Below are 57671 nucleotides of genomic sequence, written 5' to 3' on the forward strand. Positions count from 1 at the left end.
CCAATCGATGTTCCGATATTAAATGACTTCACTTCTAAAAAATTAAACAAAATTGTACCAGAGTTAAAGAAAGTAAAACCTAAAGTAAAATCAATGATTTCAGAAATTAATTATAAACCAGGTGAAAATAATCAAAATAGAATCCAAATGTTTATGACAGATAATGTAGAAGTTGTTGGAGATATTCAAACTTTTGCAAATAAAATTAACTATTATCCTAGCATATCTGATAAATTAGAGAGAGATAATACTGGAGAATTAAAAACACCAGGTTTTGTTGATTTACAAGTCGGTGCTACATTCTTACCATATGAATCTAAAGAACAACAAAAAGAGCGTGCAAATAAAGAAAGTGAACAAGAAGAAAATACAAAATCTGAGCAACAAAAGTTAGATCAAGCATTACAAGATTTATCAAAAGAACTAGAAAAATCTGATGAAGAACCAAAATTAACAGAAAAATCATCAGATTAACTAAAAATTCAACAAATAAACCTATTATTAGTTCACATTAAAACATCAATCATGTAAACTAAGAATAGTGTAAATTAGATTATCATGTCTTAGAGGAGGTGCCTATCGATGGAGGAACATTATTATATTAGTTTAGATATAGGTTCATCGAGTGTAAAAGTAATTGTAGGAGAAAAATTTCATAATGGCATTAACGTGATAGGTACAGGGCAAACGTTTACAAATGGAATAAGAAATGGTTGTATAGATGATTTTGATATTGCTAAGCAAGCAATTAAAGATACAATCAAAAAAGCGGCGATTGCTTCTGGAGTAGACATTAAAGAAGTTTTCTTAAAAATGCCTATCGTAAATACGGAAATATATGATGAAAAATATGAAATACCATTTGAAGGAACAGAAACAGAGATTGATGGTGCTCACATAGAATCTGTCTTAGAAGGCATAAGAGGATTGAATGACGTACCTGAAACCGAAGTTGTTGGGGTATTCCCAATGAAATTCATAGTAGATGATTTGCATGAAGTTTCAGACCCTAAAGAAATGGTTGCTACACAATCATTGAAGGTTGAAGCTGGTGTGATTGCAACATCTAAATCACTTTTAATCAATATAATTAAATGTGTAGAATCATGTGGTGTAGATGTATTAGAAGTATTCTCAGATGCTTATAATTATCAGTCAATCTTATCGCCAACAGAAGTTGAGTTAGGCGCTTGTGTCATTGATATAGGTGAAGATTTAACTCAAGTAGGTTTCTATGAACGAGGCAATCTTGTTGATGCGGATACAATTGAAATGGCAGGAAGAAGCATTACAACAGATATTGCTAAAGCATTAAATACTACATATGACAACGCTGAAAAAATCAAACAACAATATGGTCATTCATTCTATGACTCAGCATCTGATCAAGATGTTTTCAGTGTTGAGCAAATCAATGAAGAAGGTCACGCACAATTTACTCAAAAAGAATTAAGTGAAATTATTGAATCAAGAATGGAAGAAATTTTCTTCGATGTTTTTGATTTATTACAAGATATGGGTATTACAAACGTTAACGGTGGATTTATCGTAACTGGCGGTACTTCAAATCTATTAGGAATTAAAGAATTATTACAAGATATGGTGAACGAAAAAGTACGTATACACACACCATCTCAAATGGGAATTCGCAAACCAGAATTTACGTCAAGTATCTCTACCATATCTAGTGGAATTGTCTTTGATGAGCTACTAGATTATGTTACAATGAATAATTATGATGCGGATACAATTGAAGAAGAAACTTATGATGAAGTAAATCAAGAATCTAAAGCAAAACCTTATGAACAATGGTTTAAGAAAAAACAAAACAAAGACAAAAATAATGATACAAAAGCTTCAAGTTCTGGTAACGACAATCACTCCGAAGCTGATTATGATTCGGATAGTCAAGAAGAGAAGCCAAGTGTATTCAAGAAATTAATGAAATCGTTATTTGATTGATGGGTCATAAAGATTAGGAGGATAATAAATGTTAGAATTTGAGCAAGGATTTAATCATTTAGCTACTTTAAAAGTAATTGGTGTTGGTGGCGGCGGTAACAACGCTGTAAACCGTATGATAGACCATGGTATGAATAATGTAGAATTTATTTCTATTAACACAGATGGTCAAGCGTTAAACTTATCTAAAGCGTCATCAAAAATTCAAATTGGTGAAAAATTAACTCGTGGTTTAGGAGCAGGTGCTAACCCAGAAATTGGTAAAAAAGCTGCTGAAGAATCTCGTGAACAAATAGAAGATGCTATTCAAGGTGCAGATATGGTATTCGTAACTGCAGGTATGGGTGGCGGAACTGGTACAGGTGCTGCACCAGTTGTTGCTAAAATTGCTAAAGAAATGGGTGCATTAACAGTTGGTGTTGTTACTCGTCCATTTAGCTTTGAAGGTCGCAAACGTCAAACACAAGCTGCAGCTGGAGTAGAATCTATGAAAGCTTCAGTAGACACTTTAATCGTTATTCCTAACGATCGTTTATTAGATATTGTAGATAAATCTACACCTATGATGGAAGCTTTCAAAGAAGCAGACAATGTATTACGTCAAGGTGTACAAGGTATCTCTGATTTAATCGCTGTTTCTGGTGAAGTAAACTTAGACTTTGCAGACGTAAAAACGATTATGTCTAACCAAGGTTCAGCATTAATGGGTATCGGTGTTTCTTCTGGTGAAAATAGAGCAATTGAAGCGGCTAAGAAAGCAATTTCTTCTCCATTATTAGAAACATCTATCGTAGGCGCTCAAGGTGTCCTTATGAACATTACGGGTGGAGAATCACTATCTCTATTCGAAGCACAAGAAGCTGCTGATATCGTTCAAGATGCTGCTGACGAAGATGTTAACATGATATTTGGTACAGTTATTAATCCTGAATTACAAGACGAATTAGTCGTTACAGTAATTGCAACAGGTTTTAATGATAAACCTTCTAGTGCGCGCAAACCTCAAGGTGGCGGAGCATTTGGTGGAACTACAGAAGCACCTTCAAAAAGAGATGAAGGAGAGTCACTAGATAGAAAAGCTTCATTTGAAAGTAAACCTGCTGCAAATGAATCAACTGATGATAGTGATATTCCAAGTTTCATTCGAAATAGAGAAGATAGACGTTCTAGACGCTCTAGACGATAAATGAACTTTAAAAGTCATCAGGCATATGTCCTGATGACTTTTTTTATTAGGAGAGATAACATGGAAGAAATATTTAGTCAGCAAAATCACCACTTATCATATAATGTTCAAGAAAGACTTGATTTAACAATTGGAATCACAACAAGAACTGATGGTCACAGTCCTTACCCAAATAATGCTTTTAACATGGCGCGTTATATAGATGATAATCCAGAGAATATTACAAAACACCAAAGAATATTAGCTGATGAGATTGGCTTCTCGTGTGGTTCATGGGTGTTTCCAATCCAAACTCATGAAAATAAAATTCAAGAAGTTAAATCATCAGATAGAGGTAAAAATATATCAGAGCTTACTAATGAGTTATATGGATTAGATGGATTATACACTTATGAATCAAATATTTTACTGACAATGTGTTTTGCTGATTGCGTACCAATTTATTTGTATGATACGAATAGCGAGTATGTCGGACTTTGTCATGCAGGTTGGAGAGGAACTCAATCGCAAATCATTAAAGAGATGATTGAAAACTATAAAGGTGATATTGAGAACCTTAGAATTGTTATCGGTCCTTCAACTTCAAATAGTTATGAAATTAACGATGATATTTACAATAAATTTAAGTCTTTACCAATTGATTCATCTTTATATATTGAAAATAGAGGTCAGAATAAACATGGTATAGATTTAAAAAGAGCAAATGAATTGTTAGCTATATTTTATGGTGTAAAACCAGAACATATCGTTAAGACAAATCATTGTACAGCTAGTGAAACAGATAAGTTCTTTTCCTATAGAGTAGAACAAGGAAATACTGGAAGAATGCTTGCATTTATAGGTAGAAAGTAGGTATAATTTTGAAATCGGTAAAAGAAAATTTAGTAGATATAGAGTCACAAATTCGTAACAGTACTAAAGAATCAAGTTTTGAAACATCACCTCAAGTGATTGTTGTTACAAAATATGTTACAATAGACCGAGCTATAGAAGCTTATCAAGCTGGTTTAAGAAATTTCGGTGAAAATAGAATTGAAGGTTTCATTGAAAAGAAAAAGCAACTTCCTGATGATGCAATTATGCATTTTATTGGGTCTCTGCAAACAAGAAAAGTAAAAGAAGTCATTGATGACATCGATTACTTACACGCACTAGATAGGTTGAAATTAGCAAAAGAAATAGAAAAACGTGCCAATCATAAAGTTAAATGTTTTGTTCAAGTTAATGTTTCAGGTGAGGAATCTAAACACGGTATGTCACCAGAAGAAGTCATTCCTTTTATTAAAGAAATGGAAAATTTTGAACACATTGAAATTGTTGGTTTAATGACTATGGCACCACTAACCGAAGACAAAGAAAAATTAAGACAATATTTCAAACAACTAAGACTGTTAAAAGATAAAGTACAATCATTAAATCTAAGCTATGCACCATGTACAGAATTATCTATGGGCATGAGCAATGATTTTAATGAAGCAATAATAGAAGGTGCTTCATATGTTCGAATTGGTACAAAATTAGTTGGTGAATAAGGAGTGTAAATTATGGCTATTAAAGATGTGTTTAAAGGTTTCTTCATAGTAGATGATGAAGAGGAAGTATACGAAGAACCACGTCAAGAGCAAAGTAGAGCCCCTCAACAAGAACAAAGCTCTCAAGAGAAAAAGAAAACAGCACAGAATACTTTAAAAAGTGTACCGTCACAACAGAATAATACAACAAGATATCAATCACAACGTTCACGTGATTTTAATAAACCTGAAAGGAAAGAAGCCATGAGTGAAAAACGTACAAATTCATCTCAAACAAATGTGGTGAGCATGGGTGGTAATATGGATTTTGCGCAAAATTCAAAAATGTGCTTGTTTGAACCAAGAGTATTTTCTGATACACAAGATATCGCAGATGAACTTAAAAATAGAAGAACAACACTAGTAAACTTACAAAGAATAGATAAAGTATCTGCTAAAAGAATAATCGATTTCTTAAGTGGAACAGTTTATGCTATCGGCGGTGACATTAGAAGAGTTGGGACAGATATTTTCTTGTGCACGCCTGATAATGTTGAAGTTGCTGGATCAATCACAGAACAAATTGAACAAGTTGACCCTTATCAAGAATAGAGGAAATAGTATATGGATAGCGGATTATTAAGTACAATTTTAGGATTTGTATTGTTTGTTGTTAAAATTTATCAATATGGTATGATTGTTTACTTCTTAACATCTTGGTTACCTGGATTAAGAGAAGGAGCTATAGGACAATTTTTAGGTAAGATTTATGAACCGTTTTTAGAACCTTTCAGAAAAATAATTCCACCTCTAGGTATGTTAGACATATCTTCAATTGTGGCTTTTATTACTTTAAGTTTATTCTATGTAGGTTTAATAAGCGTATTCAATATGTTTGTACCTGTAGTACCAATCCTGTAAATTTAACATGAATGATATAGTGTAATGGGATGGGACAATGCGTCCATCCTTTTTTTATATATATTTAGAGGTGTAACAATGGATATCTATCAACATTTTAGAAAAGAAGAAAGAGAAGAAATTGATTTATTTATTAATAAATGTGAAATAGCAGAAAGAAATTATCAACATGTTCTTACGGACTTTTTAGACCCTCGAGAACAATACATTTTAGATACAATAGTTGGTAGTTTTGAAGGATTAAGAGTCCATTATTTTGGCGGAGCTAATGAGGCTGAAAGAAAGCGTGCAATAATTGCTCCTGATTACTTCACTCCAGAAGAAGAAGACTTTGAAATAGTATTAATCGAACTTAATTATCCAACTAAGTTTGTAACATTAACACATCGAAATATATTAGGAACGATAATGTCTCTAGGAATTGATCGTAATCAATTAGGTGATATTATTGTTAACGAAAAAATACAATTTGTTTTGACAAAAAGATTTGAATCATATATTATGTTAGAATTAACAAAAATTAAAGGTGCAGGAATCAAATTGAGTTCTATTCCTTTTCAAAATATGATACAATCAAATGAGAATTGGGTTACACGAGATACAACTGTGAGTGCTATGAGGCTTGATGTAATTGTAAAGCATATAACTAATACAAGTAGAGCGCTAAGTAAGAAACTCATAGAAGGTAAACGTGTAAAAGTCAATCATAGAGAGATTGAAAGAGTAGACTTTTTAGTCGAAGAGAATGATTTACTATCGATAAAAGGATACGGTCGTGCTAAGATTGTAGCCAATAACGGTGAATCAAAAAAAGGCAAATTACGTATAACATATCGTACTTTGTTTAAATAGTGCTAAGGAGGAAAACTGATGGCATTTACCCCAGAAAATATTAAACAAAAAGAATTTAGTAGAGTGCATAAAGGCTTAGATGAATCAGAAGTACGTCAATATCTAGAATCATTAAGCGATGAAATAGAAAAATTAAAATCAGAAAAAGCGCAATTACAAACATTAATAGATGATAAAGATGAAAATATTAATCGTTTTAGAGCGGTCGAAAACACAATTTCTGAAGCAATATTACAAGCTCAAAAAGCAGGCGAACAAACAAAGCATTCCGCTGAGCTAAAAGCTGATTCTATAGTTAAAGAAGCAGAAGGTAGAGCTAATATTATCATCAATGATGCTTTACAAAAAGCACGTAAAATAAGCTTCCAAACTGAAGATATGAAGAGACAATCTAAAGTATTTAGATCTCGTTTTCGTATGTTAGTAGAAGCGCAACTTGATTTGTTGAAGAATAATGATTGGGATTATTTATTAAATTATGATATTGATCAACAACAAGTTACTGAAGAAAATATTGACATTTTGCAAAAAGAAGAACAAAATAATCAAGAGAAGATTAATAATCAATCTATAGATAGTGATGAGGACGCGTCTAAAGAATAATTATAGTAGAAGCGAGCTAGGGATGGTGAAAGCCTAGTCGAATAATTTCTTTAGGTATCACCTTTTCATAAAATTATATATAGTTAATGAGTGAACTCTAAGTTGAGTTAATAAGGGTGGTACCGCGATTACTTCGTCCCTATTATTTCAACTTAGAGTTTTTTATTTTAATAATTGAAGGAGATTAAAACTTATGGACTACAAAGACACGTTACTTATGCCAAAAACAAGCTTCCCAATGAGAGGTGGACTTCCAAATAAGGAACCTCAAATTCAAGCTGAATGGGATGAAAAAGACTTATTTAATAAAATTTTAGAAAAAAATAAAGGTAAAACACCATTTATTTTGCATGACGGACCTCCTTACGCAAACGGTAATCTACACATGGGTCATGCATTGAATAAAATCTTAAAAGACTTTATTGTTCGTCATAAAGCAATGACTGGTTATTACGCACCTTATGTTCCAGGTTGGGATACACATGGCTTACCTATTGAACAAGCATTAACAAATAAAGGTGTTAAGCGTAAAGAAATGTCAGTCGCAGAATTTCGTGAAAAATGTGAAGAGTTTGCACTTGAACAAATCGAAGTACAAAAATCTGACTTTAAACGTTTAGGTGTAAATGGTGATTGGCAAAACCCATATATTACTTTAAAACCTGAATTCGAAGCAGCTCAAATTCGCGTATTTGGAGAAATGGCAGCTAAAGGTTTAATTTATAAAGGTAAAAAACCAGTTTATTGGTCACCTTCAAGTGAATCATCTTTAGCAGAAGCTGAAATTGAATATAAAGATAAAAAATCACCATCTATTTATGTAGCTTTTAAAGTAGTTGATAGTAAAGGTATTGTAGATGAAGATGCATCATTCGTTATCTGGACAACAACTCCATGGACAATTCCATCAAACTTAGGAATTGCTGTTAATCCTGAACTTACTTATGTACAAGTAAATGTTGAAGGTAAAAAATATGTAGTAGCAGAAGCGTTATTAGATGCTGTTTGTGAAGATTTAGACTGGAATAAAGAAACAATTGTTCGTGAAAAAGAATTTAAAGGTTCTGAACTTGAATATGTTACAGCGCAACATCCATTTATCGACAGAACATCATTAGTAATTTTAGGCGATCACGTAACTACAGACGCAGGTACTGGTTGTGTTCATACCGCACCTGGACACGGGGAAGATGACTATGTTATCGGACAAAAATATGATTTAGGTGTAATTAGCCCAATCGATGATAAAGGTGTTTTCACAGAAGAAGCAGGAGAGTTTGCAGGGCAATTTTATGATAAAGCAAACAAAACAATTACAGAAAAATTAGATGAAGTTGGAGCACTATTAAAACTATCATTCTTCTCACATTCATATCCACATGACTGGCGTACAAAAAAACCGGTTATCTTTAGAGCGACTGAGCAATGGTTCGCTTCAATCAGTAAAGTAAGACAAGATATTTTAGATGCAATTGATACAACTAAATTTAAAATTGATTGGGGTAAAACACGTTTATACAACATGATTAGAGATAGAGGAGAATGGGTAATTTCTCGTCAAAGAGTTTGGGGCGTACCATTACCTGTATTCTATTCTGAAAATGGCGATATCATCATGACAGAAGAAACAATTAATCATGTTGCTGATTTATTCGAAAAACATGGATCTAATGTTTGGTTTGAAAGAGAAGCTAAAGATTTATTACCTGAAGGATTTACACATGAAGGTAGTCCTAATGGTGTATTCACTAAAGAAACAGATATTATGGATGTTTGGTTCGATTCAGGTTCTACGCACAGAGGAGTACTTGAAACTAGACCTGAATTATCTTACCCAGCTGATATTTATATTGAAGGAAGTGACCAATATAGAGGTTGGTTTAACTCTTCAATTACAACTTCAGTAGCAACAAGAGGCATTTCACCATATAAAATGTTACTTTCACACGGTTTTGTAATGGATGGTGAAGGTAAAAAAATGAGTAAATCACTTGGTAATGTTATCGTACCAGATAAGATTGTTAAACAAATGGGTGCTGATATTGCTCGACTATGGGTGAGTAGTGTTGATTACTTGGCTGATGTTCGTATTTCTAATGAAATTTTAAAACAAACTTCAGATGTTTACCGTAAAATCAGAAATACATTCCGCTTCTTATTAGGAAACGTGAATGATTTTAACCCAGCAACTGATAGTGTTTCTTATGATGAAATGCTTGAAATCGATCAATACATGCATAACCGCTTAAATCAATTTATCGGTAAGACATTATCACATTATGAAGCTTACGACTATTTAGACATCTATCAAGATATTCAAAACTTTATCAACGTAGATTTAAGTAATTTCTACTTAGATTACGGTAAAGATATTTTATATATTGAAAAAGCAGACTCATTAAAACGTCGTAGTATGCAAACCGTATTATATGAGACATTAGTTAAATTAACTAAGTTATTAGCGCCAATTATCCCACATACTGCAGATGAAATTTGGGGTCATATTCCACATGTTGAAGAAGAAAGTGTACATTTAACAGATATGCCTGAACCACATGAAATTGATACTGTATTAATGGAAAAATGGTCTCAATTCATGAAATTAAGAGACGATGTTAACAGAGCTCTAGAAGTAGCACGTAATGAAAAAGTAATTGGTAAATCATTAGAAGCGCATATTACTTTATCTAACTCATCTGAGTTTGATACTGTTGATTTCTTAAGTAAATTTAATGATTTAAATCAATTGTTCATTGTATCAAAAGTTGACGTTGTAGATGAATTAACTGAAGGTACAGAATATGAATTAGTTAAAGTTAAAGTTGATCATGCAGAAGGTGAAAAATGTCAACGTTGTTGGAACTATTCAGATCAATTAGGTTCAGTTAATGGACTAGATCACTTATGTCCTCGTTGTCAATCAGTTGTAGCAACTTTAGGTTAATCATTTAATTTAAAAAACAATTTGTTGTGTAAATAAATGGGAGTGGGACAGAAATCTTATTTTAATAAATAGATTTCGTAGTCCCACCCCGGCAAGGATGACTAGGGTTGGAAAAAGCTTGATATAAGCGCATTTTCAATCCAGTCAGCTACTGCCAATATATTAAAAGAGGCTGAGACATGTATTTATGTCCCAGCCTCATTTTTAATGTAATGCCATAAAAATAGATGTTTAATATTATTTGTCATATTAACAAACCTACCTGTTTATGTGGTAAAATAATCAAGATTGGAGTGAACAATAAATGCGTAAAGGTTATAATATTCCTATATGGAGTATTTTTATAGTTATAATTATAGCGTTAGACCAATTAACAAAATATATGATTGTAAAATCATTAGTAATTGGTGATTCTGTAAAAGTTATTAAAAATCTTTTATATATAACTTCTCATCGGAACGAAGGTGCTGCGTGGGGTATTCTTCAAGGGAAAATGTGGTTGTTCTATATTGTGACAATCGTTGTGTTAGTTATATTAGTTATGTTCTTTAAAAGCGAAGGTTATGGAAAACCATTAATCCAATTCGGTCTGAGTTTATTAATAGCTGGTTCGATAGGTAATTTTATAGATCGATTGTTTAGAAGTGAAGTAGTAGATTTTATAGATACGTATATATTTGGTTATAATTTCCCGATATTTAATGTTGCAGATGCAGCTTTAACAATTGGTGTTATTGTATTAATTATTGTAATTTTATTTGAAGGCAAGGAGGAAAAAGCTTGAATACGTTTGAATTTAAAATAGAAACAGAGCAAGAAGCGGGCGTAAGAATTGATAAATTGTTACCTGAATTAAATCCAGATTGGTCAAGAAGTCAAATACAAGATTGGATTAAATTAGGTTTAGTTGAGGTAAACGGTAAAGTCGTAAAATCAAATTATAAAACTAAATTGAATGATACGATTGTTGCTACTGAAAAAGTAGTAGAAGAAGTAGACATAGTAGCAGAAAATTTAGGCATAGAGATATATTATGAAGATAAAGATGTTGCGGTAGTCTACAAGCCTAAAGGAATGGTAGTACATCCTGCTCCCGGACATTATACTGGAACTTTAGTAAATGGACTTATGTATGCTATAACAGATTTATCAGGCATTAATGGAGAAATTAGACCAGGTATTGTACATCGAATTGATAAAGATACTTCAGGTTTATTGATGGTAGCAAAAAATGATATTGCACATAGAGGACTAGTAGAACAATTAGTCGATAAGACAGTAACTAGAGAATATACTGCTTTAGTACATGGTCATATCCCTCACGAATTCGGTACTATTGAAGCGCCTATTGGTAGAAACCCAAAAGAGCGCCAAGAAATGGCTATCGTTGATGATGGCAAAGAAGCAGTAACGCATTTTAACGTGATAGAAAAATTCGACCAATATACATTGGTGAATTGTCAGCTTGAAACTGGGCGAACACACCAGATTAGAGTGCACATGAAACATATTGGTTACCCATTAGTAGGGGATCCAAAGTATGGTAGAAAGAAAACTTTAGATTTAGGCGGGCAAGCTTTACATGCTGGATTACTTGGATTTGAACATCCTATAACTGGAAAATATATCGAAAAAGAAGCACCTTTACCTGAATATTTCGAAGCGTTAATAGAAAAGTTAAGAAAAATAGAAGATAAAAAATAATTGTAATAATACTAGTTTAATTTCAGATATACTTTGACAATATACTAGAAAAACGATATTATAGTTTTAACAATTAAATCGTCTTTAACAGACAGTCCTGAGAGGCTGAGAAGACATATATGTGCGTGTGGACCTTTTTAAAGGTACCAGTATATACTCATGTCTTCTTAAAGACATGAGTATTTTTTTGTGGAAGGAGATTGAATATGGCTGAAAGAATGATTATGGATGATGCAGCAATCAATCGTGCTTTGACGAGAATGTCACATGAGATTTTAGAGAAAAACAAAGGCACGAAAGATATTGTATTATTAGGTGTGAAAACTAGAGGCGTACACTTAGCAAATAGAATTGAAAAGAAAATCAAATCTATAGAAGATGTGCAAGTGCCAACTGGCGAGATTGATGTCACACATTACCGAGATGATGTAGAACATAGTCAAATTAAAGTGAAATCATTTGATATCGAAGTAGATATTAATGATAAACATGTTATTATCGTCGATGACGTGTTATACACAGGTCGCACTGTTAGAGCTTCACTTGATGCTATATTAGACCATGCACGACCACGAAAAATCAGCTTAGCTACATTGGTAGATAGAGGTCATAGAGAGTTGCCTATTAGAGCAGATTACGTTGGTAAAAACGTACCAACTGCATCTAACGAATCAATAGTAGTAGAACTAGAAGAAATTGACGATAAAACAGCAGTAACATTAAATTAAATAATTCCTTTTAAATCAGTACGAGATACTGGCAAAGGAGCGTTTTTGTAACAGTCTACCTGTATATATTTGTATAGGTATAACTGTATACATAGATCCCTTTGCATATCTTGTAAAGGGATCTTTTTTTGAATAGGAGAATGGAAAATGACACACAACGAAGAAATGTTTGAACGCACGGTTGAACCTATTTTAGATGTAAATGAGAAACCAAAACCTTCTCAATGGTTTTTCTTAAGTTCACAGCACTTATTTGCAATGTTTGGAGCGACAGTATTAGTACCTTTCTTAACAGGATTACCTGTTTCAGCAGCATTAATCGCTTCGGGGCTTGGAACATTACTTTATATTCTAATTACTAAAGGAAAAATACCTGCATACTTAGGATCAAGTTTCGCGTTCATCACACCGATTATAGTCGGTCTTAAATCACACGACCTAGGCGAAATGTTAGTGGCTTTGTTCATGAGTGGTGTCCTTTATGTAATCATCGGATTGATTATAAGGCTTACAGGCACAGATTGGTTGCTGAATTTATTACCACCTGTTGTAGTAGGACCAGTAATTATGGTTATAGGACTTGGTTTAGCGCCAGTTGCTGTCAACATGGCAATGTACACTGATTCAAACGCAATGACTGGATACAGCGGTGTTTATATTACAGTGGCACTGATTACACTGATTACAACAATAATTGTTTCAGTATTCTTTAAAGGATTTTTATCAATCATACCAGTATTGATAGGTATTATTGTAGGTTACATTTCATCATTACTATACGGCATTGTTGATTTAGAACCGATAGCAAAAGCGAAATGGTTACAATTACCAGACATATACATGCCTTTTCATGATTACACACCTTCATTACAGTGGGGATTAATATTAATCATGTTACCGATTGTATTTGTAACGGTAAGTGAACATATTGGGCATCAAATCGTTATTAATAAAATTGTCGGTAAAAACTTTTTCAAAGAGCCAGGTTTACATCGATCATTAATCGGTGATGGCGTGTCAACTATGATGTCTTCTATTATAGGTGGACCTCCAAGTACAACATACGGAGAAAATATAGGTGTACTAGCAATTACAAAAATTTATAGTATATGGGTTATAGGAGGTGCAGCAGTCCTCGCACTTATTTTAGGCTTTGTTGGAAAGTTTACAGCTATGATTTCCACTATACCGACACCAGTCATGGGCGGTGTATCGATACTGTTATTCGGAATTATAGCTTCAAGTGGATTGAGGATGTTGGTAGAAAACAAAATTGACTTTGGTAACAATAGAAATTTAATTATAGCATCAGTAATTTTAGTACTAGGAATCGGAAAAGCACATCTAGATTTTACAGGTATCGGTATTCATTTGAATATTGAAGGGATGGCATTAGCAGCAACAGTTGGTATTTTACTGAATCTCATTTTACCCAAGAAAATAAAATAATTCTAGGAGGCGTTACCCTTGAAAAACATATTATCTATGGCTGATTTAACAAAAGACGAAATATTAAACATTATTCACAAAGCGCAGGATCTAAAAGAACAAGGTATAAGTTCAATTGATAGAAAAGCAACTGTAGCAAATTTATTCTTTGAAAATTCTACAAGAACGAAATGTAGTTTCGAAATGGCTGAAAGAAAATTAGGATTAGACATTTTACCATTTGAAACAAATACTTCATCTGTTCAGAAGGGTGAAACGCTATATGACACGTGTAAAACTCTCGAATCTATAGGAGTTGAAGCGCTGATCATCAGACATAGTGAAAATGAATATTATGAACCTTTAAAATCGCTTAATATACCTGTTATTAATGGAGGAGATGGAAGTGGACAACACCCAACTCAATCTTTACTGGATATTATGACGATTTATGAAGAGTATGGTTATTTTAGCGGGTTAAAAGTTTTAATTTCAGGAGATATTAAAAATTCAAGAGTAGCAAGAAGTAACGCTGACGCTTTAACAAAATTAGGTGCAGAAGTCATGTTCTCAGCTCCAGACCAATGGAAAGAACAGATTTCTGATATTCCTTATGTAAATATTGATGATGTTATTAATGAAATTGATGTGTGCATGTTGTTAAGAGTACAAAATGAAAGACATGATAAAGGTCAATCTTATAGCAAGTCTGAATATCATGTTGGTTATGGCCTTACAAAAGAAAGATACGAACAACTGAAAGATAGTGCAATTGTAATGCATCCTGCTCCGGTAAATCGAGGGGTCGAAATTGATACAAATTTAGTTGAAAGTCCAAAATCTCGCATTTTTAGACAAATGGAAAATGGTGTTTTCGTGAGAATGGCATGTATTCAAGAAGTACTTAATCATAAGGAGGAAAAAGTAAAATGTCACTTATAATCAAAAATGGAAAAATCTTATCTCAAGGTGAACTTGTGAAGAAAGATATACAAATAGAAGATGGTAAGATCAAAAGTATCGCTGATTCAATAGAAGAAGGAAATTTGAAAGTGATTGATGCTAAAGGACATTTTATTTCGCCAGGTTTTGTTGATGTCCATGTTCATTTAAGAGAACCAGGTGGAGAGCATAAAGAAACAATTGAAACAGGAACTAAAGCAGCGGCAAGAGGTGGTTTTACAACTGTATGTCCAATGCCTAACACTAAACCTGTTCCTGATTCAGTTGAAAATCTAGAAAAAATACATGACATTATAAATAAACATGCTGCTGTAAGAGTATTACCATACGCATCTATTTCTGTGAGACAAGCAGGTAAAGAGCACGTAGATTTTAAAGCTTTAAAAGAAACAGGCATGTTCCAATTTACTGATGATGGTGTAGGAGTACAGACAGCTTCAATGATGTATGAAGCAATGATAGAAGCGGCTAAAATCAATAAAGCAATCGTTGCGCATTGTGAAGACAATTCACTTATTTACGGTGGAGCAATGCATGAAGGAAAACGTAGTAACGAACTTAACATACCAGGCATACCTTCAATATGTGAAGCTGTCCAAATTGCTAGAGATGTGTTATTAGCCGAAGCTGCTAATTGTCATTATCATGTGTGTCACGTTTCGACTAAAGAAAGTGTAAGAGTAATAAGAGATGCTAAAAAAGCTGGAATTAAAGTGACTGCAGAAGTAACACCACACCATTTATTGTTAACTGAAGACGATGTACCTGGAGACGACGCAATATACAAAATGAACCCACCATTAAGAGCAAAAGAAGACAGAGATGCTTTAATTGAAGGACTTATTGATGGAACAATTGATTGTATTGCAACAGATCACGCTCCGCATGCCAAAGAAGAAAAAGAAGCTTCTATGGTTGATGCACCATTTGGAATTGTAGGAAGCGAAACTGCTTTCCAATTGTTATATACGCATTTTGTTAAAACAGGAAAATTTACTCTAGAACAACTTGTTTCTTATTTAACAATAAAACCATCTGAAACATTCGATTTACCTTATGGACGACTTGAAGAAGGTGGCTATGCTGACCTTACGATAATAGATTTAGAAACAGAAAGACCAATTAAAGCTGAAGAATTTGCTTCTAAAAGTAGTAATACACCATTTATCGATGAAGTTGTATCAGGATACCCAATCATGACAATTTATGACGGTGAAATAGTTTATGAGGAGGCAGTAAAAAATGCGTAATAGAAGATACTTAGTTCTTGAAGATGGCACCATTTATAAAGGGTTTAAGTTAGGTTCAGATGAATTAACAATCGGAGAAATTGTATTTAATACAGCTATGACAGGTTATCAAGAAACGATTTCAGATCCATCATATACAGGTCAAATTATTACATTCACATATCCACTTATTGGGAATTATGGTTTTAACCGAGATGATTTTGAATCATTAACACTGACTTTAAATGGTGTAGTTGTTCGTGAAGCATGTCAAGAACCGAGTAACTTCAGATCTAGTAAAACACTAGATGAAACTTTGAAATTTTATAATATTCCAGGTATATCCGGTGTTGACACAAGAAGTTTAACTAGAAAAATTAGAAACCACGGTGTTCTTAAAGCTGGTTTTACAGATAATGAAAACGAAATTGAAACAGTTATTCACAGATTGAAAAATGATACGTTAAGAACTGATGAAGTTGAACAAGTATCATCAATTAGACCGTATATTTCAACAGGAGACGGATATAAAGTAGTACTGATTGACTATGGTAAAAAAGAAAATATTGTACGTGAGTTAAATAGAAGAGGTTGTGATGTGACAGTTGTACCATATCAAACATCTGTAGAAGAAATATTAAATATTGCTCCTGATGGCGTGATGGTTTCTAATGGTCCAGGTAATCCAGAGAATGTTAAAGAAACGCTAGATACGATTCAATCAATTATAGGAAAAATACCATTCTTTGGTATATGTTTAGGACATCAATTATTTGCACTATCACAAGGTGCAACTTCGTACAAAATGAAATTTGGTCATAGAGGTGCTAACCATCCTGTTATGAACTTAAGTACTGGAAAAGTTGATTTAACAAGTCAAAATCACGGCTACGCTATAGAAGAAGAATCAATCAAAAATACAAAATTAGAAATTACACATATCGCATTAAATGATCGTTCAATAGAAGGTCTGAAGCATAAAGAATATCCAGCTTTCTCTGTACAGTATCATCCGGAAGCTTCTCCAGGACCACATGATTCAAATTATTTATTCGATGAATTTATTGAAATGATTCAATTACATAAAGAGAAGGAGCGTAATATTAATGCCTAAACAAACAGATATAAAATCCATATTAGTTATCGGTTCAGGTCCAATCATTATAGGACAAGCAGCTGAATTTGATTATGCAGGTACACAAGCTTGTCTAGCTCTAAAAGAAGAAGGATATAAAGTCATACTTGTTAATTCTAACCCAGCCACGATTATGACTGATACAGAAATTGCAGATACAGTATACATCGAACCTTTAACATTGGATTTTGTTAGTAGAATTATAAGAAAAGAACAACCAGATGCACTATTACCAACATTAGGCGGTCAAACAGGTTTAAATATGGCAATTGAATTACATGAAAATGGTGTACTTGAAGAAAATAATGTTCGTTTGTTAGGTACGCAATTATCTTCCATCGCTCAAGCAGAAGACCGTGATTTATTCCGTAATTTAATGAATGAATTAAATGAGCCAGTACCGGAAAGTGATATTGTAAATGATTTAGACGCCGCCATCCAATTTGCGAATAAAGTAGGTTATCCTTTAATTGTTCGCCCAGCTTTTACGATGGGTGGAACAGGTGGCGGAATTTGTAATGATGAGACTGAATTAAGAGAAGTTGTTCAGAACGGTTTGAAATATAGTCCTGTAACTCAATGTTTAATTGAAAAATCAATAGCTGGATATAAAGAAATTGAATATGAAGTAATGCGAGATAAAAATGATAATGCCATTGTTGTGTGTAACATGGAAAATATTGACCCTGTTGGTATACATACTGGAGATTCAATTGTTGTTGCACCAAGTCAAACATTATCAGATGTTGAGTACCAAATGTTAAGAGATGTTTCATTAAAAATTATTAGAGCTTTAAAAATAGAAGGTGGATGTAATGTACAATTAGCACTTGATCCACATTCTTTAAATTATTATATCATCGAGGTTAATCCACGTGTATCTAGATCCTCTGCTTTAGCTTCAAAAGCAACGGGGTATCCGATTGCTAAATTGGCAGCTAAAATTGCAGTTGGTATGACATTAGATGAAATGCTGAACCCTGTTACAGGCACGTCATATGCAGCATTTGAGCCTGCTTTAGACTATGTTGTTTCTAAAATACCTAGATTTCCTTTTGATAAATTCGACAAAGGTGAAAGACATTTAGGTACACAGATGAAAGCAACTGGAGAAGTTATGGCTATTGGAAGAACTTATGAAGAATCGCTTTTAAAAGCAATTCGCTCATTAGAATATGGCGTACATCATTTAGGATTACCTAATGGAGATGAATTTGAACTAAACTTCATAGAAGAAAGAATTAAAGCACAAGATGATGAAAGACTTTTCTTCATTGGAGAAGCAATTAGAAGAGGAACATCGTTAGAAAGAATTCATGAACTAACTGAAATTGACTACTTTTTCTTAAATAAATTTAAACACATTATTGAGATAGAACATGAACTTAAAGAAAATAAAGGGAATTTAGAATGTTTAATGTGGGCTAAACAGTATGGATTTAGTGACAAAGTGATTGCGCATAGATGGGAACAATCTGAACGTGAAATTTATGATTTAAGGCAACAACATCAAATCAATCCAGTTTATAAAACTGTCGATACGTGTGCAGCTGAGTTTGAATCAGAAACACCATATTTTTATGGCACTTATGAAGAAGAAAATGAATCAATAGTATCGGAGAAGGAAAAAATTATCGTTCTAGGTTCTGGTCCAATAAGAATCGGCCAAGGAGTAGAATTCGATTATGCAACAGTTCATGCAGTATGGGCGATACAAGAAGCTGGATATGAGGCAATAATCATAAATAATAACCCAGAAACTGTTTCGACTGATTTCTCAATTTCAGACAAACTATATTTTGAACCTTTAACAGAAGAAGATGTTATGAGTATTATTAATCATGAAGAACCAATTGGAGTAGTTGTTCAATTCGGAGGTCAAACTGCGATTAATTTAGCTGATAAACTTTCTGAAAAGGGCATTAAAATACTTGGTACTTCTTTAGAGGACTTAAATAGAGCAGAAGATAGAAAAGAATTCGAAGCTTTATTACAAAAAATAAATGTACCACAACCATTAGGAAAAACTGCAACATCTGTAGAAGAAGCAATAAAAAATGCGAATGAAATTGGTTACCCTGTCGTTGTGAGACCTTCATATGTACTAGGTGGTAGAGCAATGGAAATCGTATACGCTGAAGCGGAACTACGAAATTATATGGAGCAAGCTGTTAAAGCAAGCCCCGAACACCCAGTACTGATAGATAGATATTTAACAGGTAAAGAAATAGAAGTAGATGCAATATCAGACGGGGAAACAGTTGTTATACCAGGAATCATGGAACATATTGAAAGAGCTGGCGTTCACTCTGGAGATTCTATAGCAGTTTATCCACCACAAACTTTAACAGATGAAGAAATTAATATGTTAGTAGACTATACGACTAAATTAGCTAAAGGGCTAAACATTATCGGTTTAATCAATATTCAGTTTGTTTTATCTAAAGGTGAAGTCTTCGTACTTGAAGTTAATCCTAGAGCAAGTAGAACTGTGCCATTTTTAAGTAAAATAACGGACATTCCAATGGCTAAGTTAGCTACAAAAGCAATTACAAATATATCTTTAAAAGAACAAGGATATGAAAACGGATTAGTTCCTTACAAAGAAGGCGTGTATGTAAAAGCACCAGTATTCAGTTTTAGTAAATTGAAAAATGTAGATATTACTTTAGGACCTGAAATGAAATCAACAGGTGAAGTAATGGGGAAAGACTTAACGTTAGAAAAAGCATTATATAAAGGTTTAACGGCAAGCGGATTAAAAGTACAAGATCAAGGTACAGCACTGTTTACTGTAAGTGATAAAGATAAAGAAGAAGCTTACATTATTGCAAAACGATTCCATGAAATAGGTTATAGAATTTTTGCAACTGAAGGAACATCAAAATATTTCCAAGAAAAAAATATACCAACTTATACTGTAGGAAAAATTGGTGGAGAACATGATTTGCTATCTGTTATTCAAAAAGGCGAAGTACAATTAGTCGTTAATACAATGACTAAAGGAAAAATTTATGAAAGAGATGGTTTCCAAATTCGTAGAGAATCGGTAGAGAACGGAATTCCTTGTTTAACATCACTTGATACTGCAAACGCATTAGCAGATGTAATTGACAGTATGACATTTAAAACTGACCAAATGTAGAGGGGGATCACAATGTCTCATTTAATGACAGTTGTATCAAATAATCAAATTGCAGACGCTATTTATGAATTAAAAGTTTATGGTGATATTACGAAAAATATGAAAAAACCTGGCCAATTCGTACACATAAAGGCAGGTATGGGTACTGAACATATGTTAAGAAGGCCTATATCAATTTGTGAAGTGAATCGAGAAGATGAGACTTTCACAATGCTTTTTAGAAAAGAAGGGCAAGGAACTGAAAAAATTTCTAAACTAAAATCAGGAGATTCTATAGATGTTATTGCACCTTTAGGTAATGGTTTTCCAGTGGAAGAAGCACAAAATACCGCTTTATTAGTAGGTGGCGGTATTGGTGTGCCTCCACTATATGAATTATCTAAACAACTTAATGCAAGAGGAATTAAAACAATTCACGTGTTAGGTTTCCAAAGCGCAAAAGATGCATTTTATGTCGAACAATTCGAATCTTTAGGAGAAACGTATATAAGTACGGTTGACGGAAGTTTAGGTACAAAAGGATTTGTTACAACTGTTATTGAACAATTAGAAACACCTTTCGATATATTTTATAGTTGTGGTCCCAAAGTGATGCTCAAAGCATTAAAAGCACAATTAAGTGATGTTAAAGGTTACATTTCTTTAGAAGAACGCATGGGTTGTGGGATTGGTGCATGTTACGCCTGCGTGTGCCATACTGATGATGATGTAGGTTATGTTAAAGTATGTACAGATGGACCAGTATTCGAAAAAGGAGCCGTTATCATATGAGTAGATTAAATGTAACACTACCAGGTTTAAATTTGAAAAATCCAATAATGCCAGCAAGTGGATGTTTTGCATTTGGTAAAGAATTTAGTCAGTTTTATGACTTATCAGAGCTTGGATCTATTATGATAAAAGCTGCTACTAAAGAAGCAAGATATGGGAACGAAACACCTCGTGTTGCCGAAACTGCTAGCGGAATGATAAATGCTATTGGATTACAAAATCCAGGGGTTCATCATATTATTGAACATGAGCTAAAATATTTAGAGCAATTTGATGTACCAATTATTGCTAACGTAGCTGGTTCAACAGAAGAAGAATATGTATATGTAGCAGAACACATTTCAAAATCACCTAACGTACATGCATTAGAATTAAATATTTCATGCCCAAACGTTAAAGAAGGTGGCATACAATTCGGAACAGTACCAGAAGTAGCAAGTGATTTAACGAAAAAGGTAAAAGAAGTATCTTCTGTTCCAGTGTATGTTAAACTATCTCCTAATGTTACGAACATTGTTGAAATGGCTAAAGCAATCGCTCAATATGCAGACGGAATCACGATGATTAACACTTTAGTTGGTCTACGTGTTGATGAAAAAACAGGAAAGCCGATAATAAGTAACATTGTTGGTGGTTTAAGCGGGCCAGCAATTAAACCTGTAGCTTTAAGAATGGTTTATGAAGTTAGTCAAAATATTGATATTCCCATCATTGCAATGGGTGGCGTTAGAACAGCTCAAGATGTAATCGACTATATATCAGTAGGTGCAGATGCAGTAGCAGTAGGAACAGCTAATTTTGAAAATCCTACAGTATGTAAAGAAATTATTGATGAATTACCAAGTTTATTAGATAAATTAGGGGTACAACATATTCACGAACTTAAAGGTAGAACATATAGACAAGAAGGAGTTGTAAAATAAATGAAAGATACACCAATTATTGCATTGGATTTTGCAACGCTGAAAGAAGTAGAAAATTTTTTAGACTTATTTGATGAACCACTATTTGTGAAAATTGGAATGGAACTATTTTTACAAAATGGTCCTGATACAATTAAAGCAATTAAGGATAGAGGACACGACATATTTTTAGATTTAAAGCTACATGACATACCAAATACTGTACAAAGTGCATTGGCGGGATTAGGAAAATTTAATATAGATCTTATTAATGTGCATGCAGCAGGTGGCATAGAAATGATGAAATCTGGTTTAAAAGGCCTGAAATCTACGAATCCTAACGCAAAATTAATAGCTGTAACGCAACTTACTTCTACTACTGAAGAACAAATGCAGAAAGAACAAAATATCCAAACATCTATAGAAGACTCAGTTGTTCATTATGCTAAAAATACTAAAGATGCTGGTTTAGATGGGGTCGTATGTTCACCATTAGAATCTAAAATATTAAAAGAAACTCTTGGTAAAGAATTCTTGAAAGTAACACCGGGGATACGATTAGAAACGGATAAAACGCATGATCAACAACGTGTTACAACTCCAGAAGAAGCGAAAAATCTTGGTTCAACACATATTGTTGTAGGCCGTTCAATTACACAACATACGAATCCAGTGGAAAGATATCACGAAATATTACAAAGATGGAAAGGATAATGAACATGACTTCAAATATTGCACAATCATTATTAAAGATAAAGGCGGTTACACTTTCACCAGATGATCCTTATACTTGGAGTTCAGGCATTAAATCGCCAATATACTGTGATAACAGAGTCACGTTAGCTTACCCTGAAATAAGAGAAGACATTTATAAAAGTTTAATTAATTTAATAAAAGAACATGCTAATGAAGTAGAAATTATTTCAGGGACTGCAACAGCTGGCATACCTCATGCTGCATTTATCGCCGATGATATGAAGCTACCTATGAGTTATGTAAGATCAAAAAGCAAAGGGCATGGTAAAGGTAATCAAATTGAAGGTGCTTCAAGCAAAGGAAAAAAAGTTGTTGTCATTGAAGATTTAATTTCTACAGGTGGTTCTTCAATCAATGCAGTAGAAGCATTATTAGAAGATGGCGCTGAAGTATTAGGTGTATTCGCAATATTTACATATGGTATTTCCAAAGCAGAAGAAGCATTTAACAAAATTAATGTTCCATTTTACACTTTATCAAACTATGATGAACTTGTAACTGTGGCAGAAAAAGAAGGATTTATAGAAAATAAAGATATTAAAACTTTAAAAGAATGGAAAGATACTTTATAATGAACTCATATAAAGGGGGCCGTATTTTATGGAAAGTGAACATCGTTTAACTGCTGAAGAAGAACGTGAGCAGATTAAAAAATGGGGACACATTAATGATTTTCTTAAAAAAGATTCTAACAAACCGGCGGACTTTGAGCATTCAAAAGTAAGAGACGATAATTTTAAAGAAAGAACCGGCTATACAAATAATACAAATGTAGACAGAGATAGAAGATATGATTTAGACGATAAAAACATTTTCAAAAGTATAAAAAAAGAACTAGAGAAGAACGGATTCTTTAATACAAAAGAACAAAACAATTAAAAAATTTAAATTATAGCTATTTCTGAGGCTGGGGCATATATACATGCCCCAGCCTCGATTCATTATAATGGCAGTAGCTGACTGGTTTGAAAATGCACTTATATCAAGCTTTTTCAACCCCAGTCATTCTTGCCGAGGTGGGACTACGAAATCTTTTTAATAAAATGAGATTTCTGGCCCACTCTTTTTTATAAATATATATATAATTTTATACTTCCGTATATATAAAAAGCATAAATATTATAATAATTTAATAAAAATAGTATTCTAAAGAAGTAATATTTGTTAAAATGTAAACGAATACAATTTAAGGGGGTAGTAATATATGAAAGAAAAGGGAAATAAACTTACCGATAAGCTTTGGAAAGAAAGTGGAAGAACTAAAGAAATGTTAAAGTTCTTTTCAGCAGATGCATTAAAAGGACAAAAAGAACCAGAACCAAAGTTAAAAGCATATAATACAGCACAGTTAGTAGGATTAATTTTAGGGCCTTTATTATTTTTAATTGTCTTATTATTTGTTAGTCCACCAGGACTCAGCCAAAAAGGGGTTTATGTTATGGCTGTAACACTTTGGATTGCAGTTTGGTGGATTACAGAAGCTATCCCTATTCCGGCAACGAGTTTAATGCCTTTATTCCTATTTCCTTTAGGGGGCGTAATGGATAGCGAAACAGTGTCTAGCGCTTATGGGGATGACATCGTATTCTTATTCTTAGGTGGATTTATTATTGCTATTGCAATGGAAAGATGGAACTTACATACAAGGATTGCACTTGTTATCATTAAAAGTATCGGGACAAGTACAGGGCGAATTTTATTAGGATTTATGATTGCTACTGGTGCTTTATCGATGTTTGTGTCTAATACAGCAGCAGTAATGATCATGATTCCAATTGGTTTAGCTATTATTAAGGAAGCACATGAATTAACAACTGATGATTCTAAAGAACATCATTTATCACAATTTGAAAAATCGCTTGTTTTAGGTATCGGGTATGCCGGTACAATTGGTGGTTTAGGTACTTTAATTGGTACACCACCGTTAATTATTTTAAAAGGACAATATGAGAAAATATTTGGAGAAGAAATTAGTTTTGCCCAATGGATGGTTATGGGTGTGCCAGTAGTTATTATTTTATTAGCTATTACATGGGCATATTTAAACTTTGTGAAATTTAAACACGATATGAAGGAGCTACCAGGTGGTAAAGAAATAATTACAAAAGAATTGAAAGCTTTAGGTAAGACAACTTATGAAGAAAAAATCGTGTTAACATTATTCTGTTTAGCAGCATTTTTATGGGTATCAAGAGAATTTTTACTTTCACAATTTACATTTACAGAGCTTGTTAAAGATGGAACGATTTCAATGTTCGTTGCGGTATTATTATTCTTAGTGCCCGCAAAAAGAAAATTTGCTCGAATTTTAGATTGGTCTATTGCAAAAGACTTACCATGGGGAATTTTATTACTATTTGGTGGTGGTTTAGCTGTAGCATCAGCTATTACAGAAAGTGGTTTAGATAAATGGATGGGTAAACAAATATCTAGCCTTGAAGGTATTAACATCATCTTGATTATCTTTATTGTTACACTGTTCGTACTATTCTTAACTGAGATTACATCGAATACAGCTACAGCAACAATGATATTACCGATTTTAGCGACTATAGCAGTGGGTATACACATACATCCACTTGCACTGATGATACCAGCGGCTATGGCAGCAAACTGTGCATTTATGTTACCAGTAGGTACACCACCGAATGCGATAGTATTTGGTACAGATAAAGTATCCATTCGAGAAATGGCGACAACAGGATTCTGGTTAAACTTATTCAGTTGTGTTGTAATCGTGATATTTGTTTGGTTCATGGTGCCATGGTTATTCGGCATCGATTTAATGTCTACTAAATAAAAAGTGCATAAATATTAAAAACTAATTTTATAAATTACAAATGGATTTATAAATAAAAAGCGTCACTCCGTTAATTCAAAATATGACGGAGTGGCGCTTCAGTTTGCTTTTAGCTTATTATTTTATAAAAGTTTTTATAATCAATGTTTATCCTAAGAACAATTTTATGAAGACATAACCTATAATGATGATTGCTAATAAGATGACAACCGGTAATAATAATGACAATGACATAATATCTCTCCTTTGTCTTTAAACCTTATAATGATTATACTCATTATATAAGATAAAAGAAACAATTTAAATACGTTAATGGAGTGAAACCAATGATACCTAAAATAACAACATTTTTAATGTTTAATGGTGAAGCGGAAGAAGCTATTAAATTTTATACATCTATTTTTAAAGATAGTGAAATACTAACTATGGTTAAGTATGACGAAGAAGGGCCAGGTGAACCTGGAACAGTACAACATTCTATATTTAAAATGAACGGTGAAATTTTTATGGCGATTGATCAAAGTAACGGAGTAGATATTGAAATGAACCCAGCAATGTCTTTATATGTTACTTGTGATAATGCTATGGAAATGGAAACCTTGTATTCAGAATTAAAGTCAGGCGGTGCTATTTTAATGCCTAAAACAGAAATACCCCCAACTTTTAGAGAATTCGCATGGGTACAAGATAAATACGGCGTTAATTTCCAATTAGCATTGCCAGAAAATCAATAAAAAATAGCAGTGAATTCTCCACCAACGTGGAATTTTCACTGCTATTTTTATAACTTTATTATGATGAATTATTTCTTTAATAATTTCTTTATATCATCATAGTCAGTTGTAACATATAGCGTCGATTGATGATCATAAGTTACAAATCCTGGCTTTGCTCCGCTTGGTTTGTGTACATTTTTAATTTCAGTATAGTCTACAGGTATTTGACCTGATTGACTTGCTTTTGAATAATATCCTGCAATCATTGCCGCTTCATTTATCGTTGTTTCTGTAGGCTCTGTATCTTGTATAACAACATGTGAACCTGGAATATCTTTAGTATGGAACCAAAGTTGGTTCTTTCTTGCGATACGATGTGTAAGATAATCGTTTTGTTTATTATTTTTACCTAATAATATTGTTTGATTATCAGATGATTCAAACGTTGTTAAAGTAATTTTATTAGATTTTTTCTTTTTATTATTTTTACGTCTTTTTACAAATCCTTGTTCTTCTAACTCTTCTCTAATATCGTCAATATCTTCAACAGAAATATGTTTAAGTTGTTGTTCCAATGACTCGAAATATAGAATGTTAGATTGAGTAAGTTTAATTTGTTTTTCTAATTCTATTTCACGCGTTTTTAAACGGTTATATTGTTTATAATAATATTGTGCGTTCATAGAAGGTGATTTAGTTGGATCTAAAGGAATAGTAATAGGCTCGTTATTATAATAATTAATTGTTTCTAACGATTCATCACCTTGTTTTATTTGATACATATTTGCTGTAATCAATTCACCATATAATTGTTGTATATCTTTAGTACTTGCTGCTTCTTGTTCGTTAATAAGTTTTTCTAACTTATGCTTATTCTTCTGTAAATGTTGGTCAACAATTTTAACTAAGTCTAATGCACGTTGTTTTACACGTTCTCGTTCTCCACGAGATTCATAAAAACGGTCTAAACATTCATGCAATGTGTTAAAACTTGTATAGTCTTGTCCATAAGAATGTAGAGGCATAAAATAGAAAACTTCTTTACCAGTTGAGTGGTTGTTATATATGACTGGCTTAGGTTCTTCCTTTACTTCGTTAATCACTTCATCGAATGCTTCTACAAGCGTACTTTGGTTCATGAACGGTCTTCTAGATACAATTTCTTTTGTGATAAGTGGACTAAATCCTTCGAATTGTTGAAGTAATTGTCTATCAATTTTACCAGAATTAAAATCAATATATTTATTAATATCGTCTACTTCAAAAGGATTCATTTTCTTAGTTGTAGGTGGATATTCATATTTAAAACCTGGCATAATCGTCCGAGCAGTATTTGTATTTGGTGTATGATGTTTAAACCCATCTATAATTTTACGTTCACCATCTACTAAAATAATATTGCTATGTCTTCCCATTATTTCTAAAATGAGGGTACGTTTTCTTAAGTCACCAATTTCATCTCTCGAATGAATATCGATTTCAACTAATCTATCATTTCCAATTTGCGTTATCGCTTGTATGATACCACCATCGAGATGTTTTCTTAAAACTCTTAAGAACATCGGTGGATCAAAAGGATTCTCTAGTTTTTCTTCAGTAAGATGAAATCTACTAAAATTAGCATGCGTAGATAATAATAGATGATTATTCTTTCTTTCACTACGAATTGTTAAAATAATAGTGTCGTTACTTGGTTCTGTTATTTTATGAATTCGCCCAGTTACGAGCGATTGTATATCTTCTACTATCTTTCTTGTAAATAAGCCATCAAAAGCCATTTGCATTCACACCTTTTTAAAAAGTCAATTTATTGTAACATGTAAGGGATTAAATGAGTATATTTCTGTTTAAAGTTTACAACCTCTCTAGCCATACAGAATTGAAGTATGGTAAGATATAAAAAACAAAATGATGATAAATCGTTAGTATTCATTAGGAAAGGTCGTTTGACATGAACATAGAAAAAGGGTTACTGATTGTTCTCTCAGGTCCGTCTGGTGTCGGAAAAGGAACAGTAAGAAAATCAATCTTTGATGATCCTAGTACCGATTTTAAATATTCTATCTCAATGACTACAAGGAATATGCGTCCAGGTGAAACTGATGGCGTAGATTATTTCTTTAAATCAAGAGAAGAATTTGAAGCTTTAATTGCCGATGATCAATTTATAGAGTATGCTGAATATGTAGGTAATTATTATGGTACACCTGTACAATATGTAAGGGATACAATGGATAACGGATATGATGTATTTTTAGAAATTGAAGTGGAAGGCGCTAAACAAGTTAGAAAGAAGTTTCCTGAAGCTTTATTTATATTCTTAGCTCCACCAAGTTTAGAGCATTTAAAAGAAAGACTTGTTGGTAGAGGCACAGAATCGAATGAAATTATTCAAAATCGTATTACTGAAGCCCGTAAAGAAGTAGAAATGATGAATCTTTACGATTATGTTGTCGTGAACGACGAAGTAGAATTAGCGAAAGCACGTATTCAATCAATTGTTGAAGCTGAACATTTGAAAAGAGAACGTGTAGAAGCTAGATATAGAAAAATGATATTGGAGGCAAAAAAATAATGTTATATCCAGCACAAAATGAACTTAAAGATAGTATTAACTCTAAATATTTAATCGTAACAACAGCTGCAAAGAGAGCACGTGAACTTCAAGAATATCCTGATAGTTTATTATTAGATGAGTATCGTTCTCTTAAAAATGTAGGACAAGCACTTGAAGAGATTGCAGCTCATAAAGTACAAGCTAAACTACAAGATTAATATCTCCATAATATCAGCAGGCTGGGACATTATTATGTCTCAGCCTTGTTTATTATATATACAGTAGCTGATTGGACTGGAAATGCGCTTATAACATACTTTTTTCAATTTAATATATAGATTGAATTCATGACAGTATAAATTAAAGAATGTATAATAAGTGTTAATAATAATTGTAATTTGGAGGCGTACACAAATGAAGAATATACTTCTAGCTGTTACTGGTGGCATAGCTGCCTATAAAGCGATTGATTTAACAAGTAAATTAACACAAAACGGATACGTAGTGAGAGTGATGTTAACTGAAAATGCCCAACAATTTGTTACTCCTCTAGCTTTCCAAGCAATCAGCCGTAATCATGTTTATACAGATACTTTTGACGAAAAAGATGTTAGTGAAATACAACATATTACTATAGCAGATTGGGCTGATGCTGTTATTGTTGCGCCTGCTACCGCAAATACTATTAGTAAGTTGGCAAATGGGTTAGCAGATAATATGGTCACATCTACATTACTAGCGACTACAGCGCCTGTATTTATCGCACCAGCGATGAATGTTCATATGTTGGAACATCCTTCTATAGTAGCGAACATGGCTAAATTAAGAGAGTATGGTTATAAATTTATTGCACCTGGAGAAGGATATTTAGCATGTGGTTATGTAGCCAAAGGAAGAATGGAAGAACCGATTACAATATTAACGATTATTGATGATTATTTTAAAGAAAATTTAAACCTTCAAACTTTTTCATTACAAGGCAAAAAAGTTTTGATAACTGCAGGTCCGACTATAGAAAAAGTTGACGCAGTAAGATACTTTACAAATCGCTCTAGTGGAAAGATGGGTTATGCACTGGCTGAAGCAGCAAGAGACCTAGGTGCCGAAGTTATATTAGTAAGTGGAGAAACTCAATTGTCTCAGCCTAAAGGTGTGGAATACGTCCAAATTACAAGTGCAGAAGATATGTTTCAAGCTGTGAAACAGTACAAAGATAATATGGATATGATTATTAAAGCTGCAGCTGTAGCTGACTATACTCCAGTTGAAACATCAGATAAGAAAATGAAAAAGCAAGATGGCGACCTTGAATTAGTCTTTAAACGAACGACAGATATTTTAAAATATTTAGGTGAACATAAACAAAATCAATATTTAGTTGGTTTTGCAGCGGAAACTGACAATGTAGAAAAATATGCTATGGGTAAATTAAAAAAGAAAAATGCAGATGTGATTATTTCTAATCATGTTGCAAATCAGGAAATTGGATTTAAATCTTCTGATAACGAAGTTGAAATGTTCTTTGCTAATGGAGATAGAGTACCATTTAAAAAAGAATCCAAACAAAAAATAGCATTTAAAATTTTAAACGAAATTGCAAGTAGGTGGAATTCTTGATAGCTCATGTAGTAGTAGATATACCTTCTAAAAATGTAGATAAAACGTTCGATTACAAAATACCACAAGACATTGAAGAAATCGTTAAAGTTGGTGTGCGTGTAGAAGTGCCATTTGGTTCAAGAAAAATCCAAGGCTTTGTTATCGACATTAGTGAACATTTATCTAGTGATATAGATGCCTCTAAATTAAAATCAATAATAAGAGTTAAAGATTTTAAACCAGAACTTACATCTGAATTGATTAAGTTAAGTGAATGGATGGCGAATTTTCATTTAGTTAAACGTATATCCGCTCTAGAAATCATGTTGCCAAGCGCTGTGAAAGCAAAATACCAAAAAGTTTATCAAGTAAATGACCCAGAACCTTTACCGGCAGAATTGTTAAATACCTTCAATAAAGAAGGTATTTTAACTTTTGATCAAGCTCAGAAACTACAAATTGTTTCAGAGCTTGAACATTTTGTAGATAAAGAAATATTGTCTAAAGATACGATTGTAGGTCAACAATTAACGCGTAAATATGCAACATGTGTACGGATTATACCGACTGATAGATTAGATGAAATATTGGAAGCTATTAGTAAAAAGGAAAAACAATTAGATGTGTTAAATTATTTGATAGAGCATCGTCATGAGGATGTGTTGTTAAGAACATTAAAAGAAGAAGGATTTTCAAATTCTAGTATTCAAACACTTGTGAAAAATCAAGTATTGGAAAAATATGAAGCGGTCGTTAATCGTGATCCGTATGAGAATAGAATATTCGAAAAAGAAAATAATAAAGAACTTACTGAAGCACAGCAATCAGCTTTCGAAAATATAGATAAATCAGTTTCAAATGAAGAATCAAAGACATTTCTATTACACGGTGTCACAGGTTCAGGTAAAACTGAAGTGTATTTACAAACGATAGAAAACGTCCTTAATCGAGGTGAACAAGCAATAATGCTTGTTCCTGAAATTGCATTGACGCCACAAATGGTTAATAGATTCAAAGCGAGATTTGGTGATGAAGTTGCAGTTCTTCATTCAGGCTTATCAAAAGGCGAAAAGTATGATGAGTGGCAAAAAATTAGAGATGGTAAGGCGAGCGTTTCAGTCGGTGCTAGATCAAGTGTCTTTGCACCATTTGAAAATTTAGGTCTTATTATAATTGACGAAGAACATGAATCGACATATAAACAAGAAGATTATCCAAGATATCATGCCCGTGAAATTGCCATATGGAGAAGTGAATATCATAATTGTCCTGTTGTGCTAGGCTCAGCAACGCCAAGTTTAGAAACATTTGCACGCGCAGAAAAAGGTGTTTATCATTATTTAGGATTACCAGACAGAGTGAATTTGCAAAAAATGCCTGAAATAGCGTTAGTGGATATGAGAGAAGAACTTCAAGCAGGGAACCGTTCAATGTTCTCTGAACCATTAACAAGAGCGATTCAAGATAGAATCAATAAAAATGAACAAATCGTATTGTTCTTAAACAGAAGAGGTCATTCGTCATTTGTATTATGTAGAGATTGTGGACATGTACCGCAATGTCCAAATTGTGATATTTCATTAACTTATCATAAAACAACAGATGATTTAAAATGTCATTATTGCGGATATAGTGAACCGATGCCACCGACTTGTCCAAGTTGTGGTAGTGAACATATTAGACAAATGGGTGTGGGTACACAAAAGGTTGAAGAACTTATATATGAAACATTCGATGATGCCAAAGTTATTCGAATGGACGTAGATACTACGTCTAAAAAAGGCGCCCATGAGCGACTGTTAAATGCATTTGGAAATCAAGAAGCAAATATATTATTAGGAACACAGATGATTGCTAAAGGATTAGACTTTGAAAATATAACATTAGTCGGAGTTCTAAATGCAGATACAATGTTGAACTTGCCTGATTTTAGATCAAGCGAAAAAACATTCCAACTCTTAACACAAGTAGCAGGGCGTGCAGGAAGACATGAGAAGACTGGAGAAGTAATGATACAAACGTATAATCCAGAACATTACGCTATTCTAGACGTAACTAAAAATGATTACTTATCTTTTTATGAAAAAGAAATGAAATTCAGACAAGTAGGAAGATATCCACCATATTACTTCCTTGTTAACTTGACCATTAGTCATTTCGATAAAAGAAAAGTATTAAAAGCATCGAAACATATACATGATATTTTAGTACAACATGTGACGCCACAATCATTTGTGTTGGGTCCTTCACCAAGTCCGTTATCACGTATTAACAACCAACATAGATTCCAAATACTTATTAAATTTAAAAGCGAACCAGGGCTACTTACAGCACTGCAATACTTAGATGACTACTATCACGAACAATACATGAAAGATAAACTATCATTAGAGATTGATATAAATCCGCAAATGATGATGTAGAATGCTTGTTTAATTATAACTTCATTAAAAATAATTTCGATTAAATTATTGAACTATATAAATAAGTATGAAATAATAAAAGTTATAGTTTAATAATTATTATTTGAATTGAGATAAATCCTCACTCTTTGAGAGTGAGGATTTTTTATAATAAAAAAGGGTAAAATAATATAATACTTAATTATATAAATCAAAGGGGGACTTTTTTTGTTACACACTATAACATCGACATTACCACCAATACACGGAGGTAGAACAAAATCGTTATTATATAGAATAAAATTTTTAGAAGAAAAGTTAAATGAATCTACTATTATTCATACAACGAATTATAATCCTGATTATTTGAACGTATATGAAGATTTTAAAAAAAGAAATATTATTAGCAATAATTTAATCATTAGAAATCTTTATGAATGGTTATCTGGAAATAATTTATTAGAAAAACATAATAAAACTTCACTATTTTCTAAAAGTCCTAAACAGACTTCTATCGAAATATCTGGTTTAGAGTCAAAAATTGATAATAATATTGTTAGGTATTATAAAGGAAATGAGTATGTTTTATATAGACAATTCTATGAAGGATCAAAAGTGTTAATGTTTGAAGATTTTATGTCTCCAATATCTAAAAAGAAGTTGGAAAGAAGAGAGTATACAAGAAACGGTGTTTTACATCGAATTACAAATTATTCTTCGTATAATTATTCTAAATTATACGAAGAATATTATAATAAAAACGGTGAATTATATTTAAAAAAACATTTTTCTGATATAAATAAGAATAAATTATTGTACATTATTCTGTATGAAAATCATGTTCCAATTAAATTTTTTAAAACTGAAAAAGAAATGTTCACATTCTATTTCAATAATGTTTTGGAAGAGAATTCAATAGTTTTTAATGATGCAAGATTATTGGATAAACCTCTTATAGATTGTAATAAAAAATTGAAAAGAGTTTTAGTTTTTCACAGCACTCATTTTGTGGAAAATGGTACTAGAAATTCATATAAATTAGCTCTAAATAATAGTGATAAAATTAGCAAATATATTGTTTTAACAGATTATCAGAAGAATGATATACAGTCAGAGTTTGATATTAATGATGATAAAATTAAAGTAATACCTCATTTTGTAGAAACATTAAACACTGAAAAAACTTTTGAAAAATCTAATCAATTTTGTTACGTAGGCAGAATTTCAAAAGAAAAACAGATTGATCATATAATAAAAGCATTTAAAATATATATCGAAAAAGGTAACAATTCTAAGTTGCTTATATATGGAAAAGATGAAGATGGAGAGTTAAATAGGTTATCTGAATTAGTTAAAGAGTTAGATTTAACTAATTATATTGAATTTAAAGGATATACTAGCAATCCAGCACAAGTTTTTGAAAAATCAATTGCATCTATATTAACTAGTAAATTCGAAGGTTTTGGGTTAACGGTTATGGAAAGTATAAATAATGGTTGTCCTGTATTATCTTATAATATTAGATATGGTTCTAGTGAGTTAATAGATAATTATAAAAATGGTATATTAGTTGAACAAGATAATATTAATGATATGGCAAAAGCAATGGAAAATGCTAGATATAAACCAATGAAAGATGTAAAATTGAGCGGTAGATTCAGTTTAGATTCTGCAATAAGAAATTACAAAGAATTAGTAGATGAATTAAATTATTAATCAATGTAATAAAGGAGAGTAAAACATTGAATAAATTAACAATTATTATTACTTATTATAATAATGAAGAACACATAAAAGATTGTATAAATAGTATAAAGAAACAAAGGAACCAAAATTTTGATTTAATCATCGTTGATGATGGATCCACAGATTCATCTACTAGAATATTAGAAGAAGAAATAAAAGGCTTTAATAAAAATATTAACTTGATAAAAAATGAAAACAATAAAGGGCATGCTTATGCAAGAAATATTGCTCTAGACAAGGTAGATACACAATATGTAATGTTTCTTGATGGTGATGATCAATTAGCTAGTTATTCAGTTGAATATTATCTTTCTAAAATAAATGGTACAGATGGTTTAATAGCTCCTATTCATAAATTTACTATTAATAGACCACAATATGTCAATAAAGATAAAGTTAGAGTAGAGTATCTTACACAAAAATCAAATCCAAATTCTTTTTTAAGAAAAAATTCAGCTTGTAATATTGTATTTAAAAATACAATTATTCAAGCACATAATATAAGGTTTAATGAAAGCTTGAAAATATATACTGATGCTTCATTTGTATTGGAGTATATCAACTACGCTGAAAGATTTGTGAGATTGTTTGATTTTCCATTTTATTATAGAGGAGAAGTGTACGACCCGTTTAATGGAAATACTTTAAGTGATCAAGATTTTATTTTAACTTTTGAAGATTACGTTAACAGTTTTCTAGATTCAATGAATAGAACAAATAATAAAAAAGTACAAAAATTCTTAATAAATAAAATGAAACAAAAGATAAAAAATGGTTTTGATCCATCATTAAAAGATATAGATTTAAGGTACAAAATTCTAGAAAAACCTTTAGTTGATGCTGTTAAAGCTTTAAAATGGGATCTTCTTAAAGATGCGAAATTATTATATGACCTTGAAGTGCTATTTTTAACCATGAATTCTGTTGAAAATGCTAAATATATCAATAATTTAAGAGGTGTTTCTAGACACGTTAAAAATATAATACAGAATAATAAGATGAAAAACCGTTCTAAGTATCAACTAACAGATAAAGAGGACTGCGTTGATTCTAATACAATTGTCTTTGAATCTTTTGGTGGAAAAAACTATAGCGATAGTCCTAAATATATATATGAATATATGCAAAAAAATTATCCTCAACTAAATTATATTTGGGTATTTTCTAATCCCAATCAAAATGTAATTATGGGAAATGCGATGAAAGTGAAGAAGGGCTCAAAAGAATACTATGAAGCCTATTCAAAAGCGAAATTCTGGGTAACTAATGCTCGCTTACCACTTTATTTAAATAAAAAAGAAAATCAAATATTCATTCAAACATGGCATGGTACTCCGTTAAAAAGATTAGCCAATGATATGAAAGTAGTTAGAATGCCTAATACAACTACAGCAAATTATAAAAAGAATTTTTACGAAGAAACTTCTAGGTGGGATTACTTAATATCACCAAATCGATATTCAACGAATATTTTTAAAACTGCTTTTTGGATGAACGAAGAGAGAACTTGGGAGATTGGTTATCCACGAAATGATGTATTAGTTAATAGACAAAATGATACAGAATATATTAAACAAATTAAAAAAGATTTGAATTTACCTGAAGATAAAAAAGTGATTATGTATGCTCCAACATGGAGAGATGATGAATTCGTAAAAAAAGGACAATATTTATTTGATTTAAAAATTAACTTAGCTAATTTACAGGAAAAACTTGGCGATGAATATGTAATTTTATTAAGAATGCATTATTTAATTGCTAATTCATTAGATTTAAATGGATATGATGATTTTGCAATTGATGTATCAAATTATAGTGATGTTTCCGAGTTATATTTAATAACTGATGCTCTTATTACTGATTACTCGTCAGTAATGTTTGACTTTGGTATATTAAAACGTCCTCAATTCTTTTTCGCATATGATATAGAAAAATACGATAAAGGTTTAAGAGGCTTCTATATGGATTATATGAATGAATTGCCGGGTGAAATTATAACTGATGAATTTAAATTAGCAGAAGAATTAAAAAAATTAGATGAGCATAAATTAAAATATAAAAATAAGATTGAAAATTTTTATGAAAAGTTTTGTTCTATTGAAAAAGGCGAAGCATCAAAAATTGTAGGAGATTATATATTTGAACAATCGAAATAAATTTATACAATAATTACAATTTTACTTATATACAAGCAAAATATTATGAATAATATAAATCTCTATGATAATGAATAATATTATATTCATTTCGTGAACATAAAAGTAATAAAAAAGCCCCTAATAAAGGGGCTTTTTTATTATATAGAATTATCAAATCAATTATTTAGAACTTACTTCTTCTAATTCCTGCCAATCATAATCATGATTTAATATTTGTTCCCTTTCTTTTTCAGAAATTTTATCGTCAGGTTCTCCACCTTTCGGATAAAATTTTTCTTTTGATTTATTTACAAACTCTGGTCTATCTTGCGTCAATATATAAGCAGTTATGTCTGAAGCTTCTTGTTTGCTCAACGTTCCTTCTTCACCAAAAGGCATATTATGATAAATGAAGTCATACATTTTTGAAAATCTACTCATACCTGCACCAGTATTAAATGAGTCTGGTCCCCATAACGATGGTCCTGTAAATGAGGCACTCGATGAACCATTGCCATGACAAGATAAACAATTATTTCTATCGAATGCCTCTTTTCCTTTATCTACATTAGGTTCAGGTATATTTTTTGCTTGTTCTATCTCTGGTGCTTCAGATTTTTTAATGTCTTCACTAATAAAATCTAAATAAGCTACCATTGCTTTCATTTCCTCACTATTTTCTTTGATAGGTTTCCCATTCATACTCCTAGCAAAACACCCATTAATTCGCTCTTTAAGTGAAACATCTCTACCTTCACGATCTCTGTATTGTGGGTATTTTTTAGAGACACCTTCTAGAGAAAGAGCATTTCCATTTCCTCCTTGAGCATGACAACTCGTACAAGCTAATTTGTTTCCAACATGCTCAGGCATTTTAGAGTTGGTATAAATCATTAATTCTTCACCTTTACGTAATAACTTACCTTTTTCAGTGTTAGCGTCAGTCGTCCGAACTGATTTTACTGAACTTTCTTTTTCTGATTTTTTTCGTCGTTAGAACATGCAATAATTTAACTAAATTGTATTTTTGCATTTTGAAATAATTTTATTTAATTCCATTATTTATTTCAATATATATTTGTTGAATAAAACAATAATGATATTTAGGTTATCCTAAAATATGTTTGACTAACATAATAAAAAAAGTTACGATTGTTTGAGAATGTGGGGTGTATAAAATTAGATTTAAAAATTATAATAAAATAAATAAAAATGTGGATAAAAGTATTTTATTTTGTTATTTAATACTGGGAATTATAGGAATCATATTTATTTACAGCGCAAGTATGGTTCCTGCACGAATGGGTTCATTAACAAATGGAAATATAATTAATAGTAATCATTTTATGGTCAGGCAATCTATATTTTTATTTGTAGGTACTTTAATTGTTCTATTTATTGCTTATTTTGTGGACATTGATGCTTTAAAAGCGAAAGCATTTCAACAATTTATTATTATCGGTGTCATCATTTTACTTATTATTACCTTGATTTTAGGAAGTGAAATTAATGGTTCTAAAAATTGGCTTAATTTAGGTTTTTTCAGCATACAATCTTCAGAGTTTCTAAAGTTAGCCTCTATCATATATCTTTCATACATAATCGATAAAAAAATGTCCCAAGCAAGGATATATAACATTAAAACTTTATTACCCCCATTGTTTATGCTAGGTTTTGGTTTAGTTTTAATCTTAGTTCAAGGTGATTTAGGCGGCACAATATTAAATATTGGTATTATATTGTTTATTTTAATGTATTCAGATATAAAAAATATTGTAAAAATTCAATTATTCAGTTCGATTTCACTGCCATTTGTAATCTATTTAATTTACACATTAATATTTGATACAAAAAATACATACAGATTGAATCGAATTAAAGTAATCATGGAACCATTTAAATATGAAAATGGTGAAGGTTATCAATTATCTAATTCTTTATTAGCAATTGGTAATGGCGGCGTTACTGGTCAAGGTATGGGGAACGGCATTATGAAATTAGGTTATTTACCTGAACCACACACAGATTTTATATTTTCAGTTTTAGCTGAAGAAGCAGGTTTAATAGGGGTTATCGCAGTTATAGCATTATATATGTATATAACATTTAAAGGGATTATATACGCTAATACGACTAAAAATAATTACTACAAAATAATTTGTATAGGTGTAGTTAGTTATTTATTTTTACAAGTATTCATTAATTTAGCTGGAATATCAGGAATAATACCTTTAACAGGTGTTACACTTCCTTTATTAAGTTATGGAGGTTCTTCTCTTTTAAGTATCAGTGTTGCTTTCGGGCTATTACTCGCTACTACTAAAAAGATAAATATGGAAAAAGATTTAGAAACTGATAAATAGGGAGCGAAAACATGAAATTAACAAGAAAAGGTAAAATTGTCATAGCATTGTTTATCATCTTGGTTATAGGATCAACAATAACGATTTATGTAAAATCAAGACTGAACCAATTCAATGTTAATGTTCAAGAAAAGATAGGCACTAAAGAAGAACAAAAAGAATCCGTAGATAAAATTAAAAATAAAAAACCTTTATCAATTGCAATTTTTGGTGTTGATACTGATGAAAAAAGAGACGAAGAAAATATAGGGCAAAGAACTGATTCGATGTTGATTGCATCAGTTAATCCTAAAGAAGAAACTACAAAGCTTTTAACATTACCTAGAGATACAAACGTTTATATTAATGATATAGATAGAAACGAAAAAATAGCACATGCCTATGCATATGGAGGCGCTAAGACAGCAATAGATACAATCAAGAATAATTTTGACATACCAATAGATGGTTATATAACAATTGATATGGATGGGTTCGAAGAAATTATAGACATTATTGATGGTATAGAAGTTACAAGCAATGCTTCATTTTCTTTTAATGGGTCAACATTTAAAGAAGGAAAGAAAACCAATCTTAACGGCAAACAAGCACTTGATTATGTTAGAAGTAGGAAACAAGAGGGTGCTGGTGGAGATGAAGGTAGAACAGCGAGGCAAAGACAAGTTATTGAAGCTGTGTCACAAAAAGTGACGAAAAGTAAAAATGTTATAACATTAAATAAAATTTTAAAAGCAAGCGAAAAAAATGTTAAGTCGAATTATTCGGCAGGAGATTTTAAAAATTTATATGAAAGCTATAAAAAAGGTGCAAATCATATTGATAAATTGTCATTAGATGGAATGAATCAAATAGAAGATGATGGTATATGGTATTTTGAACCTGACGAGCAATCTAAGAAAACTATAATAGAAGAATATAAAACCAATTTACAAATAGATACATAATGGTATTTGTATAAAGTGTTTTTAAAATTTTAAAAAGGCAGTTATAGCTGTCTTTTTTATTTGTTTTAAGTTATAATTATACGATGAGTTTTTATAAAGGAGCGATAGATATGGCTGTAAAACCACTTGTTACTGCCCCCAATCCAATTTTAAATAGAGAAGTTAAAGATGTCGTAAATTTTGATGAATCAATAAAGCAATTAATTGCTGATTTAGAAGATACAATGTTTGATAATGATGGTGTTGGAATTGCCGCGCCACAAATTGGTGTTGATTTAAAAGTTGCGCTTGTTGATATGGAGCAAGATGGTATTTTGCAGCTTATAAACCCAACTATTTTAACACAATCTGAAAAAACTGAAACAGATGTAGAAGGTTGTCTCAGCGTTCCGGGTGTTTATGGTGAGGTTGAAAGAAGTGTCATGATTACTGTTAAGAGTAAAGATTTAAATGGTAATGATGTAGAATTAACTGCATATGATGATATTGCGAGAATTATTTTACACGAGATTGATCATTTATATGGTGAGTTGTTTACAGATAAAATGACGAGAGAAGTTAGTGAAGAAGAGTTAGAGGAGATGTATAAGGATGAGTAAAATTGTTTTTATGGGTACGCCTGATTTTTCTACAGGTGTGTTAGAGATGCTTATTCAAGAGTATGATGTAATTGCAGTTGTAACACAACCAGACCGTCCTGTTGGCAGAAAGAAGATACTAACACCACCGCCAGTTAAAAAGGTAGCATTAGAACATAATATACCTGTATATCAACCTGAAAAACTGAATAATTCTTCTGAATTAGAAGAAATCATTAACTTAAAACCTGATTTAATCGTGACAGCTGCATTTGGCCAATTATTACCTAAATCTTTGCTTGATGCGCCAAAACATAAAGCAATCAATGTGCATGCTTCATTGTTACCTAAATATAGAGGTGGTGCGCCAATTCATTATGCTGTAATGAATGGAGAGAAAAAAACAGGAATTACGATTATGTACATGGCAGAAAAATTAGATGCAGGAAATATTATTAGTCAAGACGAAGTTGAAATACTTGAAAATGACACAGTAGGAGAAGTTCACGATAAACTAGCAACACTTGGGACAGACTTGTTGAAGAGAACTTTACCTACTATTTTTAATGGTACTAATGATAGCATTGTTCAAGACGACAGTTTAGCTACATTTGCATCGAATATTTCTAGAGAAGACGAACGAATTGATTGGACTAAAGATGCTCAAACAATTCACAATCACATTCGTGGATTATCACCTTGGCCGGTTGCTTATACGACTATGGACGGTAAAAACTTAAAGCTATGGCTTAGTGAAATTGTTGAGAATGTCAAAGGTGAACCAGGTGAAATCATTGAAACGACTAAAGATGCAATTATTGTTGCGACTGGTTCCGAAGATGGTGTTGCTTTAACTGAAATACAATTAGCAGGTAAAAAACGTGTAAAGACACGTGATTATATAAGCGGATTACAATCCAAAATTGATGGGACAAAATTAATATGATGAATAATAATGTAAGATATGTTGCTTTAACGATATTAGACGACGTACTAACAGGTGAAGCATACAGTAATCTACAGCTTAATGAAGCAATTAAAAATGAAGCTGTATCAAAAAAAGATATAGGCTTATTAACTGAGCTTGTATATGGAACAATACAAAGAAAAATCACTTTGGAATACTTAATAGAACCTTTTATACAAACTAAATTAAAAGGTTGGATGAAACGTTTATTAATCATGAGCGCATATCAATATGTTTATTTAGATAAAGTGCCAGATCATGCAATTATTAACGAAGCTGTAAACATAGCAAAAAACCGTGGTGACCTGCATAATAGTAAAGCTATAAACGCTATACTTAGAAGTTTCATGGCAGCACCTTTGAGAACATTTGATGAAATTAAACATGATGACAAAAGGTTATCAGTTGAAGCTAGTGTGCCTCTATGGTTAACAAAACATTGGATTACTCATTTCGGTTATGAAAAAACAAAAGAAATGTGTTTATTAAGTTTAACGCCTCCTGATACAACGGTAAGAGTGAATACGACAAGAATTACAGTTTCAGAAGCTATTGAAAGATTGGAAAGTAACGGTTATACTGTCGAATTAGATAAAGATATTGAACGTTGTTTGCACATTAAAGGTGAACCAATAGTGAACGATCGATTATTTAAAGACGGACTTCTTTCAGTTCAAGATAAAAGTTCAATGTTCGTAGCTGAAATAATGAATGTTAAAGAAGGTAGTACTGTATTAGATGCTTGTAGTGCACCTGGAGGAAAAACGTGTCATATAGCTGAAATGCTTAACCAAACTGGTAAAGTTGAGGCTTATGATATTCATCCACATAAAATCGATTTGATTGATTTTAATGTTAAAAAATTAAGACTTAAAAATGTAAATACTGATGTTCATGACGCTACGCAACCATTTAATCAAACTTATGATTATATTTTAGTTGATGCGCCATGTAGTGGGTTTGGGGTAATGAGAAGAAAACCTGAAATCAAATATGAAAAAACATCAAAAGATGTAGAAGCATTATGGCATTTACAATTGGAAATTTTAGAAAATGCAAGTAAATCTTTAGCACCTGGTGGAGAACTTGTTTATTCAACATGTACGATTGAACAAATGGAAAATGAAAACGTTGTTTATTCATTTTTAAAAGCTAATAAAGACTTTGAATTCTCGACTTTTATAGACCCAAGAACCAATCAAGAAACGAAAACGTTACAATTACTCCCTCAAGATTATAATTCTGATGGATTCTTTATTACTAAAGTGAAAAGAAAGGAAAGATAATATGCCCGCGATACAGAAAAAGCGTAATAAATTTATGCCTAACTTTGAAAGACCTTCAATATATTCTTTACAGTTGGGAGAATTGGAAGATTGGTTAGTAGAACAATCAGAACCAAAATTTAGAGCAAAACAAATTTTTGATTGGCTGTATGTAAAAAGAATAAATTCTTTTAGCGAAATGACAAATTTATCAAAAGAATTAAGAGAAAAATTAGCTCAATCATTTGAAATCACTACATTAGAAGTAGCAGTTAAACAAGAAAGTAAAGATGGCACGATAAAATTTTTATTTGAACTTCAAGATGGGTACACAATTGAAACAGTTTTAATGAGACATGAGTATGGTAATTCCGTTTGTGTAACGACTCAAGTAGGTTGTCGTATCGGTTGTACATTCTGTGCATCATCTATAGGTGGATTAAAACGTAACTTAGAAGCGGGAGAAATTGTATCTCAAGTTCTAACAGTACAAAAAGCACTTGATGAAACTGATGAGAGAGTAAGCCAAGTTGTTATTATGGGTATTGGTGAACCATTTGAGAACTATGATGAAATGATGGGCTTCTTAAAAATTATTAACCATGACAAAGGTTTAAATATTGGTGCGCGTCACATTACAGTTTCAACTTCAGGTATCATTCCAAAAATTTACGATTTCGCAAATGAATCATTACAAATTAACTTTGCGTTAAGTTTACATGCTGCTGATAATGAAACACGTTCAAGATTAATGCCAATTAACAGAGCATATGATTTAGATAAATTAATGGAAGCTATTGAATATTACGTAGAAAAAACTAATCGTCGTATAACATTTGAATATGGTTTATTTGGAGGCGTGAATGACCAAGTTCATCATGCGAGACAACTAGCAGAAATGATTAAACATTTAAATTGCCATGTGAATTTAATTCCAGTAAATCATGTACCAGAGCGCGACTATGTTAAAACAACAAAAGAAGATATCTTTAAATTCGAAAATGAATTAAAAAGAAGAGGTATCAATGCTACAATTAGACGTAACCAAGGTGCAGACATTGATGCTGCATGCGGACAATTAAGAGCAAAAGAGCGAAAAGAAGAAACGAGGTAACAAATCATGGAAGCACGTTTTTTTACAGATGTCGGTCAATTTCGGGAACAAAATGAAGATGCAGGTGGAATCTATGTAAACCAGACTGGTCAAGAATTACTTGTAATTTGTGATGGAATGGGAGGCCACGCTGCAGGAGAAGTTGCAAGTCAATTTGTGAATGATTCACTTAAAGAAAGATTCGAAAATGAAAATTATATTGAATTTGAACAAGCTGAAGCATGGTTGAAATCGAACTTATCAGAAATCAATAGACATTTATATAACGAATCGATGAGCCACGATGCATATAGAGGCATGGGAACTACATGTGTTTGTGTATTAATTTACGAAAAAGATGTCGTAGTGGCAAATATTGGTGATTCACGTGCTTACTTGATTAATAATCGAGAAATGATGCAATTAACAGATGATCATACATTTGTTAATCATCTTGTTTCGATTGGAGAAATAACAAAAGAAGAAGCATTTACTCATCCACAAAAAAATATTATTACTAAAGTTATGGGTACAGATAAACGTGTTATCGCCGATGTATTTTATTTTAATACTAAATTCTACGATTATTTATTATTAAATTCAGACGGTTTAACAGATTATTTACATGAAAATGATGTTCAAGAAATTATCATGTCTCATGAAGGAACAGTTGATGAAATAGGTAAAGATTTGATAGACGCTACCATTAACGCCGAAGGGAAAGATAATATTTCACTTATATTATGTCCATTCGAAGGTGGAAAAATATGATAGGTCGCATAATCGCCGGTCGCTATGAGTTTGTGAAGTATTTAGGTGGCGGTGGTATGAGCAATGTTTATTTAGCAAAAGATAATATATTAGATCGTAAAGTTGCAGTAAAGGTTATCAATATACCGCCTTATGAAAAAGAAAAAACTGTCGAACGTTTCGAAAGAGAAGTTCAAAACACAACAATCTTAAGTCACAATAATATTGTGAACGTCTTAGATGTTGAAGAAGATGATAATTGTTACTATTTAGTAATGGAATATATAGAAGGACCAACTTTGAAAGAATATTTAATTAAAGAAGGTCGATTATCTGCTGAAGAAGCGATTGAAATGACGCTTCAAATATTAAAGGGTATTGCTCATGCACATCATCACCGAATTATCCATCGCGATATAAAACCACAAAATATTTTAATGACTCAACATGGCACTTTGAAAATATTAGATTTTGGAATTGCTAGAGCTTTAAGTGAAACAGCATTAACTGAAACCAACCATGTAATGGGATCGGTACAATATTTGTCTCCTGAACAAGCTAAAGGTCAATCTACAGATGAATCTTCAGATATATACTCAATCGGTATTGTACTTTATGAATTACTAACTGGTCATCCACCTTTTAGTGGAGAAACGCCAGTTAGTGTGGCAATTAAACATATTCAAGAAGAAATACCATCTGTGAAAGAAGAACGACCATCTATCCCACAAAGCGTTGAAAATGTAATAATGAAAGCAACTCAAAAGGAAAAAGCTTTAAGATATCGAGATACAGACGAGATGTATTTTGATTTACAGACAGCTTTGGATGATGAAAGAAAAGATGAAACGCCAAGATATAATACAAATTCTGAGACAAAGACGATACCAGTTGTTAAATCAGAAAGTTCCAATGAACATACAAAAGCTGTACCTGTTGCTTCGGCGTCTAACAGTCAGACTAATTCAGCTCAAAACAATGAAAGTAGTAAACCAAAACGTAAAAAGAGCAAATGGTTGATTATATTTGTTCCGATTTTATTAGTGTTCATGCTTTTAGGCGCTATTGGTTTTGCTTTGACTGCTCCTAAGTATGAAGATGTACCAAATTTACTTGGTAAATCTAGAGGTGAAGCAATGGCGCTAATAGATGAAAAAGGTCTGAGAAAAGGCAAAATTACAGAAGATTTCAGTAATAATTTCAAAGAAGGCGAAGTAATGAAAGTTTCGCCAAAAGTAGGAACAAGAGTTAAAGAAATGACTAAAGTTGATTTAGTGATTTCTAAAGGTATAGAAACTTTTACAGTCGAAGACTATATTGGGAAATCCAGTGAAGAAATTAAAGAAAAACTAGAGAAAAGCGGTTTTGATTCTGTAAGAATAAAAGAGGAATATGATAGTGCTACTGAAGGGTCTATAATTAATCAAAGTATTGAACCAGGCAGTAAAGTTGTGCCTAAAGATACCACGATTATTTTAACTAAATCTATTGGTGTTGAACAAGCTTTTGTAAAAGATTATACAGGTGAAAATATAGATACTGCTAAATCTGAATTAGAGGATTTAGGATTTAAAGTAGAAACTAAAGAAGTAGATTCTAAAAAGTCAAAAGACACTATCGTTAAACAGTCATATAAAAATGTACAATTACCTGTAGATTCAACAATATACTTTAATATATCTAATGGTAAAAAAGAAAAATCGGATTCAGATGAAGAAAATTCAAAAGATGAAGACAAAGATGATGAAGATAGTTTAAGTGATAAAACGTATAATCAAACAGTTTATATACCTTTTACAGGTTCTGATAGTAAAAAAGGTCAAAAAGTAGAAATATTTATTAAAGATAAATCACATAAAATAAAAGATGCTACTGAAACTTTCACTATTAAAAAAGATACAACCAAAACTTTAAATTTCGTAATACCTGAAGATGAATCAGCAGAGTATCGTGTTGTAGTAGACGGCAAAGAAATAGAAAGTAACGAGATTGATTATGATGATTTCTAAAACATTTAAATTTTAAAATGTCCAAGACATTTATAAGTAGTAAAAGTTCTGTTATTAAGGATTTTTACTACTTTTTTATTAGGGGGAATTAACGAATTTAAAAAATAATTGATTTCAGCAGTTGTTATTAGTAAAATTTAGAAAACGGTTATGAGGTGAATGAAAATGTTGCCATATGTATCAATATTTGAATATATTCATAAACAAGTTGAACATAATATAAATACACAAGAATCTATACTTGAAGTATATAAAGAGTATAAAAATATAGTGAACTCACCTCAACTAACAGATAAAGTGTTTATCGAAGTGATTAATAATTATTTCTATGATGCAAACATAAAGTATAGTAGCTTAACAGCCTTAAAAGAACAAAAGCAACAAGTTGGATTTAAAGTAAGAGCTACTAAAGATGCTTTAATTGTCATTGAAGTAACGGATGACCTGAGATTTGTAGTAGGTGATGAAATTACAGCTCTTTCAGGAGATGGAATTGAATATTGTCGAAAAAGATATCATCGTATTTTAGGTGAGGAACCTTATCATCGTGAAGATTGGCATCATATTTTAACATTGCAAAATGATGTTGATATAAATAGAAGTCATCAATCTTACCATTTCGAATTAAAAAAGTATATATTCAAAGAAGAGGCACAAATTCGAATTTATGAAAGAGATGAAATTCCAATTGTAAATATTAAAGGTAATATTTCATTTGAACAAACAATTGATGCATTATATCAATTATCAAAAATTAAAAGTTCTCGAATCATATTTGACGTAAGAAATGCGAATTTCGACAGATTAAGCATCGCTGAATTTTTAATACCATATTTTTATGAGGTTGGCTTACGCTCGCAAGTTGGAACTAATGAAGCGCAAGTTGAAACCACAATTGAAAAACATACAAATTTATTTATAAGAAAACTTGAAAAGCTGTATAAAGAGTCTGAAGAAATGAATGAACAAGCTTTTTATCAAAATATTATCGATCAAACAGAAGGAAATTGGCAATATTTTGATGATAATCAAATTGAATTCACAGGACTAAGTCGCTTTGAAGATATAACAATTATAATAGACAAAGATACAGAGATGGCTGCAGAATGGTTTGTTCAAAAAGTTCAAAATTCAAACATAGTTAACGTAATTGGTAGACCTACAAAAGGTGATTTATCATATATGGATTTGGTTGAGGAGAAGATAGACCAACGTTTTCTATTAAGCTACCCTGTTTATAATCTAAAAAGAAAAAATTATGATTCAATGGTCTATCCAAATGAGCTCATTGAATGGTCAAAAAGACACGCATTATATGATTACGATATTAAATTTGCTATTAATAATAGATGTTAATTGATTATTTCGTCAGAAAATGAAATAATATGAAAGTATATGAAATTTACAATAATTTAGGGGGCAATCATATTTATGGGTAAGAATATACCAAGAGAACGAGGTCTTGATAATACTATTACAGTATTAAAAGAAGCGTACGAATATGTACCAAATAGACTTGAAAAACATGACACAAATATTTTTGAATTAAGAGCATTAGGTGGACGTAGAACTGTCGTAATAAGTGGTAAAGAAGCTGCTGAATTATTCTATAATAATGATTTAATTGAAAGACAAGGAACACTACCTAAACGTATTGTAAATACTTTGTTTGGTAAAGGTGCTATACATACTACTGGCGGCAAAAAACATATTGATCGTAAAGCACTATTTATGTCTTTAATGACTGAAGAGAACTTAGAGTATTTAAGAGAACTAACACGTAATCATTGGTTCATGAATACTGAGCGTATGGAAAGAATGGACGAAGTGAATGTTTATAAAGAATCGATCTTAATGCTAACAAAAATTGGCTTTAGATGGGCTGGTATTATTGCTTCTCCTGAAGAAATCGAACAATGTGCAGCAGATATGGATACAATGATTGATTCATTTAAAAATATCGGCACAGTATTTAAAGGATATAGAGAAGCTAAACAAGCAAGAGATCGTGTAGAGACTTTCCTTGAAAATCAAATTATTGCTGTTCGTGAAGGTAAAATAAACCCACCACAAGGTACAGCATTATACGAATTTAGTCATTGGGAAGATTTCGAAGGTAACTTAATGGATTCTAGATTATGTTCTATTGATTTAATGAACGTTGTTCGTCCATTAGTTGCGATTAACCGTTTTGTAAGCTTTGGTGTAAAAGCTTTCCATGATTATCCTGGTGAAGCAGAACGCGTCTTTAATAATGAAGATGACTACGCTTATAAATTTATCCAAGAAGTTAGAAGATTCTATCCATTCGTACCTTATTTACCAGGTAAAGCTGCGGTAGATATTGATTTTGAAGGTTATACAATCGAAAAAGATACTTTCTTAGTATTAGATATTTACGGTACATTACACAGAGAAGGTCTATGGGAAAATCCTGAAAGATTCTATCCTAACCGCTTTAACGATTGGGACGGTAGTCCATTCGACTTAATTCCGCAAGGTGGCGGAGATTATTACACAAATCACCGTTGTGCTGGTGAATGGATGACAATAATTATAATGGAAGAAACAATGAAGTATTTCGCTCAAAATATTTCTTACGATGTTAAAAAAGATCAAGATACGTCTGTTAATTTAAATAAATTACCTGGTCGTGTTGTTGACGGAATGATTATCACAAATGTTAACGCACTAGTTAACCGTAACGTATAAAATGAAAGTGATTTTATAAATGATAATGTATATGAGGCTGAGACATTTATTTTATGTCCTAGCCTCATATTTTTTCATAAATTAAATAGAAAAATAAGGTATTATGAGAATTTTTTATTCAATTTTTGGTATGATAGGAAGTAAGAGGTGATAGCTTGGTTAACTGTTTAGTTGTAGATGATGATCGATTTATTTTGAATGATTTAAAAAGAGAAATAGAGCGTGAAAATATACATGTTATTACGAGTTTAAATGGAGAAGAAGCTTTAGATGTTGTAGAGCATCAACATATAGATATTGCTGTTGTCGATATTATGATGCCAGGTATTGATGGGTTTGAACTTTGTAAAATGCTAAAAGACAGCTTTGATGTACCAGTCATTATGTTAACTGCTCGGGATGAACTTAGTGATAAAGAAAATGCATTTTTAGCTGGTACGGACGATTACGTTACTAAACCATTTGAAATGAAAGAATTAATTTTTAGAATTAAAGCTGTTCTTAGAAGGTTTCAAATTAATACTTCTAACGAATTGAAAATAGGCAATACTACAGTTAATTCTATCGATATGGAAATAACCATTAATCAAAAATCAATGCTACTACCCAAAAAGGAATTTACACTATTAGATTATTTAATGAGAAATAAAGATAAAGTGTTACAAAGAGAACGCATTATAGAAGTTGTTTGGGGATTAGATTTCGAAGGTGATGAAAGAACGTTAGATGTTCATGTTAAACGTTTAAGAAAAAGACTTGAAAAATTAAATAGCGACGTGCTTATTAAAACTGTAAGAGGTGTTGGTTATAAGGTGGTGCTAGAAGGTGAAGTTTAAATCATTAGCTCAGCGTATCACCATTTATACGATTGTAGTAATGATAATAAGTTCTGTTCTAGGATTCGTTTTAACCAATATTTATTATCATATAGATTTGAAAAATAAAAACGACCAAAAAGTCATGCAAACTTTAAAAAAAGTACAAAAATATATTGATGATGATGAAGGTGTATCTTTGGATACATATTTAAATCACGTTAGTGATTTGCATTATCAAGCCATTCTATATGATGAAAAACAAAAAGCTACTTACTATGGTGATTCATTTAGGAAATTTAATTTAGACAAAGGTGAAGTTACGAAAGTTTTAGATGGTAAAGATTATCACGGAATAAAACAAAGACCATTTAATATTTTTATAACAGGCTTCTTTGACAATGAAACGAGGAATACAGTAGGTCTTAAAATCAATCATAATGGAGAACATTATGCCTTATTCATGAGACCAAGCGTAGGGACGATGTTAGGTGAATTTAGAGTATTCTTAGCGATATTACTTGTTTTATTAATTATAATTTCACTCATACTAGTTATGTTCTCTAGTTATTCGTTAACAACGCCAATTAGAAGATTGATGCGAACAACTAAAGCTATAGGTAAGGGTAATTTTGATGTTGATATTAAAGTAACTCGTGATGATGAAATTGGAGTACTTCAACAAAGGTTTATAAGGATGAGAGATGAATTAAAACAACTAGATACAATGCGTCAGTCTTTCGTTCAAAATGTATCCCATGAAATTAAATCACCATTACAATCAATTTTAAGCTTACTAAGAGAACTTGAACATGAAGAAAACGCAAATAAGAGAACTCAAATTATTGAAGATATTTATAGCAGAGCTTATAGATTGAGTAATTTGACGAAGCAACTGTTATTGTTATCTGAATTAGATAACAGTGAACATTTAACTTTTGATGATGATATAGAGCTAGATAAGTTATTAAAAGACATAGTGAGAAATTTAAATTATTTTATTGATGAAAAAGATATGTCAGTTATGTTTGATTTAGAAGAAATAAATATTAAAGGGAACTCTAAGTTGCTATATCAAGCATTTTATAATATTTTAAACAATGCTATTAAATATTCACCAGAATTTAGTATGATTCAAATTAAATTATTTTATGATGAAAACAAAACGTATGTTTCTATCATCGATGAAGGTTTCGGCATGTCACCAGAACAACTATCACAAATAAAAGATAGATTTTATAAAGGTGATCAATCACATAATATCCATGCAGACAGCAATGGTTTGGGATTATCTATAGTAGAATCAATTATTCAATATCATGATGCAGATATCGATATAAAAAGTGAGATTGATGAAGGAACTGAAGTCGTGGTATCGTTTAAGAAACCATAAACTTATAGTTAGCTATAATAAAAAAATAGGTAGGTGTTAAATTGAAAACAGGTCGTATAATAAAATCGATTAGCGGTGATTATTCAGTTCAAACTGAAGATGGAGTTTATATAACAAAAGCTAGAGGTTTATTTCGTAAAAAGAAAACATCACCAACAGTTGGGGATATTGTTGATTTTCAAGTAGAGAATGAAACCGGTGGCTATATTCAACATATTCATGAAAGAGAGAATATATTACTAAGACCTCCTGTGTCGAACATTAATAAAGTAATTGTAGTGATGAGCGCAGTAGAACCAGAACTGAGTCAACAGCTTTTGGACCGTTTTTTAGTCGTAGTTCATTCATATAATATTTCACCAGTCATATGTGTCACAAAAAAAGACTTGGCTACTGATAAACAAAGCGCACAGATTAAACAGTTGTTAAATGAATATAAAATGATTGGCTATGAAACAATTTTTGTCGGTAATGACGATGATTTGTCATTAACAATCAAACCGCTCATAAAAGGTATTATCGTCTTAAGTGGTCAGTCAGGTGTAGGAAAGTCATCTATGATGAATCGATTATTTGAAGACTTAAATATTGAAACAAACAAGATTTCTAAAGCATTAAATAGAGGAAAACATACTACTAGACATGTCGAACTTTTTGAAATGAAAGATGGATTTTTGGCTGATACTCCAGGGTTTAGTGCATTGGATTTTTCTCATATTGAAAAAGAAGATTTAACAAATTATTTTCCTGAATTTGAAGAAGTAAAATCAGAATGTAAATTTAGAAATTGTACACATATTAACGAACCAAAGTGCGCAGTTAAAACTTTAATCGAAGAAAGAGAATTTTATAAAACGAGATATAATCATTATGTAGCGTTATTCGAAGAAATACAAAATAGAAAGGTAAGATATTAATGGTCAAAATAGCACCGTCACTATTAGCATGTGATTTTTCAATTTTAAAAGAAGAAGTAGATAAAGTTCGTGAAAGTGGAGCAGATATATTACATTTTGACGTGATGGATGGACAATTTGTTCCTAACATTTCAATAGGGTTACCAATACTAGAATCATTAAGAAAAATAACTGATATGACGATTGATACACACTTAATGATTGAAGATCCAGAACAAATGATTGATTTATTCTGTGAAGCTGGTAGTGACATGGTTTCAGTTCATTATGAAGCAACACCGCATATCCATAGAGCTATTCAACAAATAAAGTCACATGATAAATTAGCTGGAGTCGTTATCAACCCAGGAACGCCTGTGCAGTTAATAGCTCAAATATTACAAGATGTTGATTTTGTATTAATCATGACAGTTAATCCTGGGTTTGGTGGCCAATCATTCATAGAAACAACTTTAGATAAAATAGAATGGTTAAATGAGTACAGACAAGAACACGGTTTAAACTTTGAAATAGAGGTCGATGGTGGTATCAACGAAACCACAAGTGCTCAATGCATAGATAAGGGCGCTGATATATTAGTAGCAGGATCTTATTATTTTAAACATGATGATTATAAGCAACCTGTACTTAAATTAAAGGGTGATTAACTTTGAAAGTAAAATTATTATGTAGCGTAAGAAATATTCCATCTAATCTATTTGATGATAAAAATGTAGACTGGATCGGTGTAGATAGAGGCACTTTAGAGTTGGTTAACAATCAAATCAAGCCTGTATCAGCAGTTGGGGATTTTGATTCTGTTAATGAACAAGAGTTAGAACAAATAAGGAAAGCTATAGATGTTTACCCCGTCAAGAAAGAAAAAGATGATACAGATTTAGCGTTAGCAGTAAATTTAGCGGTTGATATGGGATATACTGAAATAGAAATTTATGGCGCAACAGGTGGCAGATTAGATCACTATATGGGCGCGGTTCAAATTTTAACAAAACCAGAATTTTTAAAGCAAGATTTTAAAATTTCACTTATTGATCAACAAAATCATATAAGTGTTTTAAAACCTGGGAAACACGAAATATTTAGAGTAGAAGATATGACTTATGTATCATTTGTACCTTTAAATACAGGTATTAGAATTAAATTGGATGAATTGAAATATGAATTGCCGTTTACAACACTAGATCAAGGTTCTACGTTAACCATTAGCAATGAGTTTAAAGAGGGATTGGAACGAGGTTTCGTACAAGTTGAGTTAGGAAATGTATTAATTATTCAAAGTAAAGACATATAAAAAAAGAGAACCTTCCACACAAAGGTTCTCTTTACTATATGTGACTTATATTCATTAAACGCGTGTAACTTTACCTGATTTAAGAGCACGAGCAGAAACCCATACACGTTTAGGTTTACCGTCAACTAAAATTCTAACTTTTTGTAAGTTAGCGTTCCAACGACGTTTGTTAGCATTTAATGCGTGAGAACGATGGTTACCCGTTCTAGCTTTACGACCTGTTACGAAACATTCTTTAGCCATAAATATCCTCCTTTAATGAAATATAAATACACATTTATTTACGTTTACACACTTTAATAATATAACACGCGTATTATGCCATTTCAATATCTAATTTACAAAAATAAGAAAAAATATCAACAAATTTCGCTAAAAGTATTTTAAAGTTGAGTTTATTTGTTATAATTATATCTTGTGAAAACGTTGCTTACGTAAAAACAATAAAATGATGAATTCTTGCGATTTGAATGTTATTTTAAGTATAATTAAAAAGAACATAAATAATGAAGATAAATACGTATATATTCTAGATTATTAGGAGGGACGAAATCATGACTTTAGAAATTACAAATGAGTATGGCAGTATCGATATATCAAATGATGTTATTGCAACATTAGCAGGCGGAGCTGCTGTAGAATGTTATGGTATTGTTGGAATGGCAAGTAAGCATCAAGTAAGAGATGGAATTGCTGAGATTTTAGGGCGAGATAATTACTCTAAAGGCGTTATCGTATCTCAAAATGAAGGTGTGCTTGACGTTGATATGTATATAATTGTGAGTTATGGAACTAAAATTTCAGAAATAGCAAACAATGTTCAATCTGCTGTTAAATATACTTTGGAGCAATCATTAAAATTAAAAGTCAACGCAGTAAACATATATATCCAAGGTGTTCGTGTGATTAATGATGATGAGGAAGCATAGGGAGGCAATTAGAGTATGAAAAAGATTGACGGCAAATTGTTTGCTGATATGATCGTTCAAGGATCAGATAGTTTATCAAACAATGCAGATTTTGTAGATTCTTTAAACGTATTTCCAGTTCCAGATGGTGATACAGGTACAAACATGAATTTATCTATGTCATCGGGCGCAGGTGAAGTGAAAACCCAAAACAGCGCACATATAGGAGAAGTAGGAAAAGTTTTCTCTAAAGGTTTATTGATGGGAGCGCGAGGAAACTCAGGCGTAATATTATCCCAGTTATTTAGAGGTTTTTCTAAATCAATTGAAAATGAAAATGAAATAGATGCTATACAATTTGCTAAAGCGTTCCAAGCAGGTGTTAATACAGCGTATAAAGCTGTTATGAAACCTGTTGAGGGTACAATACTAACAGTAGCAAGAGAAGCTGGTGAGGCTGCTGTAAAATCGGCTGAGACAACAGATGATATTATTACTGTAATGGAAGCGGTTATTGAATCAGGTCAAGTAGCACTAGATAATACACCAAACCAACTACCTGTACTTAAAGAAGTAGGTGTTGTCGATAGTGGTGGACAAGGTTTGATGTTTGTTTATGAAGGATTCCTTGCTACTTTAAAAGGAGAAAAAATAGCTCCAAACAGAGAAAAAGTAGATACTGACGAATTTATAAATGATGATCATGATTTTGGCGGCATTATCGATACAGAAGATATTGTTTATGGTTACTGTACAGAAATTATGGTGCGATTCGATAAAGATAAAAAACCATTTGATGAAGAACAATTTAGACAAGATATGAGTGAATTTGGTGATTCATTATTAGTTATTTCTGATGATGAAATTGTTAAAGTCCATGTACACTCAGAAACGCCTGGTGAAGTGTTAACTTACGGTAGCCAATATGGTGAACTTATTAAAATGAAAATTGAAAACATGCGCGAACAACACAGAGAAGTGTTAAGAAAAAGTGCAGATAAAAAAATAAAACAAGAAAAACAAGAAGAAATTGACACTGCAGTGATTACAATTTCAATGGGTGACGGTATCACTAAATTATTTAAATCGCTTGGTGCAACTCATGTAATTAGCGGTGGACAAACTATGAATCCATCGACTGAAGACATTGTAAAAGTAGTAAAAGAATCTGGTTGTAAGAAAGCAATTATTCTACCAAATAATAAAAATATCATTATGGCAGCTGAACAAGTTGAACAATTAGTTGATATTCCAGTAGCTGTCGTTACATCTAAGACTGTATCACAAGGTTTATCAGCAATGTTAAACTTCAATTTAGAGCAGTCTATAGAAGAAAACAAAGCACAAATGGAAGATGCAATGCAATTCGTTAAATCTGGATCTGTTACTTATGCGGTAAGAGATACGAATATTGATGGTATCACAATCAAAAAAGGCGAATTCATGGGAATTAATGAAGGTAAAATTAAAGTAAGTGATTCTGATCATGTAGCCGTTAGTCAAAAGTTAATTGATGATATGCTAGATGAAGATAGTGAGATTTTAACAATCATTAAAGGTGAAGATGCAACTGACGAAGAAGTGAGTAAACTAGAAAGTTATGTTGAAGAACACTATGAAGATGTTGAAATTGAAGTACATCAAGGTGATCAACCTATTTATTCATTCTTATTCTCAGTTGAATAATTAAAAGCAATGAAGAACAACAATGTTAATAATTTGACGTTGTTGTTTTTTCTGTTTTAAAACGCTTACAAAATTTAGTAAAGTTGTTATAATGGTATGGTGAAATCAAAAGAGAAATGAGTGATAATTGATGAAATATACAAGTGTCTTTGACATTATAGGTCCTGTTATGGTTGGACCATCATCATCTCATACTGCTGGGGCAGTTAGAATCGGCTTAATAGCTAGAGGGCTTTTTAATGGGAAGCCGAAGCATGTAGATATATATTTATATGGTTCTTTTATGGAAACTTATAAAGGACATGGAACAGATGTCGCACTTGTGGGTGGTCTTTTAGGATACGATACAGACGATGATAGAATTAAAACAAGTCTAAAAGATGCAGAACAACAAGGTATTGAGGTTAATTTTATAGAGATGTTCGAAGAAAGATCACATCCTAACACTGCGATTATTAGTATGCGTAATGAAGAATTAGAAATTTCAGTAGAAGGTATTTCTATAGGTGGCGGTAAAGTTGAAATTGTTGCCATCAATGGATTTAAGATAGCAATCAGTGGTAATTATCCAGCGTTACTTGTCTTTCATAAAGATACTTTTGGGACAATTGGGAAAGTTACAAATGTCTTTGGTGAATATCGAATTAATGTTGGTAGTATGCAAGTAGCTCGTAAAGAAAAAGGTGAACTCGCTTTAATGACTTGTGAATTGGACGATGATATACCACAAGAAGTATTAAACAAAATACAAGAAATTGACGGCGTACAAACTGTGTCATTAATGGGGTAAGTTAAAAAGGAGGGTTATAATGTTTCAAAGTGTAAAAGAACTTATAGAAATATGTGAAAAAGAAAATAAAAAAATATACGAAGTTATGATCGAACAAGAAATAAGCGTAACAAAGCTCTCCAAAGAAGAAGTGTATAAAAATATGGAACGCAACCTTGATACAATGGAGAAAGCTATAGAGCGTGGTATTAATGGTGTAACTTCCACTACAGGATTAACTGGTATGGATGCTGTATTATTACAAGATTATTTAGAAAGCGGTAAATCACTTTCTGGAGACTTAATGATAGATGCTGTAAGTAAAGCAGTCGCGACTAATGAAGTAAATGCAGCGATGGGTAAAATATGTGCAACGCCAACAGCAGGGTCTGCTGGTGTAGCGCCCGGCGTATTGTTTGCATTAAAAAAACGCCTGAATCCATCAAGAGAAGATATGATTCATTTTCTATTCACAACAGGAGCATTTGGTTTTGTTGTTGCTAATAATGCTTC

The 57671-nt window shown here is 31.8% G+C and carries 53 protein-coding genes (2 of these 53 cut by a window edge); 50 read left to right on the forward strand and 3 right to left on the reverse strand.

Annotation, left to right across the window (positions count from 1 at the left end; translation table 11 throughout):
* The 25 genes from LQ615_RS07715 to LQ615_RS07835 form a co-directional block, all read left to right on the forward strand.
* Window positions 1-474, forward strand: partial view of a cell division protein FtsQ/DivIB gene (locus LQ615_RS07715; RefSeq protein ID WP_239703866.1) — the 3' portion only. It extends 471 nt beyond the left edge of the window; only the last 474 of its 945 coding nucleotides appear in the window; the start codon falls outside the window, past its left edge; the stop codon is at window positions 472-474.
* A gap of 108 nt (window positions 475-582) precedes the next feature.
* On the forward strand, window positions 583-1962 hold the full coding sequence (gene ftsA, locus LQ615_RS07720) for a cell division protein FtsA (protein ID WP_017000548.1): 1380 nt from the start codon (window positions 583-585) through the stop codon (window positions 1960-1962).
* Window positions 1963-1990: 28 nt separating this feature from the next.
* Window positions 1991-3148 (forward strand): cell division protein FtsZ, encoded by a 1158-nt coding sequence (ftsZ, locus tag LQ615_RS07725; protein WP_017000549.1) that lies wholly within the window; start codon window positions 1991-1993, stop codon window positions 3146-3148.
* A gap of 60 nt (window positions 3149-3208) precedes the next feature.
* Window positions 3209-4000 carry a peptidoglycan editing factor PgeF gene (pgeF, locus tag LQ615_RS07730; RefSeq protein WP_239703865.1) on the forward strand — a complete coding sequence of 264 codons (792 nt, stop codon included), beginning with the start codon at window positions 3209-3211 and terminating at the stop codon, window positions 3998-4000.
* A gap of 8 nt (window positions 4001-4008) precedes the next feature.
* Window positions 4009-4680, forward strand: a complete 672-nt coding sequence (locus LQ615_RS07735; protein WP_017000551.1) for a YggS family pyridoxal phosphate-dependent enzyme — start codon at window positions 4009-4011, stop codon at window positions 4678-4680.
* Between the two features lie 12 nt (window positions 4681-4692).
* Complete coding sequence (locus LQ615_RS07740) at window positions 4693-5271, forward strand: cell division protein SepF (protein WP_070045122.1); 579 nt, start codon at window positions 4693-4695, stop codon at window positions 5269-5271.
* Between the two features lie 12 nt (window positions 5272-5283).
* Complete coding sequence (locus LQ615_RS07745) at window positions 5284-5580, forward strand: YggT family protein (protein WP_017000554.1); 297 nt, start codon at window positions 5284-5286, stop codon at window positions 5578-5580.
* Window positions 5581-5658: 78 nt separating this feature from the next.
* Window positions 5659-6432 carry a YlmH family RNA-binding protein gene (locus tag LQ615_RS07750; protein WP_239703864.1) on the forward strand — a complete coding sequence of 258 codons (774 nt, stop codon included), beginning with the start codon at window positions 5659-5661 and terminating at the stop codon, window positions 6430-6432.
* Between the two features lie 18 nt (window positions 6433-6450).
* Window positions 6451-7035 carry a DivIVA domain-containing protein gene (locus LQ615_RS07755; RefSeq protein WP_239703863.1) on the forward strand — a complete coding sequence of 195 codons (585 nt, stop codon included), beginning with the start codon at window positions 6451-6453 and terminating at the stop codon, window positions 7033-7035.
* Window positions 7036-7228: 193 nt separating this feature from the next.
* Window positions 7229-9979: an isoleucine--tRNA ligase gene (gene ileS / locus LQ615_RS07760; protein ID WP_239703862.1), complete on the forward strand. Its 2751-nt coding sequence runs from the start codon at window positions 7229-7231 to the stop codon at window positions 9977-9979.
* Between the two features lie 304 nt (window positions 9980-10283).
* Complete coding sequence (lspA, locus tag LQ615_RS07765) at window positions 10284-10763, forward strand: signal peptidase II (protein WP_239703861.1); 480 nt, start codon at window positions 10284-10286, stop codon at window positions 10761-10763.
* The gene (locus tag LQ615_RS07770; protein ID WP_239703860.1) at window positions 10760-11683 is read left to right on the forward strand and encodes an RluA family pseudouridine synthase; all 924 of its coding nucleotides are present in this window, start codon (window positions 10760-10762) and stop codon (window positions 11681-11683) included. Before lspA ends, LQ615_RS07770 begins: the two co-directional genes overlap by 4 nt.
* Window positions 11684-11889: 206 nt before the next feature.
* The gene (gene pyrR / locus LQ615_RS07775; protein WP_017000567.1) at window positions 11890-12411 is read left to right on the forward strand and encodes a bifunctional pyr operon transcriptional regulator/uracil phosphoribosyltransferase PyrR; all 522 of its coding nucleotides are present in this window, start codon (window positions 11890-11892) and stop codon (window positions 12409-12411) included.
* A 147-nt stretch (window positions 12412-12558) separates the two neighbouring features.
* Entirely contained in the window at window positions 12559-13860 is a 1302-nt protein-coding gene (gene uraA, locus LQ615_RS07780; RefSeq protein ID WP_017000569.1) for a uracil permease, read from the forward strand.
* An 18-nt stretch (window positions 13861-13878) separates the two neighbouring features.
* Window positions 13879-14781: an aspartate carbamoyltransferase catalytic subunit gene (locus LQ615_RS07785; protein WP_064204068.1), complete on the forward strand. Its 903-nt coding sequence runs from the start codon at window positions 13879-13881 to the stop codon at window positions 14779-14781.
* Window positions 14769-16052, forward strand: coding sequence for a dihydroorotase (locus LQ615_RS07790; RefSeq protein ID WP_239703859.1), 1284 nt, complete (start codon window positions 14769-14771; stop codon window positions 16050-16052). The genes LQ615_RS07785 and LQ615_RS07790 overlap by 13 nt, the downstream gene beginning before the upstream one ends.
* On the forward strand, window positions 16045-17145 hold the full coding sequence (locus LQ615_RS07795) for a carbamoyl phosphate synthase small subunit (RefSeq protein WP_017000576.1): 1101 nt from the start codon (window positions 16045-16047) through the stop codon (window positions 17143-17145). Before LQ615_RS07790 ends, LQ615_RS07795 begins: the two co-directional genes overlap by 8 nt.
* Window positions 17138-20311 (forward strand): carbamoyl-phosphate synthase large subunit, encoded by a 3174-nt coding sequence (gene carB, locus LQ615_RS07800; protein WP_064204066.1) that lies wholly within the window; start codon window positions 17138-17140, stop codon window positions 20309-20311. Before LQ615_RS07795 ends, carB begins: the two co-directional genes overlap by 8 nt.
* 12 nt (window positions 20312-20323) lie before the next feature.
* Window positions 20324-21082 carry a dihydroorotate dehydrogenase electron transfer subunit gene (locus LQ615_RS07805; RefSeq protein ID WP_017000579.1) on the forward strand — a complete coding sequence of 253 codons (759 nt, stop codon included), beginning with the start codon at window positions 20324-20326 and terminating at the stop codon, window positions 21080-21082.
* The gene (locus tag LQ615_RS07810; protein ID WP_017000581.1) at window positions 21079-22005 is read left to right on the forward strand and encodes a dihydroorotate dehydrogenase; all 927 of its coding nucleotides are present in this window, start codon (window positions 21079-21081) and stop codon (window positions 22003-22005) included. The genes LQ615_RS07805 and LQ615_RS07810 overlap by 4 nt, the downstream gene beginning before the upstream one ends.
* Window positions 22006-22698: an orotidine-5'-phosphate decarboxylase gene (gene pyrF, locus LQ615_RS07815; RefSeq protein WP_017000583.1), complete on the forward strand. Its 693-nt coding sequence runs from the start codon at window positions 22006-22008 to the stop codon at window positions 22696-22698.
* Between the two features lie 5 nt (window positions 22699-22703).
* Window positions 22704-23312, forward strand: coding sequence for an orotate phosphoribosyltransferase (pyrE, locus tag LQ615_RS07820; protein ID WP_064204133.1), 609 nt, complete (start codon window positions 22704-22706; stop codon window positions 23310-23312).
* A 28-nt stretch (window positions 23313-23340) separates the two neighbouring features.
* Entirely contained in the window at window positions 23341-23619 is a 279-nt protein-coding gene (locus tag LQ615_RS07825) for a hypothetical protein (RefSeq protein ID WP_064204064.1), read from the forward strand.
* 325 nt (window positions 23620-23944) lie between these two features.
* Window positions 23945-25540: an SLC13 family permease gene (locus LQ615_RS07830; RefSeq protein ID WP_174700882.1), complete on the forward strand. Its 1596-nt coding sequence runs from the start codon at window positions 23945-23947 to the stop codon at window positions 25538-25540.
* 326 nt (window positions 25541-25866) lie between these two features.
* Window positions 25867-26274 (forward strand): VOC family protein, encoded by a 408-nt coding sequence (locus LQ615_RS07835; RefSeq protein WP_064211148.1) that lies wholly within the window; start codon window positions 25867-25869, stop codon window positions 26272-26274.
* 68 nt (window positions 26275-26342) lie between these two features.
* On the opposite strand, the gene LQ615_RS07840 is transcribed toward LQ615_RS07835, so the two are convergent.
* A complete protein-coding gene (locus tag LQ615_RS07840; protein WP_135020912.1) occupies window positions 26343-28034 on the reverse strand; it encodes an Rqc2 family fibronectin-binding protein in 1692 nt (563 codons plus the stop codon).
* Window positions 28035-28207: 173 nt separating this feature from the next.
* On the opposite strand from LQ615_RS07840, the gene gmk reads away from it, so the two are divergent.
* The 6 genes from gmk (at window position 28208) to LQ615_RS07870 (ending at window position 36716) form a co-directional block, all read left to right on the forward strand.
* On the forward strand, window positions 28208-28831 hold the full coding sequence (gene gmk / locus LQ615_RS07845) for a guanylate kinase (RefSeq protein ID WP_017000160.1): 624 nt from the start codon (window positions 28208-28210) through the stop codon (window positions 28829-28831).
* Window positions 28831-29031 (forward strand): DNA-directed RNA polymerase subunit omega, encoded by a 201-nt coding sequence (rpoZ, locus tag LQ615_RS07850; protein WP_017000158.1) that lies wholly within the window; start codon window positions 28831-28833, stop codon window positions 29029-29031. Before gmk ends, rpoZ begins: the two co-directional genes overlap by 1 nt.
* Window positions 29032-29227: 196 nt before the next feature.
* Window positions 29228-30430, forward strand: a complete 1203-nt coding sequence (gene coaBC, locus LQ615_RS07855) for a bifunctional phosphopantothenoylcysteine decarboxylase/phosphopantothenate--cysteine ligase CoaBC (protein ID WP_070045131.1) — start codon at window positions 29228-29230, stop codon at window positions 30428-30430.
* Window positions 30427-32835 (forward strand): primosomal protein N', encoded by a 2409-nt coding sequence (gene priA / locus LQ615_RS07860; RefSeq protein ID WP_135020914.1) that lies wholly within the window; start codon window positions 30427-30429, stop codon window positions 32833-32835. The genes coaBC and priA overlap by 4 nt, the downstream gene beginning before the upstream one ends.
* A gap of 207 nt (window positions 32836-33042) precedes the next feature.
* Window positions 33043-34530 carry a glycosyltransferase gene (locus tag LQ615_RS07865; protein ID WP_239703858.1) on the forward strand — a complete coding sequence of 496 codons (1488 nt, stop codon included), beginning with the start codon at window positions 33043-33045 and terminating at the stop codon, window positions 34528-34530.
* Window positions 34531-34556: 26 nt separating this feature from the next.
* Complete coding sequence (locus LQ615_RS07870; protein WP_135020918.1) at window positions 34557-36716, forward strand: bifunctional glycosyltransferase/CDP-glycerol:glycerophosphate glycerophosphotransferase; 2160 nt, start codon at window positions 34557-34559, stop codon at window positions 36714-36716.
* A gap of 162 nt (window positions 36717-36878) precedes the next feature.
* On the opposite strand, the gene LQ615_RS07875 is transcribed toward LQ615_RS07870, so the two are convergent.
* A complete protein-coding gene (locus LQ615_RS07875; RefSeq protein ID WP_135020919.1) occupies window positions 36879-37592 on the reverse strand; it encodes a c-type cytochrome in 714 nt (237 codons plus the stop codon).
* A gap of 320 nt (window positions 37593-37912) precedes the next feature.
* Here LQ615_RS07875 and LQ615_RS07880 point away from each other — a divergent pair, with 320 nt between their 5' ends.
* The 15 genes from LQ615_RS07880 (at window position 37913) to LQ615_RS07950 (ending at window position 53795) form a co-directional block, all read left to right on the forward strand.
* Window positions 37913-39061, forward strand: coding sequence for an FtsW/RodA/SpoVE family cell cycle protein (locus LQ615_RS07880; RefSeq protein ID WP_319024775.1), 1149 nt, complete (start codon window positions 37913-37915; stop codon window positions 39059-39061).
* A gap of 11 nt (window positions 39062-39072) precedes the next feature.
* A complete protein-coding gene (locus LQ615_RS07885; RefSeq protein WP_135020921.1) occupies window positions 39073-40005 on the forward strand; it encodes an LCP family protein in 933 nt (310 codons plus the stop codon).
* 110 nt (window positions 40006-40115) lie between these two features.
* On the forward strand, window positions 40116-40604 hold the full coding sequence (def, locus tag LQ615_RS07890) for a peptide deformylase (protein ID WP_017000140.1): 489 nt from the start codon (window positions 40116-40118) through the stop codon (window positions 40602-40604).
* Entirely contained in the window at window positions 40597-41529 is a 933-nt protein-coding gene (fmt, locus tag LQ615_RS07895; RefSeq protein WP_135020923.1) for a methionyl-tRNA formyltransferase, read from the forward strand. Before def ends, fmt begins: the two co-directional genes overlap by 8 nt.
* Window positions 41526-42836 (forward strand): 16S rRNA (cytosine(967)-C(5))-methyltransferase RsmB, encoded by a 1311-nt coding sequence (gene rsmB / locus LQ615_RS07900; RefSeq protein ID WP_239703857.1) that lies wholly within the window; start codon window positions 41526-41528, stop codon window positions 42834-42836. The genes fmt and rsmB overlap by 4 nt, the downstream gene beginning before the upstream one ends.
* A gap of 1 nt (window position 42837) precedes the next feature.
* Window positions 42838-43929: a dual-specificity RNA methyltransferase RlmN gene (gene rlmN, locus LQ615_RS07905; RefSeq protein WP_017000134.1), complete on the forward strand. Its 1092-nt coding sequence runs from the start codon at window positions 42838-42840 to the stop codon at window positions 43927-43929.
* Window positions 43930-43932: 3 nt separating this feature from the next.
* On the forward strand, window positions 43933-44679 hold the full coding sequence (locus tag LQ615_RS07910) for a Stp1/IreP family PP2C-type Ser/Thr phosphatase (protein WP_026023681.1): 747 nt from the start codon (window positions 43933-43935) through the stop codon (window positions 44677-44679).
* Window positions 44676-46667, forward strand: a complete 1992-nt coding sequence (pknB, locus tag LQ615_RS07915; RefSeq protein WP_017000131.1) for a Stk1 family PASTA domain-containing Ser/Thr kinase — start codon at window positions 44676-44678, stop codon at window positions 46665-46667. Before LQ615_RS07910 ends, pknB begins: the two co-directional genes overlap by 4 nt.
* 165 nt (window positions 46668-46832) lie before the next feature.
* Window positions 46833-48023: a S41 family peptidase gene (locus LQ615_RS07920; protein ID WP_135020925.1), complete on the forward strand. Its 1191-nt coding sequence runs from the start codon at window positions 46833-46835 to the stop codon at window positions 48021-48023.
* A 75-nt stretch (window positions 48024-48098) separates the two neighbouring features.
* Window positions 48099-49379 carry a cytochrome P450 gene (locus tag LQ615_RS07925; protein WP_135020927.1) on the forward strand — a complete coding sequence of 427 codons (1281 nt, stop codon included), beginning with the start codon at window positions 48099-48101 and terminating at the stop codon, window positions 49377-49379.
* 155 nt (window positions 49380-49534) lie between these two features.
* Window positions 49535-50215, forward strand: coding sequence for a response regulator transcription factor (locus tag LQ615_RS07930; RefSeq protein WP_017000128.1), 681 nt, complete (start codon window positions 49535-49537; stop codon window positions 50213-50215).
* Window positions 50205-51587, forward strand: a complete 1383-nt coding sequence (locus LQ615_RS07935; RefSeq protein ID WP_103268795.1) for a sensor histidine kinase — start codon at window positions 50205-50207, stop codon at window positions 51585-51587. Before LQ615_RS07930 ends, LQ615_RS07935 begins: the two co-directional genes overlap by 11 nt.
* A 41-nt stretch (window positions 51588-51628) precedes the next feature.
* Window positions 51629-52504: a ribosome small subunit-dependent GTPase A gene (rsgA, locus tag LQ615_RS07940; protein ID WP_135020929.1), complete on the forward strand. Its 876-nt coding sequence runs from the start codon at window positions 51629-51631 to the stop codon at window positions 52502-52504.
* A complete protein-coding gene (gene rpe / locus LQ615_RS07945) occupies window positions 52504-53151 on the forward strand; it encodes a ribulose-phosphate 3-epimerase (protein WP_017000125.1) in 648 nt (215 codons plus the stop codon). The genes rsgA and rpe overlap by 1 nt, the downstream gene beginning before the upstream one ends.
* A 2-nt stretch (window positions 53152-53153) precedes the next feature.
* A complete protein-coding gene (locus LQ615_RS07950) occupies window positions 53154-53795 on the forward strand; it encodes a thiamine diphosphokinase (protein ID WP_064211539.1) in 642 nt (213 codons plus the stop codon).
* A 54-nt stretch (window positions 53796-53849) separates the two neighbouring features.
* On the opposite strand, the gene rpmB is transcribed toward LQ615_RS07950, so the two are convergent.
* Window positions 53850-54038, reverse strand: coding sequence for a 50S ribosomal protein L28 (gene rpmB / locus LQ615_RS07955; protein WP_017000124.1), 189 nt, complete (start codon window positions 54036-54038; stop codon window positions 53850-53852).
* 311 nt (window positions 54039-54349) lie between these two features.
* Here rpmB and LQ615_RS07960 point away from each other — a divergent pair, with 311 nt between their 5' ends.
* The 4 genes from LQ615_RS07960 to sdaAA all read left to right on the forward strand — a co-directional run.
* A complete protein-coding gene (locus LQ615_RS07960) occupies window positions 54350-54724 on the forward strand; it encodes an Asp23/Gls24 family envelope stress response protein (protein ID WP_017000123.1) in 375 nt (124 codons plus the stop codon).
* A gap of 15 nt (window positions 54725-54739) precedes the next feature.
* Window positions 54740-56389: a fatty acid kinase catalytic subunit FakA gene (gene fakA, locus LQ615_RS07965; RefSeq protein WP_017000122.1), complete on the forward strand. Its 1650-nt coding sequence runs from the start codon at window positions 54740-54742 to the stop codon at window positions 56387-56389.
* Between the two features lie 130 nt (window positions 56390-56519).
* Window positions 56520-57179 (forward strand): L-serine ammonia-lyase, iron-sulfur-dependent subunit beta, encoded by a 660-nt coding sequence (gene sdaAB, locus LQ615_RS07970; protein WP_017000121.1) that lies wholly within the window; start codon window positions 56520-56522, stop codon window positions 57177-57179.
* A gap of 19 nt (window positions 57180-57198) precedes the next feature.
* Window positions 57199-57671, forward strand: the 5' portion of a protein-coding gene (gene sdaAA / locus LQ615_RS07975; protein ID WP_064204051.1) for an L-serine ammonia-lyase, iron-sulfur-dependent, subunit alpha. Its footprint extends 400 nt past the window's final position; only the first 473 of its 873 coding nucleotides appear in the window; the start codon lies at window positions 57199-57201; its stop codon lies beyond the right edge, outside the window.

It is taken from the genome of Mammaliicoccus sp. C-M13 (assembly GCF_022386845.1).
GTDB lineage: Bacteria > Bacillota > Bacilli > Staphylococcales > Staphylococcaceae > Mammaliicoccus > Mammaliicoccus lentus.

What these genes read in the sequence shown, in the direction of transcription:
- ftsA (WP_017000548.1), top strand. Translation starts at nt 583, where the DNA reads ATGGAGGAACATTATTATATTAGTTTAGATATAGGTTCATCGAGTGTA.
- ftsZ (WP_017000549.1), top strand. Translation starts at nt 1,991, where the DNA reads ATGTTAGAATTTGAGCAAGGATTTAATCATTTAGCTACTTTAAAAGTA.
- pgeF (WP_239703865.1), top strand. Translation starts at nt 3,209, where the DNA reads ATGGAAGAAATATTTAGTCAGCAAAATCACCACTTATCATATAATGTT.
- LQ615_RS07740 (WP_070045122.1), top strand. Translation starts at nt 4,693, where the DNA reads ATGGCTATTAAAGATGTGTTTAAAGGTTTCTTCATAGTAGATGATGAA.
- LQ615_RS07745 (WP_017000554.1), top strand. Translation starts at nt 5,284, where the DNA reads ATGGATAGCGGATTATTAAGTACAATTTTAGGATTTGTATTGTTTGTT.
- LQ615_RS07750 (WP_239703864.1), top strand. Translation starts at nt 5,659, where the DNA reads ATGGATATCTATCAACATTTTAGAAAAGAAGAAAGAGAAGAAATTGAT.
- LQ615_RS07755 (WP_239703863.1), top strand. Translation starts at nt 6,451, where the DNA reads ATGGCATTTACCCCAGAAAATATTAAACAAAAAGAATTTAGTAGAGTG.
- ileS (WP_239703862.1), top strand. Translation starts at nt 7,229, where the DNA reads ATGGACTACAAAGACACGTTACTTATGCCAAAAACAAGCTTCCCAATG.
- lspA (WP_239703861.1), top strand. Translation starts at nt 10,284, where the DNA reads ATGCGTAAAGGTTATAATATTCCTATATGGAGTATTTTTATAGTTATA.
- pyrR (WP_017000567.1), top strand. Translation starts at nt 11,890, where the DNA reads ATGGCTGAAAGAATGATTATGGATGATGCAGCAATCAATCGTGCTTTG.
- uraA (WP_017000569.1), top strand. Translation starts at nt 12,559, where the DNA reads ATGACACACAACGAAGAAATGTTTGAACGCACGGTTGAACCTATTTTA.
- LQ615_RS07790 (WP_239703859.1), top strand. Translation starts at nt 14,769, where the DNA reads ATGTCACTTATAATCAAAAATGGAAAAATCTTATCTCAAGGTGAACTT.
- LQ615_RS07795 (WP_017000576.1), top strand. Translation starts at nt 16,045, where the DNA reads ATGCGTAATAGAAGATACTTAGTTCTTGAAGATGGCACCATTTATAAA.
- carB (WP_064204066.1), top strand. Translation starts at nt 17,138, where the DNA reads ATGCCTAAACAAACAGATATAAAATCCATATTAGTTATCGGTTCAGGT.
- LQ615_RS07805 (WP_017000579.1), top strand. Translation starts at nt 20,324, where the DNA reads ATGTCTCATTTAATGACAGTTGTATCAAATAATCAAATTGCAGACGCT.
- LQ615_RS07810 (WP_017000581.1), top strand. Translation starts at nt 21,079, where the DNA reads ATGAGTAGATTAAATGTAACACTACCAGGTTTAAATTTGAAAAATCCA.
- pyrF (WP_017000583.1), top strand. Translation starts at nt 22,006, where the DNA reads ATGAAAGATACACCAATTATTGCATTGGATTTTGCAACGCTGAAAGAA.
- pyrE (WP_064204133.1), top strand. Translation starts at nt 22,704, where the DNA reads ATGACTTCAAATATTGCACAATCATTATTAAAGATAAAGGCGGTTACA.
- LQ615_RS07825 (WP_064204064.1), top strand. Translation starts at nt 23,341, where the DNA reads ATGGAAAGTGAACATCGTTTAACTGCTGAAGAAGAACGTGAGCAGATT.
- LQ615_RS07830 (WP_174700882.1), top strand. Translation starts at nt 23,945, where the DNA reads ATGAAAGAAAAGGGAAATAAACTTACCGATAAGCTTTGGAAAGAAAGT.
- LQ615_RS07835 (WP_064211148.1), top strand. Translation starts at nt 25,867, where the DNA reads ATGATACCTAAAATAACAACATTTTTAATGTTTAATGGTGAAGCGGAA.
- LQ615_RS07840 (WP_135020912.1), bottom strand. Translation starts at nt 28,034, where the DNA reads ATGGCTTTTGATGGCTTATTTACAAGAAAGATAGTAGAAGATATACAA.
- gmk (WP_017000160.1), top strand. Translation starts at nt 28,208, where the DNA reads ATGAACATAGAAAAAGGGTTACTGATTGTTCTCTCAGGTCCGTCTGGT.
- rpoZ (WP_017000158.1), top strand. Translation starts at nt 28,831, where the DNA reads ATGTTATATCCAGCACAAAATGAACTTAAAGATAGTATTAACTCTAAA.
- coaBC (WP_070045131.1), top strand. Translation starts at nt 29,228, where the DNA reads ATGAAGAATATACTTCTAGCTGTTACTGGTGGCATAGCTGCCTATAAA.
- LQ615_RS07875 (WP_135020919.1), bottom strand. Translation starts at nt 37,592, where the DNA reads ATGATTTATACCAACTCTAAAATGCCTGAGCATGTTGGAAACAAATTA.
- LQ615_RS07885 (WP_135020921.1), top strand. Translation starts at nt 39,073, where the DNA reads ATGAAATTAACAAGAAAAGGTAAAATTGTCATAGCATTGTTTATCATC.
- def (WP_017000140.1), top strand. Translation starts at nt 40,116, where the DNA reads ATGGCTGTAAAACCACTTGTTACTGCCCCCAATCCAATTTTAAATAGA.
- fmt (WP_135020923.1), top strand. Translation starts at nt 40,597, where the DNA reads ATGAGTAAAATTGTTTTTATGGGTACGCCTGATTTTTCTACAGGTGTG.
- rsmB (WP_239703857.1), top strand. Translation starts at nt 41,526, where the DNA reads ATGATGAATAATAATGTAAGATATGTTGCTTTAACGATATTAGACGAC.
- rlmN (WP_017000134.1), top strand. Translation starts at nt 42,838, where the DNA reads ATGCCCGCGATACAGAAAAAGCGTAATAAATTTATGCCTAACTTTGAA.
- pknB (WP_017000131.1), top strand. Translation starts at nt 44,676, where the DNA reads ATGATAGGTCGCATAATCGCCGGTCGCTATGAGTTTGTGAAGTATTTA.
- LQ615_RS07920 (WP_135020925.1), top strand. Translation starts at nt 46,833, where the DNA reads ATGTTGCCATATGTATCAATATTTGAATATATTCATAAACAAGTTGAA.
- LQ615_RS07925 (WP_135020927.1), top strand. Translation starts at nt 48,099, where the DNA reads ATGGGTAAGAATATACCAAGAGAACGAGGTCTTGATAATACTATTACA.
- rpe (WP_017000125.1), top strand. Translation starts at nt 52,504, where the DNA reads ATGGTCAAAATAGCACCGTCACTATTAGCATGTGATTTTTCAATTTTA.
- rpmB (WP_017000124.1), bottom strand. Translation starts at nt 54,038, where the DNA reads ATGGCTAAAGAATGTTTCGTAACAGGTCGTAAAGCTAGAACGGGTAAC.
- LQ615_RS07960 (WP_017000123.1), top strand. Translation starts at nt 54,350, where the DNA reads ATGACTTTAGAAATTACAAATGAGTATGGCAGTATCGATATATCAAAT.
- fakA (WP_017000122.1), top strand. Translation starts at nt 54,740, where the DNA reads ATGAAAAAGATTGACGGCAAATTGTTTGCTGATATGATCGTTCAAGGA.
- sdaAB (WP_017000121.1), top strand. Translation starts at nt 56,520, where the DNA reads ATGAAATATACAAGTGTCTTTGACATTATAGGTCCTGTTATGGTTGGA.